The 56,018-nt window shown below is 74.3% G+C and carries 53 protein-coding genes (1 of these 53 running past the window's edge); 33 read left to right on the top strand and 20 right to left on the bottom strand.

The window, feature by feature from the left end:
• Together tal and tkt are read right to left on the bottom strand one after the other, a co-directional pair.
• Nucleotides 1-790, bottom strand: partial view of a transaldolase gene (gene tal / locus AR3_RS03650; RefSeq protein ID WP_067908313.1) — the 5' portion only. The gene continues 350 nt to the left of window position 1, outside the view; the window shows 790 of its 1,140 coding nt (coding positions 1-790); its start codon is at nt 788-790; the stop codon falls past the left edge of the window.
• Between the two features lie 41 nt (nt 791-831).
• Nucleotides 832-2,958: a transketolase gene (gene tkt / locus AR3_RS03645; RefSeq protein ID WP_067908310.1), complete on the bottom strand. Its 2,127-nt coding sequence runs from the start codon at nt 2,956-2,958 to the stop codon at nt 832-834.
• Nucleotides 2,959-3,527: 569 nt separating this feature from the next.
• Between tkt and AR3_RS03640 the strand changes: the two genes are divergently transcribed.
• The 3 genes from AR3_RS03640 (at nt 3,528) to AR3_RS03630 (ending at nt 6,812) form a co-directional block, all read left to right on the top strand.
• Nucleotides 3,528-4,520, top strand: coding sequence for a heme o synthase (locus AR3_RS03640; RefSeq protein WP_174545418.1), 993 nt, complete (start codon nt 3,528-3,530; stop codon nt 4,518-4,520).
• A gap of 62 nt (nt 4,521-4,582) precedes the next feature.
• A complete protein-coding gene (locus tag AR3_RS03635) occupies nt 4,583-5,773 on the top strand; it encodes a PrsW family intramembrane metalloprotease (protein ID WP_067908307.1) in 1,191 nt (396 codons plus the stop codon).
• Between the two features lie 55 nt (nt 5,774-5,828).
• A complete protein-coding gene (locus AR3_RS03630; protein ID WP_067908474.1) occupies nt 5,829-6,812 on the top strand; it encodes a COX15/CtaA family protein in 984 nt (327 codons plus the stop codon).
• Between the two features lie 118 nt (nt 6,813-6,930).
• Here AR3_RS03630 and polX read toward each other — a convergent pair whose 3' ends face one another.
• From polX to AR3_RS03605, 5 genes are all read right to left on the bottom strand, one after another.
• Nucleotides 6,931-8,649: a DNA polymerase/3'-5' exonuclease PolX gene (gene polX / locus AR3_RS03625; RefSeq protein WP_067908303.1), complete on the bottom strand. Its 1,719-nt coding sequence runs from the start codon at nt 8,647-8,649 to the stop codon at nt 6,931-6,933.
• A 61-nt stretch (nt 8,650-8,710) separates the two neighbouring features.
• A complete protein-coding gene (gene prcB, locus AR3_RS03620) occupies nt 8,711-9,553 on the bottom strand; it encodes a proteasome subunit beta (protein WP_067908300.1) in 843 nt (280 codons plus the stop codon).
• A gap of 74 nt (nt 9,554-9,627) precedes the next feature.
• Entirely contained in the window at nt 9,628-10,548 is a 921-nt protein-coding gene (locus tag AR3_RS03615) for an EamA family transporter (protein ID WP_067908296.1), read from the bottom strand.
• A 3-nt stretch (nt 10,549-10,551) separates the two neighbouring features.
• Complete coding sequence (locus AR3_RS03610; RefSeq protein WP_067908293.1) at nt 10,552-11,349, bottom strand: ABC transporter permease; 798 nt, start codon at nt 11,347-11,349, stop codon at nt 10,552-10,554.
• Nucleotides 11,346-12,278, bottom strand: coding sequence for an ABC transporter ATP-binding protein (locus AR3_RS03605; protein ID WP_067908290.1), 933 nt, complete (start codon nt 12,276-12,278; stop codon nt 11,346-11,348). Before AR3_RS03605 ends, AR3_RS03610 begins: the two co-directional genes overlap by 4 nt.
• A gap of 169 nt (nt 12,279-12,447) precedes the next feature.
• On the opposite strand from AR3_RS03605, the gene AR3_RS03600 reads away from it, so the two are divergent.
• The 10 genes from AR3_RS03600 (at nt 12,448) to AR3_RS03555 (ending at nt 20,582) form a co-directional block, all read left to right on the top strand.
• A complete protein-coding gene (locus AR3_RS03600) occupies nt 12,448-12,708 on the top strand; it encodes a DUF3040 domain-containing protein (protein WP_067908288.1) in 261 nt (86 codons plus the stop codon).
• 229 nt (nt 12,709-12,937) lie between these two features.
• Nucleotides 12,938-13,783, top strand: a complete 846-nt coding sequence (locus AR3_RS03595; RefSeq protein WP_390097859.1) for a helix-turn-helix transcriptional regulator — start codon at nt 12,938-12,940, stop codon at nt 13,781-13,783.
• Between the two features lie 37 nt (nt 13,784-13,820).
• A complete protein-coding gene (gene sufB, locus AR3_RS03590) occupies nt 13,821-15,233 on the top strand; it encodes a Fe-S cluster assembly protein SufB (protein ID WP_067908286.1) in 1,413 nt (470 codons plus the stop codon).
• On the top strand, nt 15,233-16,372 hold the full coding sequence (gene sufD / locus AR3_RS03585; RefSeq protein ID WP_067908283.1) for a Fe-S cluster assembly protein SufD: 1,140 nt from the start codon (nt 15,233-15,235) through the stop codon (nt 16,370-16,372). The genes sufB and sufD overlap by 1 nt, the downstream gene beginning before the upstream one ends.
• The gene (locus AR3_RS03580; protein WP_067908280.1) at nt 16,372-16,731 is read left to right on the top strand and encodes a non-heme iron oxygenase ferredoxin subunit; all 360 of its coding nucleotides are present in this window, start codon (nt 16,372-16,374) and stop codon (nt 16,729-16,731) included. The genes sufD and AR3_RS03580 overlap by 1 nt, the downstream gene beginning before the upstream one ends.
• 57 nt (nt 16,732-16,788) lie before the next feature.
• Complete coding sequence (gene sufC / locus AR3_RS03575) at nt 16,789-17,556, top strand: Fe-S cluster assembly ATPase SufC (protein ID WP_067908277.1); 768 nt, start codon at nt 16,789-16,791, stop codon at nt 17,554-17,556.
• Complete coding sequence (locus AR3_RS03570) at nt 17,553-18,815, top strand: cysteine desulfurase (RefSeq protein ID WP_067908273.1); 1,263 nt, start codon at nt 17,553-17,555, stop codon at nt 18,813-18,815. The genes sufC and AR3_RS03570 overlap by 4 nt, the downstream gene beginning before the upstream one ends.
• Before the next feature lie 81 nt (nt 18,816-18,896).
• Nucleotides 18,897-19,352: a Fe-S cluster assembly sulfur transfer protein SufU gene (sufU, locus tag AR3_RS03565; protein WP_067908270.1), complete on the top strand. Its 456-nt coding sequence runs from the start codon at nt 18,897-18,899 to the stop codon at nt 19,350-19,352.
• Nucleotides 19,349-19,717: a metal-sulfur cluster assembly factor gene (locus AR3_RS03560; protein WP_083950899.1), complete on the top strand. Its 369-nt coding sequence runs from the start codon at nt 19,349-19,351 to the stop codon at nt 19,715-19,717. Before sufU ends, AR3_RS03560 begins: the two co-directional genes overlap by 4 nt.
• A 76-nt stretch (nt 19,718-19,793) precedes the next feature.
• Complete coding sequence (locus AR3_RS03555) at nt 19,794-20,582, top strand: class I SAM-dependent methyltransferase (RefSeq protein WP_227023155.1); 789 nt, start codon at nt 19,794-19,796, stop codon at nt 20,580-20,582.
• Here AR3_RS03555 and AR3_RS03550 read toward each other — a convergent pair.
• Nucleotides 20,551-21,147, bottom strand: coding sequence for a hypothetical protein (locus AR3_RS03550; protein ID WP_067908267.1), 597 nt, complete (start codon nt 21,145-21,147; stop codon nt 20,551-20,553). The two genes, AR3_RS03555 and AR3_RS03550, sit on opposite strands and share 32 nt — an antisense overlap.
• A 174-nt stretch (nt 21,148-21,321) precedes the next feature.
• Between AR3_RS03550 and AR3_RS03545 the strand changes: the two genes are divergently transcribed.
• Together AR3_RS03545 and AR3_RS03540 are read left to right on the top strand one after the other, a co-directional pair.
• Entirely contained in the window at nt 21,322-22,569 is a 1,248-nt protein-coding gene (locus tag AR3_RS03545) for a sensor histidine kinase (RefSeq protein ID WP_227023156.1), read from the top strand.
• The gene (locus tag AR3_RS03540; protein ID WP_067908264.1) at nt 22,566-23,249 is read left to right on the top strand and encodes a response regulator; all 684 of its coding nucleotides are present in this window, start codon (nt 22,566-22,568) and stop codon (nt 23,247-23,249) included. Before AR3_RS03545 ends, AR3_RS03540 begins: the two co-directional genes overlap by 4 nt.
• Before the next feature lie 67 nt (nt 23,250-23,316).
• On the opposite strand, the gene AR3_RS03535 is transcribed toward AR3_RS03540, so the two are convergent.
• Complete coding sequence (locus tag AR3_RS03535; protein ID WP_067908462.1) at nt 23,317-23,712, bottom strand: ABC transporter permease; 396 nt, start codon at nt 23,710-23,712, stop codon at nt 23,317-23,319.
• A gap of 289 nt (nt 23,713-24,001) precedes the next feature.
• Nucleotides 24,002-24,781 (bottom strand): VOC family protein, encoded by a 780-nt coding sequence (locus AR3_RS03530; RefSeq protein ID WP_067908261.1) that lies wholly within the window; start codon nt 24,779-24,781, stop codon nt 24,002-24,004.
• Nucleotides 24,782-25,027: 246 nt separating this feature from the next.
• On the opposite strand from AR3_RS03530, the gene abc-f reads away from it, so the two are divergent.
• From abc-f to AR3_RS03515, 3 genes are all read left to right on the top strand, one after another.
• Entirely contained in the window at nt 25,028-26,626 is a 1,599-nt protein-coding gene (abc-f, locus tag AR3_RS03525; protein WP_067908259.1) for a ribosomal protection-like ABC-F family protein, read from the top strand.
• A 116-nt stretch (nt 26,627-26,742) separates the two neighbouring features.
• A complete protein-coding gene (locus AR3_RS03520) occupies nt 26,743-26,955 on the top strand; it encodes a helix-turn-helix domain-containing protein (RefSeq protein ID WP_012852589.1) in 213 nt (70 codons plus the stop codon).
• A 172-nt stretch (nt 26,956-27,127) separates the two neighbouring features.
• Entirely contained in the window at nt 27,128-27,946 is an 819-nt protein-coding gene (locus AR3_RS03515; RefSeq protein ID WP_067908256.1) for an enoyl-CoA hydratase/isomerase family protein, read from the top strand.
• 99 nt (nt 27,947-28,045) lie between these two features.
• Here the strand turns inward: AR3_RS03515 and AR3_RS03510 are convergent, their stop codons facing one another.
• Nucleotides 28,046-29,974, bottom strand: a complete 1,929-nt coding sequence (locus AR3_RS03510; protein ID WP_067908253.1) for a Xaa-Pro dipeptidyl-peptidase — start codon at nt 29,972-29,974, stop codon at nt 28,046-28,048.
• A 328-nt stretch (nt 29,975-30,302) separates the two neighbouring features.
• On the opposite strand from AR3_RS03510, the gene AR3_RS03505 reads away from it, so the two are divergent.
• Together AR3_RS03505 and AR3_RS30230 are read left to right on the top strand one after the other, a co-directional pair.
• Nucleotides 30,303-32,345, top strand: coding sequence for an ABC transporter ATP-binding protein (locus AR3_RS03505; RefSeq protein WP_067908250.1), 2,043 nt, complete (start codon nt 30,303-30,305; stop codon nt 32,343-32,345).
• A 166-nt stretch (nt 32,346-32,511) separates the two neighbouring features.
• Nucleotides 32,512-32,670, top strand: a complete 159-nt coding sequence (locus AR3_RS30230) for a hypothetical protein (protein ID WP_157406604.1) — start codon at nt 32,512-32,514, stop codon at nt 32,668-32,670.
• 31 nt (nt 32,671-32,701) lie between these two features.
• Here AR3_RS30230 and AR3_RS03500 read toward each other — a convergent pair whose 3' ends face one another.
• A complete protein-coding gene (locus tag AR3_RS03500; RefSeq protein WP_067908247.1) occupies nt 32,702-33,652 on the bottom strand; it encodes a sulfotransferase family protein in 951 nt (316 codons plus the stop codon).
• Between the two features lie 105 nt (nt 33,653-33,757).
• Here AR3_RS03500 and AR3_RS03495 point away from each other — a divergent pair, with 105 nt between their 5' ends.
• From AR3_RS03495 to AR3_RS03480, 4 genes are all read left to right on the top strand, one after another.
• Nucleotides 33,758-34,525 (top strand): SIR2 family NAD-dependent protein deacylase, encoded by a 768-nt coding sequence (locus tag AR3_RS03495; RefSeq protein WP_067908244.1) that lies wholly within the window; start codon nt 33,758-33,760, stop codon nt 34,523-34,525.
• Nucleotides 34,526-34,652: 127 nt separating this feature from the next.
• Nucleotides 34,653-35,708, top strand: a complete 1,056-nt coding sequence (locus tag AR3_RS03490) for a S66 peptidase family protein (RefSeq protein ID WP_067908239.1) — start codon at nt 34,653-34,655, stop codon at nt 35,706-35,708.
• Complete coding sequence (locus tag AR3_RS03485; protein WP_067908237.1) at nt 35,705-36,622, top strand: hypothetical protein; 918 nt, start codon at nt 35,705-35,707, stop codon at nt 36,620-36,622. Before AR3_RS03490 ends, AR3_RS03485 begins: the two co-directional genes overlap by 4 nt.
• 198 nt (nt 36,623-36,820) lie before the next feature.
• Nucleotides 36,821-37,951: a glycerate kinase gene (locus AR3_RS03480; protein WP_106258679.1), complete on the top strand. Its 1,131-nt coding sequence runs from the start codon at nt 36,821-36,823 to the stop codon at nt 37,949-37,951.
• Between the two features lie 8 nt (nt 37,952-37,959).
• Here the strand turns inward: AR3_RS03480 and yczE are convergent, their stop codons facing one another.
• Entirely contained in the window at nt 37,960-38,607 is a 648-nt protein-coding gene (gene yczE, locus AR3_RS03475; protein ID WP_067908235.1) for a membrane protein YczE, read from the bottom strand.
• 97 nt (nt 38,608-38,704) lie between these two features.
• Between yczE and yczR the strand changes: the two genes are divergently transcribed.
• Nucleotides 38,705-40,177 (top strand): MocR-like transcription factor YczR, encoded by a 1,473-nt coding sequence (yczR, locus tag AR3_RS03470; protein WP_067908232.1) that lies wholly within the window; start codon nt 38,705-38,707, stop codon nt 40,175-40,177.
• A 13-nt stretch (nt 40,178-40,190) separates the two neighbouring features.
• Here yczR and AR3_RS03465 read toward each other — a convergent pair whose 3' ends face one another.
• The 4 genes from AR3_RS03465 to fdhD all read right to left on the bottom strand — a co-directional run bounded on the left by AR3_RS03465 (nt 40,191) and on the right by fdhD (nt 43,772).
• Nucleotides 40,191-40,625: a CBS domain-containing protein gene (locus AR3_RS03465; protein WP_067908456.1), complete on the bottom strand. Its 435-nt coding sequence runs from the start codon at nt 40,623-40,625 to the stop codon at nt 40,191-40,193.
• A gap of 157 nt (nt 40,626-40,782) precedes the next feature.
• Nucleotides 40,783-41,769 carry an alpha/beta fold hydrolase gene (locus AR3_RS03460; RefSeq protein ID WP_227023157.1) on the bottom strand — a complete coding sequence of 329 codons (987 nt, stop codon included), beginning with the start codon at nt 41,767-41,769 and terminating at the stop codon, nt 40,783-40,785.
• A 126-nt stretch (nt 41,770-41,895) separates the two neighbouring features.
• Nucleotides 41,896-42,801, bottom strand: a complete 906-nt coding sequence (locus AR3_RS03455; RefSeq protein ID WP_067908229.1) for a metal-dependent hydrolase — start codon at nt 42,799-42,801, stop codon at nt 41,896-41,898.
• Nucleotides 42,802-42,959: 158 nt separating this feature from the next.
• Complete coding sequence (gene fdhD, locus AR3_RS03450) at nt 42,960-43,772, bottom strand: formate dehydrogenase accessory sulfurtransferase FdhD (RefSeq protein WP_067908226.1); 813 nt, start codon at nt 43,770-43,772, stop codon at nt 42,960-42,962.
• 230 nt (nt 43,773-44,002) lie between these two features.
• On the opposite strand from fdhD, the gene selD reads away from it, so the two are divergent.
• Nucleotides 44,003-45,001 carry a selenide, water dikinase SelD gene (selD, locus tag AR3_RS03445; protein ID WP_067908223.1) on the top strand — a complete coding sequence of 333 codons (999 nt, stop codon included), beginning with the start codon at nt 44,003-44,005 and terminating at the stop codon, nt 44,999-45,001.
• A gap of 41 nt (nt 45,002-45,042) precedes the next feature.
• Here selD and AR3_RS03440 read toward each other — a convergent pair whose 3' ends face one another.
• Entirely contained in the window at nt 45,043-46,932 is a 1,890-nt protein-coding gene (locus AR3_RS03440; protein ID WP_067908220.1) for a propionyl-CoA synthetase, read from the bottom strand.
• A 182-nt stretch (nt 46,933-47,114) separates the two neighbouring features.
• On the opposite strand from AR3_RS03440, the gene AR3_RS03435 reads away from it, so the two are divergent.
• From AR3_RS03435 to AR3_RS03425, 3 genes are all read left to right on the top strand, one after another.
• Entirely contained in the window at nt 47,115-47,678 is a 564-nt protein-coding gene (locus AR3_RS03435; RefSeq protein ID WP_083950898.1) for a MarR family winged helix-turn-helix transcriptional regulator, read from the top strand.
• A gap of 425 nt (nt 47,679-48,103) precedes the next feature.
• Complete coding sequence (locus AR3_RS03430) at nt 48,104-49,879, top strand: SelB domain-containing protein (RefSeq protein WP_067908217.1); 1,776 nt, start codon at nt 48,104-48,106, stop codon at nt 49,877-49,879.
• 121 nt (nt 49,880-50,000) lie between these two features.
• Nucleotides 50,001-51,194, top strand: a complete 1,194-nt coding sequence (locus AR3_RS03425) for an RtcB family protein (RefSeq protein ID WP_067908213.1) — start codon at nt 50,001-50,003, stop codon at nt 51,192-51,194.
• 115 nt (nt 51,195-51,309) lie between these two features.
• Here AR3_RS03425 and AR3_RS03420 read toward each other — a convergent pair whose 3' ends face one another.
• Nucleotides 51,310-52,137: an alpha/beta hydrolase gene (locus AR3_RS03420; protein ID WP_067908210.1), complete on the bottom strand. Its 828-nt coding sequence runs from the start codon at nt 52,135-52,137 to the stop codon at nt 51,310-51,312.
• Between the two features lie 173 nt (nt 52,138-52,310).
• Here AR3_RS03420 and moaA point away from each other — a divergent pair, with 173 nt between their 5' ends.
• The 3 genes from moaA to AR3_RS03405 are packed head-to-tail and all read left to right on the top strand — an operon-like array spanning nt 52,311 to nt 54,218.
• Complete coding sequence (gene moaA, locus AR3_RS03415) at nt 52,311-53,300, top strand: GTP 3',8-cyclase MoaA (protein WP_067908206.1); 990 nt, start codon at nt 52,311-52,313, stop codon at nt 53,298-53,300.
• Between the two features lie 49 nt (nt 53,301-53,349).
• A complete protein-coding gene (gene mobA, locus AR3_RS03410) occupies nt 53,350-53,946 on the top strand; it encodes a molybdenum cofactor guanylyltransferase (protein WP_067908203.1) in 597 nt (198 codons plus the stop codon).
• Nucleotides 53,947-53,948: 2 nt separating this feature from the next.
• Nucleotides 53,949-54,218, top strand: coding sequence for a DUF6457 domain-containing protein (locus AR3_RS03405; RefSeq protein WP_067908199.1), 270 nt, complete (start codon nt 53,949-53,951; stop codon nt 54,216-54,218).
• A 13-nt stretch (nt 54,219-54,231) separates the two neighbouring features.
• On the opposite strand, the gene AR3_RS03400 is transcribed toward AR3_RS03405, so the two are convergent.
• A complete protein-coding gene (locus AR3_RS03400; RefSeq protein ID WP_067908197.1) occupies nt 54,232-54,486 on the bottom strand; it encodes a hypothetical protein in 255 nt (84 codons plus the stop codon).
• A gap of 85 nt (nt 54,487-54,571) precedes the next feature.
• On the opposite strand from AR3_RS03400, the gene AR3_RS03395 reads away from it, so the two are divergent.
• Nucleotides 54,572-56,018, top strand: a 1,447-nt coding sequence (locus tag AR3_RS03395) for an MFS transporter (protein ID WP_067908194.1), incomplete at its 3' end; no start/stop codon positions are given.

Below are 56,018 nucleotides of genomic sequence, written 5' to 3'. Positions count from 1 at the left end.
GACGCTGCGGACGGGCCCCGGCGGCCTTGAGGGCCTGCCACCGCTCGGAGGAGAACTTCTCCTCGTACAGCGCGTACGCCAGCCGCGCGTTGGCCACGCCCGACTTGCCGCGCAGCTTCGCCGCCTCCGCGGAGCCGATCTTGTCGAGCCGCTTGTCGATCTCGGTGTCGACCCGGCTGACGAAGAACGACGCCACCGACGCGATCTGCGACAGGTCCCGGCCGTTCGCCCGGGCCCGCTCCAGGCCCTCGAAGAACGCGTCGACGACCTGCCCGTACCGCTCCAGCGAGAAGATGAGGGTGACGTTGACGCTGATGCCCTCGGCCAGCGCCGCGGAGATCGCGGGCAGCCCCTCCACGGTGGCCGGGATCTTGATGAGCAGGTTGGGCCGGTCCACCATCCACCACAGCGCCCGCGCCTCGGCGATCGTCTTCTCCGTCTCGCGGGCCAGCCGCGGGTCGACCTCGATGGACACCCGGCCGTCCAGCCCCTCGGTGCGGTCGTGCACCGGGCGCAGCACGTCGCAGCCCCACCGGATGTCGTAGGTGGTGATCGCGCGGACGGCCTCCTCCACGTCCACGCCCCGCACCGCCAGGTCGCGGACCTGGTCGTCGTACGCCGAGCCCTTGCTCAGCGCCTTGGCGAAGATCGTGGGGTTGGAGGTCACCCCCGTCACGTTCTTCTCCCGGACCAGCTGCTCGAGGTTGCCGGTGCGCAGCCGCTCGCGGCTGATGTCGTCGAGCCAGATGGACACGCCTTCGGCGGTCAGCCGCCGCAACGTCTCACTCATTCGTTCCTCCTGCTCGGGGGTCGCGATCGGGGATACGGCGCTCAGTTGCCGGTGGTCTCACCGCGGCCGGCGCCCTCCGCGTGCGCCTTGATCAGGCTGGCCTTGGCGGCCGCCACCACCCGCTCGGCGGTCAGCCCGAACTGCTCGAACAGCGTCCTGTAGTCGGCCGACGCCCCGAAGTGCTCCAGGCTGACCGACTCGCCCGCGTCGCCGATGTAGTCGCGCCACCCGAGCGCCACCCCGGCCTCCACCGAGACCCGGGCCAGCACCGACGGCGGCAGCACCTGCTGCTTGTAGGCGTCGTCCTGCGCCTCGAACCACTCCACGCACGGCATCGACACCACGCGCGTCGGCGTGCCCTCGGCCTCCAGGATCTCCCGCGCCTCCAGCGCCAGCTGCACCTCGCTGCCCGTGGCGATGAGGATCACCTGGGGGCGGCCGCCGCCCGCCTCGGCCAGCACGTACCCGCCCTTGGCGACGCCCTCGGCCGACGCCAGCCCGTTGCCGCGCTCGAACGTCGGCACCTTCTGCCGGGTCAGGCACAGCCCGGCCGGGCGGTCGCCGTGCTCCAGGATCGTGCGCCAGGCCACCGCGGTCTCGTTGGCGTCGGCGGGACGCACCACGTCCAGCCCGGGGATGGCGCGCAGCGCCCACAGGTGCTCGACCGGCTGGTGCGTCGGGCCGTCCTCGCCCAGGCCGATCGAGTCGTGCGTCCACACGTACGTCACCGGCAGCTTCATCAGCGCCGCGAGCCGCACCGCGGGGCGCATGTAGTCGCTGAACACCAGGAACGTCCCGGCGTACGGGCGGGTGCCGCCGTGCAGCGCGATGCCGTTGCAGATCGCGCCCATCGCGTGCTCGCGCACGCCGAAGTGCAGGTTGCGGCCGTACCGGTGGCCGGAGAACTCCTTGGTCTGGAACTCCTCGGGAATGAAGGACGGCTCGCCCTTCATCATGGTGTTGTTGCTCTCGGCCAGGTCCGCCGACCCGCCCCACAGCTCCGGAAGCACCGGCGCCAGCGCGTTGAGCACCTGCCCGGACGCCGCGCGGGTGGCCAGGTCCTTGCCCGGCTCGAACTCCGGCAGCGCCTTGGTCCAGCCGTCGGGCAGGCGGCGCTCGGAGATGCGGTCGTACTCGGCGGCGCGCTCGGGGTCGGCCTCCCGCCACGCCTTGAACTTCTTGCTCCACTCGGCGTGCAGCGCGCGGCCCCGGTCGGCGACCTTGCGGGCGTGCGCCAGCACGTCGGCGGGCACGTCGAACGTCTTGTCGGGGTCCAGGCCGAGGATGCGCTTGGTCGCGGCCACCTCGTCGGCGCCCAGCGCCGCGCCGTGGATCTTGCCGGTGTTCTTCTTGTTCGGCGCGGGCCAGCCGATGATCGTGCGCAGCGCGATGATCGACGGCCGGTCCGTCTCGGCCCGCGCGGCCTCCAGCGCGGCGGCCAGGGCCTCGACGTCCTCGTGGTAGTCGCCGTCCGCGGTCCAGTCGACGCGGTGCACGTCCCAGCCGTAGGCGGCGTACCGGGCCAGCACGTCCTCCGACATCGCGATCGAGGTGTCGTCCTCGATCGAGATGTGGTTGTCGTCGTACAGGACGACCAGATTGCCGAGCTTCTGGTGCCCGGCCAGGGCGCTGGCCTCGTGGCTGATGCCCTCCTCGATGTCGCCGTCGGAGCAGAACGCCCAGATGGTGTGGTCGAACGGGGACGCGCCCGCCTCGGCGTCGGGGTCGAACAGGCCGCGCTCGCGGCGGGCCGCCATCGCCATGCCGACCGCGTTGGCGATGCCCTGCCCCAGCGGTCCGGTCGTGGTCTCCACGCCGGCGGTGTGCCCGTGCTCGGGGTGGCCGGGGGTGAGGCTGCCCCACTTGCGCAGCGCCTTCAGCTCGTCCAGCGTCAGCGGGTAGCCCGACAGGTAGAGCTGGATGTACAGGGTCAGGCTGGAGTGCCCGCAGGAGAGCACGAACCGGTCGCGGCCGGGCCACGAGGGGTCGGTGGGGTCGTGGCGCAGGAAGCGCTGGAAGAGGAGGTAGGCGGCGGGGGCGAGGCTCATCGCCGTGCCCGGGTGGCCGGAGCCCGCTTCCTCCACCGCGTCCATGGCGAGGGCGCGGATCACGTCCACGGCCCGCCGGTCCAGGTCGGACCACTCAAAGGTGCTGCTGTCCCCAGTCACGGAACGCCAGGCTCCTCTCGAACCACTGTCTCGATTTGTCGTGTGCGATAGGCGCATTGTCGTGTGCGATAGGCGCCGCTATCGCCCCGCCCCTGGGCAACGCGGCCCGGCCCGAGTGTTCTTCCCGCACGGTCCGGACCCGTCGCCGACCTGCGGTACGCACGTCGGCGGCGCGAACGCTCAGTCGTCCGCGGACGGCGTCCCGCCGCGACCGGTGAAGATCATGCTTCGCTGGTCCGAGCCTAGCGGACCGCCGTGCCGTCGCCGTTGACGTCCGTACAGGCGGCGGGGGCGTGCCGCCTTGTCGACCCTTGCCCGATCGCCTCCGGTCCTAACCCCCCGCCCGGGTGAACCGCCGGGGGACGCGGCCTCCCACGGACGCGCGGCGGCAGCCGCGGCGGCGCGTCCGGCGCCCCGGTGCGTGACCTCCGGAGGGGGCGGACTACAGTGATGGCGCGGTCGCTCCCAGCGGCCGCGGTCGTTTCACCGGGCCGAGGTGCGACCCAGAACGCGGGGGCGCCGCCGGGGTGGTACGCGAAATCACATGCCTAGCCGAACGTGGACCGATTGTGACGGTGCTCAGTAACAAGTACGCGGTCGATCTCGCGGACGAGATCCCGACCGAGACGCCCCCCGAGGCGCCCGCGGCGGCCCCGCGGATCACGGCCCGGCGGCGGCCGCTGCCCGAGCTGCTGCGGGCCTACGTGGCGCTGACCAAGCCCCGCGTCATCGAGCTGCTCCTGATCACCACCATACCGGTGATGTTCCTGGCCGCCGGGGGCGTGCCGCCGCTGGGCACCGTGCTGGCCACGCTGGCGTTCGGCACCCTGTCCGCCGGCGCCGCCAACGCGATCAACTGCTACATCGACCGCGACATCGACGCCAAGATGCGCCGCACCCGGCGCCGTCCGCTGGCCCGCGCGCAGGTGAGCCCCGCCGAGACGCTCGTCTTCGGCGTCGTCATGGCCGTGGCGTCCACGGTGGGCTTCGGGCTCGCCGTCAACGCGCTCGCGGCGGGGCTGTCGGCGTTCGCGATCCTCTTCTACGTCTTCGTCTACTCGATGCTGCTCAAGCGGCGCACCGCGCAGAACGTCGTCTGGGGCGGCATCGCCGGGTGCATGCCGGTGCTCATCGGCTGGGCCGCCATCACCGGCGACCTCGCCTGGACCCCGTTCGTGCTGTTCGGCGTCGTGTTCCTGTGGACGCCGCCGCACACGTGGACGCTCGCCATGCGCTACCGCGAGGACTACGCGGTCGCCAAGGTGCCCATGCTGCCCGTCGTGGCCGGCGAACGCCGGGTCGTGATCGAATCCCTCGTCTACACCTACGCCACGGTCGCGTGCTCGCTGCTGCTGTGGCCGGTGGCCGCCATGAGCCCGGTGTACGGCGCCGTGGCCGCCGTGCTCGGCGCGGTGTTCCTCGCGGAGGGGCACCGCCTGCTCAAGGCCGTCCGGGCCGGAGTGACGGGCGTGCACCTGCGTCCGATGCGCTTCTTCCACCTGTCCAACGTGTACCTGGCGCTGCTGTTCACGGCCGTCGCCGTCGACCCGCTGCTGCACTGACGATCCGCGGCCGGACGGCGCGCGCTTAGCGCTCGGTCCACCGGCCGGTTACGCTCGCGAGCATGGCACCCGTAGACCCCAAGGCGGTGCTCGAGGGACGGATCCCCGGGCGCCCGCCGATCGGCCTGATCGTCGGGCTCACCGCCACCTCGCTGTGCGCCTTGGTGGCGCTGGGCGCCACCGCCCTGTACGGCGGGGCCGGCTTCTGGAACGGGCTGATCCTGGCGGTGCTGCCGATCCCGCTGCTCATCGCGCTGATGCTCGGCCTGGACCGGCTGGAGCCCGAGCCGCCGCGCACGCTGGCGTTCTCGTTCATGTGGGGCGCGGGGGTCGCCGTCCTCGGGGCGCTGGTCCTCAACACCGTGGGCATGGTCTACGTCACGGTGCCGATCTTCGGCGAGGCCGAGGGGCACGTCGTCAGCGCCGTGGTCGGCGCCCCGGTGATCGAGGAGACCCTCAAGGGCGCGGTGCTGTTCGGCCTGCTGTGGTTCCGCCGCAACGAGATCGACGGCGTCGCCGACGGGCTCATCTACGCGGGCATGGTCGGCCTCGGGTTCGCGATGGTGGAGAACGTCACCTACTACATGCGCGCCTTCGAGGAGGGCGGCGCGCACCAGCTCGGCGCCGTCTTCGTGCTGCGCGGGGTCGTCTCGCCGCTGAGCCACCCGCTGTTCACCTCGATGACCGGCCTCGGCGTCGCCTACGCCGCCACGCACCGCCACGGCCGGCTGATCGTCCCGCTGCTGGGCCTGTTCGGGGCGATGCTGCTGCACGGGCTGTGGAACGGCGCCGCGACGTTCGGGCTGGGCGGCCTCGCCGTGGTCTACGTCCTCGACTTCTTCGTCCTGCTCGTCCTGATCGTCCTGGTGGCGGTGGAGCGGCACGGCACCGTCCGGCTCATCGAGCGGTACCTGCCGATGTACGCCGGCACCGGGCTGGTCACGCCGCAGGACGTGCAGATGCTGCGGTCCATGGCGTCCCGGCGGTACGCCCGGCGCTGGGCGCGGATGGTCGGCGGCGCCGGCGCGGCCCGCGCCATGGCCGACTACCAGCTCGCCGCCACCGAGATCGCGCTGCTGCACAAGCGCGTCGAACGCGGCGTCGCCGACCCGCAGTGGTTCACCGCGCGCCGCGACTCGCTGCTGCATCTGATGGCGCTGGCCCGGCAGGCGTTCCTGCGGACGCCGCCGCCGACCGCGCCGCCGTGGGGCCCCTCCGGCTTCGTGCCGCCGCACGGCCCCTACGGCCTCTGACGGGTTGCGGCGGGGGCGGATCGAGGTCGCCGGAAGCCGCCAATACGATGAGGACGTGTCCGATCGAGTGCTGTCCCCGCTGATCCGAGCCCGTGACGCCGTGTGGCGTCCCACCGCCGCGTCGCTGCGGCTGCTCGCCCTGCTCAGCGTGATCGGCAACGCGGTCATCATCGCCACCGGCGGCGCCGTACGGGTCACCGAGTCGGGTCTGGGCTGCCCGAAGTGGCCCAAGTGCACGGGCGACAGCCTCGTCCCCACGCACAGCCCCGAGCACCCGGCGGTCAACATGGCCATCGAGTTCGGCAACCGGATGGTGACCTTCCTGGTGCTGGGCATCGGCCTGCTGGTGTTCGTCGCCGCCCTGCGGCTGCGGCCCCGCCGCCGCGACCTGGTGCTGCTCGCCGCGGCCCAGCCGCTCAGCGTCGTCGCGCAGGCGATCATCGGCGGCATCGTGGTGCTCACCGAACTGCACCCGGCGTCGGTGTCGCTGCACTTCCTGCTGTCGCCCGCGCTGCTGGTCTTCTGCGTGGCGCTGTGGGTGCGCGCCGGGGAGGGGGACGCGCCGCCGCGCGCCCTGGTCGGCCCGTGGGTCCGCCGCCTGGCCTGGGCGCTGACCGTCGCCACCGGCGCCGTCCTGGTCGTCGGCACCGTCGTCACCGGCACCGGCCCGCACGCCGGCGACGCCGACTCCCGCCGCTTCGGCTTCAACATCGAGGACGTCACCCGGGTCCACAGCCTCCTCGCGTGGACCACCGTCGCCCTCACCGTCGCGCTCCTGGCCGCGCTCCACCGGACGGACGCGCCACCCGCCGTGCGCCGCCTGGCCCAGGCGCTGTTCGCCTTGGAGCTGGGACAGGGGCTGGTCGGCTACGTCCAGTACTTCCTGGGCGTCCCCGCGCCGCTGGTGGTGCTGCACATGATCGGCTCCGCTCTGATGTGGATCGTCGTCCTCCGGCTTCTCCTCGCCGTCCGCGACCGCGGCTCCCAGCCCGCTCCGGCGCCCGCTCCCGGCCCGACCGAGGCTCCGCAGCCCGCCTGACCCGTCGGCGGCGCCACGGCCCGGGGGCGGCCCGGCGTCCGGTCCCGGCCGGGGGCGCGCCACGGCGGCGTGTCGTCGCGGAACTCCGGTTCGGCGCGTGGACACCGGCGGGGCGGCGTCAGCGCTTGCGGAGGAAGGCGCGCAGGCGGTCGAGGGGCCAGGTGTTGATGACGTCGTCGGGGGTCAGCCAGCCGCGCTGGGCGGTGCCGACGGCGTAGCGGATGTTGCGGTGGTGGCCGACCGCGTGGGCGTCGGTGTCGATGGAGAACTTGACGCCGAAGCGCTTGGCGCGGCGGATCAGGTCGGCGGGCAGGTCCAGGCGGTCGGGGAAGGCGTCGATCTCCAGGGCCGTGCCGGTGCGGGCCGCCGCCGTGAAGACCTCGTCCCAGTCGGCGTCGACGGGCGGGCGCTTGCCGAGGAGGCGGGCGGTGGGATGGCCGATCACGTGGACGTGCGGGTTCTCGCACGCCCGGACGAGACGGCGGGTCATCGCGGCCCGGTCCTGGGTGAAGTGCGAGTGCACCGACGCCACGCAGACGTCGAACCCGGCGAGGAACCCGGCGTCCCAGTCGACGCCGCCGTCCGGGTCGATGTTCAGCTCCGTGCCGTGCAGCAGCGTCAGCCGGGGGTGGCGCTCCTGCAGGGCGCGGATCGCCGCGCGCTGCGCCAGCGCCTTCTCGTCGGTCATGCGCTGCATGAACAGGTCGGGCGCGTGGTCGGTGACGGCGTAGTACTCCAGGCCGCGCCGCTCGGCCGCGGCGACCATGTCCTCCAGCGACGCGGTGCCGTCGGTCAGGTCGGTGTGGCTGTGCAGGTCGCCGCGCAGGTCCTCGACGGCGACCAGCCGGGGCAGCTCGCCGGCCAGGGCGGCTTCGATCTCGCCGCCGTCCTCGCGCAGCGGGGGAGGGATCCACGGCAGGCCGAGGCGGTGGTAGACCTCCTCCTCGGTCTCCGAGACGATGAGCTCGCCGGTGTCGGCGTCGAACAGCCCGTACTCCGACAGCTTCAGCCCGGCGCGCACGGCGATCTCCCGGGTGCGGATGTTGTGCGCCTGCGAGCCGGTGAAGTACTGCAGCGCGGCGCCCCACGACTCGGGCGGGACGACCCGCAGGTCGACCTGCAGGCCCTTGGCGGTGCGCACGGACGTCTTCTTCTCGCCGCGGGCGATGACCTCGGTGACGTACGGCAGCGCGGTGAACGCCTCCATCAGCGGGCCCGGGTCGCGGGAGGCGGCCAGGACGTCGACGTCCCCGATCGTCTCGCGCATGCGGCGCAGCGACCCGGCGTAGGCGCAGCGGGTGCACCCGGTGACCTGCGCCAGCCGCCCGACGACCTCCTCGGCCAGCTCGGCGGCCACGTCGATGAGGACCCGCTCGCCCGCCTGCCGCATCAGCTCGATGCCGCGCAGGATGTTCTCCTCGGTCTTGGCGCCGAAGCCCTTCAGGTCGCGCAGCCGCCCCTGGCGGATCGCCTCGGCCAGCTCGGGCACGGAGGAGACGCCGAGCGCCTCGTACAGGGCCATGGCCTTCTTGGGGCCGAGCGTGGGGATCGAGGTCAGGGCCCGCACGCCCGCCGGGATCTGCGCGCGCAGCTCCTCGACCTGCCGGATGGTGCCGGTGGCCAGGTAGTCGAGCAGCTTCTTGGCGATCGCGTCCCCGACCGCGGGGATCTTCTTCAGCCCGGCCAGGTCGAGCCCGGAGATGTCCTCGGGGTAGCCCGCGATCGCCCGCGCCGCCTTCTCGTAGGCCCGGATCTTGTACGCGTCGCCCCCGGTGATCGACAGCAGGTCCGCCAGCTCCTGGACGAGGTCGGCGGCCTCGTCGTTCGCCCGTGCCATACGGGCAGTCTAGGAGCCGGGTCCGACGGTCCGCGGCGCGGGCGCGGGCGGCGCCGCGGGCTCAGCGGATCGGCGCGACCGGACCGTCGGGACGCTCGTGGCGGGCCCGCACGACCTCCTCGACGATCTCGCCGACCCGCTCGGCGGACAGGGCGCGGAAGCCGTCGTCGGTGGCGACCGCGATGGAGGGGTAGATGCGCCGGGACCGGTCGGGGCCCCCGGTGGCGGCGTCCTCGTCGGCGGCGTCGTAGAGGGCGTGGACGCACACCGCGGCGGCGTCCCGCTCGTCCAGCCCGGGCCGGTAGAGCTTCTTCAGCGCGCCGCGGGCGGCGGGGGAGCCCGACCCCTCGGCGTGGAAGTCGCGCGCCTCCTGCGGGGAGCCGGTGATGTCGTAGGTGTAGATGCGGCCGCGGCCCTCGTCGGGGTCGTATCCGGCGAACAGCGGCACCACCGCCAGGCCCTGCATGGCCTGGGCGAGGTTGGCCCGCACGACGGCGCCGAGGCGGCGGGCCTTGCCCGCCAGCGACAGCCGCGACATCTCCATCTTCTCGTAGTGCTCCAGCTCGACCTGGAACAGCCGCACCATCTCCATCGCGAGGCCGACGGTGCCCGCGAACGCCACGATCGAGTACTCGTCGGCCCGCTGCACCTTCTCGAGCTCGCGGTAGGCGATCTCGTTGGCGCGGGTGGCGCGGCGGTCGCCGGCCATCATGACGCCGTCGGCGTAGGTCAGCGCCAGCACGGTGGTGCCGTGCGGCAGGTCGAGCGGCGCGCCGCCGTCGCGTCCCAGGCGGTTGACGGGCAGCAGATCGGGGGAGTGGGCGCGCAGGAAGTCGACGAACGACGCCGTCCCCGCCTCGAAGAACTCGGGCGGCAGTCCCTGGTCGTCTGCGCGGCCGATCAACGGCGGCTCCTTTCGGTTCGTCCTGCGGATGATCCTTTCACGCGCCGGCGCCGCGTCGCCACCGCGGCGGCGGCTCAGGCGGACGGCTCCTCCTGGCCGCGGGTCGCGCCGACGCAGGCGATGATCACGCACCCGATCGCCGCCCACTGGCGGGCCGACAGCACCTCGCCCAGCAGCGCCACGCCGATCAGGGCGGCCACGGCCGGCTCCAGGCTCATGAGGACGCCGAACACCCGCGCGGGCATGCGCCGCAGCGCCTCGAGCTCGAGGCTGTAGGGGATGACCGACGACAGCAGGCCCACGCCGAACCCGAACAGCAGCAGCTGCGGGTCGATCAGCGTCCCGCCGCCCGAGGCGACCCCGAGCGGCATGATCGCCGCGGTGCCGACCACGCTGGCGGCGGCGAGGCCGGTGGAGCCGGGGAAGCGCCGCCCGGTCGCCGCGCTCAGCAGGATGTAGCCCGCCCAGCACACCCCGGCCACCAGGGCGAACGCGATGCCGACGGGGTCCATGTCGCCGCCGCGCGACAGCATCAGCACGCCCGTGAATGCCAGCACGGCCCACACGGCGTCGCGGGGCCGCCGCGAGCCCAGGATGGCCACGGCCAGCGGCCCCAGGAACTCGATGGTCACCGCGACGCCCAGCGGGATGCGGGCGAACGACTGGTAGATGGAGAAGTTCATCAGCGCCAGCGTCAGCCCGAACCCGGTCACCACGGCCAGGTCGCGCCCGGACCGGCCGCGCAGCGCGGCCCGCAGCGCCCCGCGCGTGACGAACGCCAGCACCACCGCCGAGGTGCACAGCCGCAGCGCGACCACCGCGGAGGGCGGCAGCCGGTCGAACATGTGCTTGGCCAGCCCGGCGCCCACCTGCACCGACAGGATGCCGAGCAGGATCAGCGCGGGCGGCGGCACGGCCCCCAGGGACAGCGGCCGCGCGCGTCCGGCGAACCCGCCGGGACGTCCGTACGAGCCGGGTGCCTCAGCGAGCGCCACGCGTCACTCCCACTTGAAGAACCGGGCGGCGAGGACCAGCCCCGCGGCCGCCCACACCGCCAGGACCAGCAGCGGGCCGCCGGGCAGCGCCGCGCCGTCGCGCAGGACGTCGCGCAGCCCCTCGGCCAGCGCGGAGATCGGCAGCAGCCCCAGCGCGTCCCGCAGCCCCGACGGGAAGGAGTCCAGCGGGAACACCACGCCGCCCACCGCCAGCAGCAGCACGTAGACGAGGTTGGCCGCGGCGAGCGTGGCCTCGGCGCGCAGCGTCCCGGCCATGAGCAGGCCGAAGCCGCTGAACGCGGCGGTGCCGAGCAGCACCAGCGCCAGCACCGACAGCGGGTCGCCGTGCGGACGCCAGCCCATGGCCGCCGCGACCGCGCAGATGACCGCCGCCTGCACCACCTCCACCGCGATCACCGTGAGGGTCTTGGCGGCGATCAGGCCGGAGCGCGGCAGCGGCGTGGCGCCCAACCGTTTGAGGACGCCGTAGCGCCGTTCGAACCCGGTGCCGATGGCCTGGCCGGTGAACGCGGTGGACATCACCGCCAGGGCCAGGATCCCGGGCGCCAGGAAGTCCACGCGCGGGCCGGGCCCGAGGTCCAGCAGGGACGTGCCGCCGAACAGCGCCAGCAGCACCACCGGGATGACCAGCGTGAGCAGCAGCTGCTCGCCGTTGCGCAGCAGGGTGCGCAGCTCGTAGCCGGTCTGGGCGAGAATCATGCGCGGGAGGGGCGCGGCGCCCGGCGCCGGGGCGAAGTCGAGGGCGCCCTGCCGCGCGGGCTCGCGGGCGGCCGAGGTCATGACCGCAGCTCCCGTCCGGTCAGCTCCAAGAAGACGTCCTCCAGGGTGCGGCGCTCGATGCGCAGGTCCTCGGTCAGGACCCCGTGGGAGGCGCACCAGGCGGTGACGGTGGCCAGCAGCTCCGGCTCGACCTCGCCCTCCACCAGGTAGTGCCCGGCCGGGGACTCCTTGGCGGCGCTGCCCGGCGGCAGGGCCGACAGCAGCTCCTCCAGGTCCAGGCCGGGACGGGCGCGGAAGCGCAGCTGCCGCTCGGCGCCGGTCAGCTCGGCCGGGCGGCCCTCGGCCACCACGCTGCCGCGGTCGACGATGACGACGTGGTCGGCGAGGCGTTCGGCCTCGTCCATGTAGTGCGTGGTCAGCACGATCGACACCCCGGCGGCGCGCAGCTGCTCGACCAGCTCCCAGGTGGCGTGCCGGGCCTGCGGGTCCAGGCCGGCGGTGGGTTCGTCCAGGAACACCAGCTCGGGGCGTCCCACGATGGCCGCCGCCAGCGACAGGCGCTGCCGCTGCCCGCCCGACAGGCGGCGCACCGGCGTGCGGGCGTGCGCCGTCAGGCCGAGCCGGTCGAGCAGGGCGGCCGGGTCCAGGGGGCGGGCGTGGAACGAGGCGACCAGGCGCAGGAACTCGCCCGCGCGGGCCGTGCCGGGGACGCCGCCGGTCTGCGGCATCACCCCGACGCGCGGCTTGAGGGCGCGCGCGTCGGCGACCGGGTCGAGGCCGAGCACGCGGACGGTCCCCCCGTCGGCGCGGCGGAACCCCTCGCAGATCTCGATCGTGGTGGTCTTGCCGGCGCCGTTGGGGCCGAGCAGCGCGGTGACGGCTCCCCGTGCGGCCCGCAGCGACAGGCCGTCCACGGCGGTGGTCCGGCCGTAGCGCTTGACCAGGCCGTCCAGCTCGACCGCGTTGCCGTTGCCTCCGGGGGGTGCCATGGAGTCGAGTCTAGGTCCGGGCGCGGACGGCTCGGCGACCGGTGCCCCCCATATGCGAGCCATGCCGGAACCCGCCCGCCGCGCCCCTGACCAGGGGGAGGGCTGTCAAAGGTCAGGCTTCGGTCAATAAACTGCCTGCTCACGTGCAAGTTCGCGTTGGGGGGAAGTTATGGCGCTGTCGCCGTCAGAGCGACGCATCCTGGACGAGCTCGCCGAGCGGACCGCCGCCGAGGACCCGGACTACGCCCGGCGGCTGGCGACCTTCGGCCGCCACGAGCCGAGCGCGCCCGGCGGGCCTTCGTGGCGGGTGCCCGTGCCGGCGGTGGCGGCGGGCGCCCTGCTCGCGGTGGGCTTCGCGGTGGCCGCCGTCGCCGCCGCGAACCTCGACGGGATCGGCGGCCGCCGGCGCGGTCGGCACCGCCGTCGCTGATCCGGACACCCGACTGATCCAGACACCCGACTGATCCGGACACCCGATTGATACGCCTTCTGAAACGCCTTCGCCGAATGTGATTTTCCGAGGCGCGGGATGAACGCCCGCGCGGCGGCGCGCGCCCTCCCGGAGATCGACTTAGGTAAGGCTTACCTGCGTGACCGATGACATCGGGATCGGGTTGGTCGGCGGGAAGGAATTAGGGCACACTGATGTTGTGAAAAACGTGAGCGAGGGATCGACGAGGACGCTGGCCGCCGCCGCGCGGTCCGGTGTGCCGTCGCCGGGCCCCGCCGCGGCACCGGGTGAGCGGCACGGCGCCGCCGAACGCGACACCCGTGCCCGCGTGGCGCGGCTCATCCTCGAACACGGCCCGATCACCGCCTCCGCGCTGGGCGAACGGGTCGGGCTGACGCCCGCCGCCGTCCGGCGGCACCTGGACGCGCTGCTCGCTGAGGGGATGATCGAGGTTCGCCGGGCGCGGCCGCAGGCGCGCCGCGGGCGCGGCCGCCCGGCCAAATGGTTCGCCATCACCGACGCCGGGCGCAGCGCGTTCGTGCACGCCTACGACGACCTGGCGACCGCGGCCCTGCGGTTCCTGGCCGAGAAGAACGGCGAGCGCGCGGTCGCCGAGTTCGCCCGGCGGCAGATCGCCGACCTGGAGCGGCGCTACCACCCGGTCGTGCAGGCGGCCCCGCCCCACCAGCGGGTCCGGAAGCTGGCCGAGGCGCTGTCGGGGGACGGGTACGCGGCCGCCGCGGCCGAGGCGCCCCGTCCCGGCGGCGGCGAGCAGCTGTGCCAGCACCACTGCCCCGTCGCGCATGTGGCGGCGGAGTTCCCGCAGCTGTGCGAGGCCGAGACCGAGGCGTTCAGCCGGCTGCTGGGCACGCCCGTCCAGCGCCTGGCGACCATCGCCCACGGCGACGGCATCTGCACGACCCACGTGAGCCCCCGGTCCCTGTGCGAGGGGGCCGGCACGTCGCAGGCGCCGCCGGCCGAGCGGCCGGAGGGCGCGCCCGCGGGGCGCTCCGGGGACGCGGCGGCGGACGCGGGGAGCGGCTCCCCGAAGTGAATATGACCAGTGACGAGGAGTCCGGGAGGACCTCCCTATGACGACGGCAGCCCACCCCGAACTAGAGGGGCTCGATCGGTACAAGTTCGGTTGGGCCGACCCCGACACGGCCGGCGCGTCGGCGCGCCGCGGCCTGAACGAGGAGGTCGTGCGCGACATCTCGGCCAAGAAGGGCGAGCCCGACTGGATGCTGGACCTTCGCCTCAAGGGGCTGCGGCTGTTCTCCAAGAAGCCGATGCCCACCTGGGGCTCGGACCTGTCCGAGATCGACTTCGACAACATCAAGTACTTCGTCCGCTCCACCGAGAAGCAGGCGACGAGCTGGGACGAGCTCCCGGCCGACATCAAGAACACCTACGACAAGCTGGGCATCCCCGAGGCCGAGAAGCAGCGGCTGATCGCCGGCGTGGCCGCCCAGTACGAGTCCGAGGTGGTCTACCACAAGATCCGCGAGGACCTGGAGCAGAAGGGCGTCATCTTCCTGGACACCGACACCGGGCTGCGCGAGCACCCGGAGATCTTCCAGGAGTACTTCGGCTCGGTGATCCCCGCGGGCGACAACAAGTTCGCCGCGCTCAACACCGCGGTGTGGTCGGGCGGCTCGTTCATCTACGTCCCGCCGGGCGTGCACGTGGAGATCCCGCTGCAGGCCTACTTCCGGATCAACACCGAGAACATGGGCCAGTTCGAGCGGACCCTCATCATCGTCGACGAGGGCGCCTACGTGCACTACGTCGAGGGCTGCACCGCGCCGATCTACAAGTCGGACTCGCTGCACTCCGCGGTCGTGGAGATCATCGTCAAGAAGGACGCCCGCTGCCGCTACACGACCATCCAGAACTGGTCGAACAACGTCTACAACCTGGTGACCAAGCGCGCCGTCGCCTACGAGGGCGCCACCATGGAGTGGATCGACGGCAACATCGGCTCCAAGGTCACCATGAAGTACCCGGCGGTGTACCTGCTGGGCGAGCACGCCAAGGGCGAGACGCTGTCGATCGCGTTCGCGGGCGAGGGCCAGCACCAGGACGCGGGCGCCAAGATGGTGCACGCCGCGCCCAACACCTCGTCCACCATCGTGTCCAAGTCGGTGGCGCGCGGCGGCGGCCGCACCTCCTACCGGGGCCTGGTGCAGATCCAGGAGGGCGCCCAGCACAGCAAGTCCACCGTCAAGTGCGACGCGCTGCTGGTCGACCAGATCAGCCGGTCCGACACCTACCCGTACGTGGACGTGCGCGAGGACGACGTGGAGATGGGCCACGAGGCCACCGTCTCCAAGGTGTCGGAGGACCAGCTGTTCTACCTGATGAGCCGGGGCCTGAGCGAGGACGAGGCCATGGCGATGATCGTGCGCGGGTTCGTCGAGCCGATCGCGCGCGAGCTGCCCATGGAGTACGCGCTGGAGCTGAACCGGCTGATCGAGCTGCAGATGGAAGGGGCGGTGGGCTGATGGGCCTGCAGACCGGCACCCCGGTGTCGAGCCTGCACGCGAGGTCGTCCTACAAGGTCGGCGACTTCGAGGTGCCCACCGGGCGCGAGGAGGAGTGGCGCTTCACGCCGCTGCGCCGCCTGCGCGGCCTGCACAACGGCACCGCCGCCGAGGGCGGCAAGGTCGTGGTGGAGGTCGACGCCGCGCCCGAGGTGACGGTGGAGACCGTCGGCCGCGACGACGAGCGCGTCGGCAGCGCGTACGTCCCGGCCGACCGGGTGAGCGCGCAGGCGTGGGAGTCGTTCGACCGCGCCACCGTGGTCACCGTGCCGAAGGAGGCCGTCGCGTCCGCGCCGACCGTGCTGCGGCTGCGCGGCGAGGACGCCTCCGGCGCCGCCTACGGCCACACCACCGTCGTGGTCGAGCCGTTCGCCGTGGCCACCGTGGTGCTCAGCCACCGCGGCTCGGCCACCTACGCCGACAACGTCGAGTTCATCGTGGGCGACGGCGCGTCCCTGTCGGTGATCAGCCTGCAGGAATGGGACGACGACAGCGTCCACGTGTCGCACCAGCACGCCCGGCTCGGCCGCGACGCCCGCTTCACCGGGCACAACGTGTCGCTGGGCGGCGACCTGGTGCGGATCTCCCCGTCGGTCGTCTACACCGGCCCCGGCGGCGACGCCGAGCTGTACGGGGTGTACTTCGCCGACGGCGGCCAGCACCTGGAGCACCGGCTGCTGGTCGACCACGCCGTGCCGCATTGCCGCAGCCGCGTCGACTACCGCGGCGCGCTGCAGGACCAGGACGCGCACGCGGTGTGGATCGGCGACGTCCTCATCCGCGCGGAGGCCGAGGGCACCGACACCTACGAGCTGAACCGCAACCTGGTGCTGACCGACGGGACGCGGGTCGACTCGGTGCCCAACCTGGAGATCCTCACCGGCGAGGTGGTGGGCGCCGGGCACGCCTCGACGTCCGGGCGGTTGGACGACGAGCATCTGTTCTACCTGCAGTCCCGCGGCGTTCCGCGGGACGAGGCGCGCCGCATGGTGGTGCGCGGGTTCCTCGGCCAGCTGATCGACAAGATCGAGGTTGCCGAGGTGCGGGACAAGGTGGCCGAGGCGATCGAGGCCGAACTGGAGCAGGAGGCGCACGAGTAATGCCGTCTACCCCGAAGCCCGAAGGGCAGGCCCCCGAGGGGCGTTTCGTCAAGGTCTGCCCGCTCGCCGACATCCCCGTCGACGGAGTGCTCGGCGTGGAGGTCGACGACACCCCGGTGGCGCTGGTGCGCAGCGGCGACGAGGTGTTCGCGGTCAACGACATCTGCTCGCACGCCGAGGTGTCGCTGTCGGAGGGCGAGGTGTACGACGGCACGATCGAGTGCTGGCTGCACGGCTCGTGCTTCGACCTGCGCACCGGCAAGCCCACCAACCCGCCCGCCACCCAGCCGATCGCCACCTACCGGGTGAAGGTGCAGGACGGCGACGTCTACGTCTCCCTGGACGGAGGCGACGAGTAGACGGCCGACGGCCGTCCCCGAGACCGCTCCGGATACGACAGAGAGTTCACAAGAGATATGGCCACCCTAGAGATCCGCGACCTGCACGTCTCCGTCGGCCAGGGCGCCGACGGGGCCAAGGAGATCCTGCGCGGGGTCGACCTGACGGTGCGGTCCGGCGAGACCCACGCGATCATGGGGCCGAACGGCTCCGGCAAGTCCACCCTCGCCTACGCCATCGCCGGCCACCCCAAGTACGAGGTGACCGCGGGCAGCGTCACGCTGGACGGCGAGGACGTCCTGGCGATGAGCGTCGACGAGCGCGCCCGCGCCGGGCTGTTCCTGGCGATGCAGTACCCGGTCGAGGTGCCGGGCGTGTCGGTGTCCAACTTCCTGCGCTCGGCGGTCACCGCGGTGCGCGGCGAGGCGCCCAAGCTGCGCGAGTTCTCCAAGGAGATGCGGCAGGCGATGCAGAACCTGTCCATCGACCCCGCGTTCGCCCAGCGCAGCCTCAACGAGGGCTTCTCCGGCGGCGAGAAGAAGCGCCACGAGATCCTGCAGCTGGAGATGCTCCAGCCCAAGATCGCGGTGCTGGACGAGACCGACTCCGGCCTGGACGTCGACGCCCTCAAGGTCGTCTCCGAGGGCATCAACCGGTTCGGCTCGAGCGGCGACGCCGGCGTGCTGCTGATCACGCACTACACGCGCATCCTGCGGTACGTGAAGCCGGACTTCGTGCACGTGTTCGCCGACGGCCGGATCGTCGAGGCGGGCGGTCCCGAGCTGGCCGAGGTCCTGGAGAACGAGGGCTACGAGAAGTACACGAAGGCGGGCGCGTCGCTATGACCCTGCTGCCCGAGGAGATCAAGAAGGACTTCCCGCTGCTGGCACGCACCGTGCGGGGCGGGCGGCCGCTGGTCTACCTCGATTCCGGGGCCACCTCCCAGAAGCCGGTCGCGGTGCTGGAGGCCGAGCGCGAGTTCTACGAGCGCCACAACGCCGCCCCGCACCGCGGCGCGCACCTGCTGGCCGAGGAGTCCACCGAGCGGTACGAGGCGGCGCGCGCCACGATCGCCTCGTTCATCGGCGCGGAGCCCGGCGAGGTCGTGTTCACCAAGAACGCCACCGAGGCGCTCAATCTGGTGGCGTACGCGATGAGCAACGCGGCCACCGCCGGCCCCGAGGCCGAGCGGTTCCGCGTGGGGCCGGGCGACGAGATCGTCGTCAGCGAGATGGAGCACCACGCCAACCTGGTGCCGTGGCAGCAGCTGTGCCGGCGCACCGGGGCCACGCTGCGCTGGTTCGGGCTGACCGACGACGGCCGGCTCGACCTGGACGACCTGGACTCCCTGGTCAACGAACGCACCAAGCTGGTCGCGCTGACGCATCAGTCCAACGTGCTGGGCACCGTCCCGCCGGTCCGGCGGATCGCCGAGCGCGCCCGCCAGGTCGGCGCGCTGCTCGTCCTGGACGCCGCCCAGTCGGTGCCCCACCAGCCGGTGGACGTGTCCCGGCTGGGCGCCGACTTCCTGGCCTTCTCCGGGCACAAGATGCTCGGCCCGACCGGCATCGGCGTGCTGTGGGGCCGCCGCGAGCTGCTGGAGGCCATGCCGCCGTTCCTCACCGGCGGGTCGATGATCGAGGTGGTCCGGATGGAGGGGTCCACGTTCGCCCCGCCGCCGCAGCGGTTCGAGGCCGGCGTGCCGATGACCGCGCAGGCCGTCGGCCTGGCCGCGGCCTGCGACTACCTCACCGAGATCGGCATGGACCGCGTGCGCGCCCACGAGGAGGCGCTGGTCGCGTACGCGCTGGAGCGGCTCGGCGAGATCCCCGGCGTGCGCATCGTCGGTCCGACCACCACCGAGGCGCGCGGCGGCGCGGTGTCGTTCACCGTGGACGACATCCACCCGCACGACGTGGGGCAGATGCTGGACGAGCTCGGCGTCGCGGTCCGCGTCGGCCACCACTGCGCCTGGCCCATCTGCCGCCGGTACGGCATCCCCGCGACCACCCGGGCGACCTTCTACCTGTACAACACCCTCGCGGACGTGGACTCCCTGACCGACGGGGTGCGCAAGGCGCAGGAGTTCTTCGGAAGACCCTGATGCCCGCGCGGGTTGTACCCCAGGCGGGACGTCTCCGGCGCGCCGCCCGGCGGGGGCGTCCCTTCGGAAGGAAAGGAAGCCATGCAGCTTGAGGCGATGTACCAGGAGGTCATCCTGGACCACTACCGCAACCCGCACAACAAGGGGTTGCGGGAGCCGTACGAGGGGGAGGCGCACCATGTCAACCCCACCTGCGGCGACGAGGTGACGCTGCGGGTGCATCTGGAAGGCGACGGCCCGGACGCGCGCATCGCCGACGTCTCGTACGACGCCTTGGGCTGCTCCATCAGCCAGGCCAGCGCCTCGGTGATGACCGACCTGGTGATCGGCCGGTCGGTCAAGGAGGCGATGGCCGTCGGCGACGAGTTCCTGGCCCTCATGCAGTCGCGCGGCCAGGGCGAGCCGGACGAGGACGTGCTGGAGGACGCGGTGGCGTTCGCCGGGGTGTCCCGGTACCCGGCCCGCGTCAAGTGCGCCCTGCTCGCCTGGATGGCGTGGAAGGACGCGACCGCCCGAGCTCTCGGAGAGGCATCATGAGCGACAACCCCGCCGCCGACACCCCGCCGGCGGCCGACACCGCGCAGGCCGGTGGGACGGGCGTCACCGAGGAGGAGATCCTCGAGGCGCTCAAGGACGTGGTCGACCCCGAGCTGGGCATCAACGTGGTGGACCTCGGCCTGGTCTACGGCGTGCACCTGGCCGAGGACGGCGTCACCCTGGACATGACGCTGACCAGCGCGGCCTGTCCGCTCACCGACGTCATCGAGGACCAGGCCGCCAGCGCGCTGGAGGGCGTGGTCAAGGACGTGCGGATCAACTGGGTCTGGCTGCCGCCGTGGGGTCCCGACAAGATCACTGAAGAGGGCCGCGAGCAGCTGCGCGCCCTCGGCTTCAACGTCTGACCCCGGCCCCGCCGGCGCGGCGGCCGCGTCCGGGGGTGCGGCGCGAGCGGCCCTGGAAGGCGTTTACCGTGGGGACGTGCGCAACGACGTGTTCCCTGACACGGACTCCCGATACGTCGCCCGCAGGGCCGCCTCGTTCGGCCGCCGCGCCGCCGACTACGCCAGGGAGCGGCCCGACTATCCCGACGCGGCCGTGCGCTGGGCGCTGGAGCCGGTCGCGTCCCGCACCCCGCCGCGGGTGCTCGACCTGGGCGCGGGCACGGGCAAGCTGACCGAGGTGCTGCTGCGCACCGGCGTCCCCGCCGAGGCGATCACCGCCGTGGAACCGGACCCCGACATGCTCGCCGAGCTGCGGCGGCGCGTGCCGGGGGTGCGGGCCGAGGCGGGCAGCGCCGAGGAGATCCCGCTGGACGACGGCGCCGTGGACGCCGTCCTGGTCGGCCAGGCGCTGCACTGGTTCGACATGGACCGGGCGCTGCCGCAGATCGTGCGGGTCCTCGCGCCGGGCGGCGTCCTGGCGGCCCTGTGGAACCTCGACGACGACCGCGTGCCGTGGGTGGCCGGGCTCAAGCGCGCGGCCCGCAGCCGCGTCTCGTTCGAGAACTGGCGCTCCAAGATCGCGCTCCCGTCGGTTCCGCCGTTCGGCCCGGAGCTGCGGCGGGAGTTCCCCCACGCGCAGCGCCGCACGGCCGCGTCGATGGTCGCCACCATCGCCACGCACTCGCACGTGCTGGTCCTCGACGACGCCGAACGCGCGGCGCTGCTCGCCCGTGTCCGCGACTACCTGGACGCCACGCCGGAGACGGCCGACGGCGAGTTCGACCTGCCCATCGTCACCATCGCGCTCCGCGCCGTCCGCTCGTAGCCGCGGCGCCGCCCCCGTCGGCGGCCTCGCCGTCCTTCGGGCGCGCCGGCCACAGCGTGTGCGAGATCGGCCACAGCGACCAGACCGCCCAGACGAACGTCAGCCGCATCGTCCAGCCGACCAGGGCACGGGTGCGCTCGGCGTCGCCCACCATCGCGACCATCGCCAGCAGCGCCCCGCAGCCGATGGCCCAGGCGATCGTCGCCTTGCCGAACTCGCGCCATTCGTAGCGGGTGCGCGCAGGGGCGTAGCGGGGCTTGGCCTTGGGCGGCGGCCCGCCCGCGAAGCGGTGCGCGAACCGCTCGTCGGCCCACCGCACCCAGCCGTGCCCGAACGCCACCGAGTAGCCGAGGTAGGCCGCCGCGAGCCCGTGGGAGAACCCGGCGGTCGCGCCGCCGCGCAGCTCGACCACGGTCGCGGCCAGTAGCACCACGTCCAGCAGCGGCAGGCACACCAGCAGCACGGTGCTGACGCGGCGCCACCGCAGCAGGTAGCGGGTCGCCAGTCCGGCCGCCAGCAGCGCCCAGAATCCGATCTCGCAGCCGATGATGATCGCCAGGAGCATGGTGTCCCCACCCGTTCCGCGGCCCGTCCCTCGCCGGGCACCCCCTCAATGATCAGGAGCGCGGCGGGGCGGGATCCTCGGCGGCGAGGACGAAACCGGGGGTCCTCCGAACGATGTACGCGGCCCCTCATCCGGGCGGAGAAGGCATCCGCCCGAGGGTGCTGAGATGGGAACGTGCAGATCGCTCGTCCAACCGCCGTCCGCCGTCTCCCCGCGACGCGGCGGGACAGCCTGATCGCCGTCGCGGCGCTCGCCGGGGGACTGCTGCTGCTGAGCGTGCACGGCTACGCGCGGTGGAGCCCTGATTGGGACCCCGGCCTCGGCCGGCGGCTGCTGCCGCTGCTCGGCGTGTGCGCGGTGCTGCCGTTCCGCCGGACCGCCCCGCTCCCGGCGCTGGCGTGGGCCACCCCGTGCATGGTCCTCGACGTGGTCATGGGCGTCAGCTTCGCCGTCGCCTACATCTACGGCGACGCGCTGTACGCCGCGTCCGTGTACGGGCGGCGCCGCCGCTGCGCGGAGTGGCTGCTGGCGGCGACGGCGGCGGCGACGCTGCTGGCGGCCGGCCTGGTCGGCGCCGTCCAGCGCAGGTTCGACGACGTCGTCATCGCCGGCGCCGTGGCGGGCCTGGCCTGGGTGGGGCCGGTGCTGAGCGGCATGGTCGTGCGCGAGCACCGGGAGAAGGCCGAGGCGCAGCGGCGGCACGCCGAGCAGCTGGCGCGGCTGGCCGAGCTGGACCGCCGCGCCGCCGTGGCCGCCGAACGCGCGCGCATGGCCCGCGAGCTGCACGACGTGATCGCCAATCACCTCAGCGCGGTGGCCCTGCACTCCTCGGCCGTGCTGACGATGTCCGACCTGGACCGGGCCGAGGTGCGGCGGGCCATGGAGGTGATCCGCGACAACAGCGTGCGGGGGCTGTCCGAGATGCGGCGGATGATCTGGCTGCTGCGCGACGACCGCGGCGACGCCGCCGACCCGGCCGTGACGCCCCGCCTGGCCGACCTGGACGACCTGGTCGCGCGGTCGACCCGTGCGGACCTGGACGCCCGGCTGACGGTGACCGGCCGGGCGCGCGACCTGCCCGGCGCCGTGGAGCTTGCCGCCTACCGCATCGTCCAGGAAGCGCTGACCAACGCGCTCAAGCACGCCGGATCCGGCCGCGTGGACGTGCTGCTGGAGCACCGGGACGACGGCGTCGCGGTCACGGTGCGCAGTCCGCTCGGGCCGGGCGCGCCCCGCCTGCCCGGGGCAGGCAGCGGCCTGGTGGGGATGCGGGAGCGCGCGGCCGTGCTGGGCGGGACGTTCGCCGCGGGGCCCGAAGACGGCGCGTGGGTGGTGCGCGCCGAGCTGCCGGCCGCCGAGACCCCCGCCGGAGGCGCGGCCATCGTTCCGCGGACGGGCCGGGTCGAGGAGGGAGCCGCGTGATCAGGGTGCTGGTGGCCGACGACCAGGCGGCCGTGCGGGCCGGGCTGGTGCTCATCCTGCGCGCCGCCCGCGGCATCGAGGTGGTGGGCGAGGCCGCCGACGGCGAGCAGGCCGTGGCGCTGACCCGGGAACTGCGCCCGGACGTGGTGCTCATGGACGTGCGCATGCCGCGCCTGGACGGCGTGTCGGCCGCCCGGGAGATCTCCGGGGTCGCCGACGTGCTGGTGCTGACCACCTTCGACCTGGACGAGTACGTGTTCGGCGCGCTGCGGGCGGGGGCGGCCGGCTTCCTGCTCAAGGACGTCGACGCCGACCGGCTGGTGGACGCGGTGCGCACCGTCGCCGCGGGGGAGGGGGTGATCGCGCCGCGGGTGACCCGGCGGCTGATCGACGCCTTCGCCGCGCGGCGCCCCGACCCTTCGGCCCGGCTCGGCCCGAAGGCGCCGGCCGCGCTGACGCCGCGGGAACGGCAGGTGCTGGCCTGCCTCGGCGAGGGCCTGACGAACGCGCAGATCGCCGAGCGGCTCGCCATGGCCGAGACCACCGCCAAGACGCACGTCAGCCGCATCCTGAACAAGCTGGGGCTGCGCAGCCGGGTCCAGGCGGCGATCCTCGCGCAGGAGGCGGCCGCTGACGGTTCCTTCCCGGCGGAGGACTCGGCGCCGCCTCAGGCGCGCTGAGCGCTCACGGCCCCTCGGCGCGGCCCGGGGCAGGGCGACGTGCGGCGGACCGCCCGGGACGGGCGGCTCACAGCGACCGGCCGCCGAACGTCGCCGACAGGGCGTAGGTCGCCCCGGCCAGCGCGGCCAGCCAGGCGTACGGGACGATGTCGGCGCCGCGCAGCCCCTGCACGATCACCGCGGCGACGACGGCTCCGGTCAGCACGTCCCCGGTCAGGGCGGCCGCGCGGGTGTGGGAGCGGGCCCGGTGCCCGGTCCCGAAGCCCTCGCTGCCCGGCAGGGCGGGTTCGAACCGCCGGTATCCGAGCAGCAGGGCGTACCCCGCCAGCACTCCGAGGGCGATCAGACCGGTGCCGCCCCGCCCGTCGGCGGCGAGCACCGCCGCGACCACCACTCCGGCGGCCAGGGCCAGTCCGGGTACGGCCCAGCGGCTGAGGCGACGGCGTTCGGGCGCGATCCACATGCAGGCCATCTTCCCCGATCCGCGCGCTGATCAGGAGGTAACGCGCCGAGCGGGCCTCATCGGCGCCGGGGCGATCGCGGTGCGCCGCGGCGCGTTCTGTACGCGGCGCGATTCCGACCGAACGGCTCGACGACGCCGGCCGCCGAGCCGGGTGCGACTCGCCGACCGGTCCGGAGGCCGGCCGCCGTCCCCTGCGGAGCGCGGCGGGGGCGGAGACGGCGGCCGACCCGCTCTTCACTCTTCTCGCATGCGGTCCTCTCCTAGGGCGCCGCTCCGGGCCGCTGCGGCGTCACACCGAGTCGGGCGTCAGCTCCGGCGGCCGGACGAGGCGGAACTCGGCCCCGAACGGGTCCCTGACATGCGCCATGCGGCCGTACGGCGAGATCCACGGGTCGCCCTCGACCGTGCCGCCCGACGCCCGGGCGGTGCGCAGCGCCCAGTCCAGGTCCTCGATCTGCAGATAGCTCAGCCAGGACGACGTCGCGCCGTCGGGGTCGCCGTGGATGCCGCCGATCTCGTGGCCGTCCGGGCGGCGCAGCAGCGTGTAGTCCTCATCCCCGGCGACGGGCTCGGTGGTGTAGTCGAACAGGTTCCGGTAGAACTCGCGGGCCTCGTCGGCGTCGCCGGTCACCAGCTCGTTCCACACCAGCGCGCCGGGCTCGTTCACCAGCCGGGCGCCGATGTGGGTGCGGGCCTGCCACAGCCCGAGCGGGGCGCCCACCGCGTCGGTGACGACCGCCATCCGCCCCAGGTCCATGACGTCCACCGGCTGGTGGAGCATGCCGCCGCCCGCGTCGACGGCGCGCTTGACCGCGTTGTCGCAGTCGTCGGTGGCGAAGTAGACGGTCCACCGGGGCGCGGCGGCGTCCCCGTCGGAGACTCTCATGATGCCGGCGACGGGTTCGCCGCGCAGCAGGCAGACGCGGTAGGCGCCGGACTCGGATCCCTGCTCCCGGAACTCCCATCCCAGGACGCCGCCGTAGAAGCGTTCGGCGGCCTCCAGGTCCGGGACGCGGAGGTCCAGCCAGGTCGGCGTGCCTTCGGGTTGGGCGGTCGTGACGTGGCTCATCGAGCTCCCCCCTCATGCGCTCGGAGTCCCACGCCGCATCGCCCGTTCCTCTCATCCTGGACCATTCCCGGTCACGGCGCACGGGGTGGAAAAGGGTTCGGAATCCGGTCGCCCGGGTCCGTACACTGATCAGGATGGTCTCGCTCTCGAGCTGACAGGCCCCTGGCGCGTCCCGGTCACGGACCGTGACGCGCCTTGTGCTGCCGCCCGTCCGCCGAACCCCTCCGTCGGGGAGCCCTGTCTACCGTGATCACTGCCAACGACATCGAGCTGCGCGCCGGATCCCGGCTGCTGATCGAGGGCGCCACGTTCCGCGTCAACCCGGGCGACCGGGTGGGCCTGGTGGGCCGCAACGGCGCCGGCAAGACGACCCTCACCCGCGTCCTCGCCGGCGAGGCCCTGCCCGCCGCGGGCACCGTCACCCGGTCGGGCACCCTCGGCTACCTGCCGCAGGACCCGCGAGAGGTGGACCTTGAGGAGACCGCCCGGGACCGGATCCTGTCGGCGCGCGGCCTGGACGAGGTGCTGCGCGAGCTGCGCGCGGCCGAGGAGGCGATGGCCGCGGCCTCCGGCGCCGAGCGCGACCGCGCCGTGCGCCGCTACGGGCGGCTGGAGGAGCGGCTGCACGTGCTGGGCGGGTACGCGGCCGAGGCGGAGGCCGCGTCCATCGCCTCCAGCCTGGGCCTGCCCGACCGGGTGATGGGCCAGCCGCTCGGGACCCTGTCGGGCGGGCAGCGCCGCCGCGTGGAGCTGGCCCGCATCCTGTTCTCCGGCGCCGACACGCTGCTGCTGGACGAGCCCACCAACCACCTGGACGCCGACTCGATCCTGTGGCTGCGCGACTTCCTGCGCTCCCACCAGGGCGGGCTGGTGGTCATCAGCCACGACGTGGGGCTGCTGGACGCGGTGGTCAACCGGGTGTTCCACCTGGACGCCAACCGCTGCGTCATCGACATCTACAACGTCGGCTGGAAGACCTACCTGCAGCAGCGCGAGACCGACGAGCGGCGGCGCAAGCGCGAGGCCGCCAACGCCCGGCGGCAGGCGGCGGCGCTGATGGCGCAGGCCGACAAGATGCGCGCCAAGGCCACCAAGGCCAGGGCGGCCCAGCAGATGGACCGGCGGGCCCGGCGGCTGCTGGCCGAGGTGGAGGAGGAGCGGCGCGCCGACAAGGTCGCCAAAATCCGCTTCCCGGATCCGGCGCCGTGCGGCCGCACCCCCCTCCGCGCGGAGGGTTTGTCGAAATCGTACGGATCTTTGGAGATTTTCACCGACGTGAGCCTGGCCGTGGACCGGGGCAGCCGGGTCGTCGTGCTGGGCCTCAACGGCGCGGGCAAGACGACGCTGCTGCGGCTGCTGGCGGGGCTGGACAAGCCGGACTCCGGCACGGTGACCGCCGGGCACGGGCTGCGCATCGGGTACTACGCCCAGGAGCACGAGACCCTGGACGTCGAGCGGAGCGTGCTGGAGAACATGCAGTCGGCCGCGCCCGCGCTCGCGCCGGTGGAGGTCCGCAAGATCCTCGGCTCGTTCCTGTTCTCCGGCGACGACGTGGACAAGCCCGCGGGCGTGCTGTCGGGCGGGGAGAAGACCCGGCTGGCGCTGGCCATGCTGGTGGTGTCCAGCGCCAACGTGCTGCTCCTGGACGAGCCGACCAACAACCTCGACCCGGCCAGCCGCGAGGAGATCCTGAGGGCGCTGCGCACCTACACCGGCGCCATCGTCCTGGTCACCCACGACGAGGGCGCCGTGGAGGCGTTGCGACCCGAGCGGGTGATTTTGCTGCCGGATGGTGTCGAGGACATCTGGAGTGACGACTTTGCCGATCTGGTGGCACTTGCGTGACCTGCAGGGCAGCTTCTGCAGATCTTTTCTGGCGGAGTGGGTAGCCGAACGCGCGGGAATGACTGATCATGGCGGGGGATAACGCAGCGGTCACCACATCACTACGGGAGGTACTCGTGGCCGAGACCCTTAAGAAGGGCACCCGCGTGACCGGTGCCGAGCGCGACAAGCTGGCGGCCGAACTCAAGAAGAGGTACGACTCCGGCGAGAGCATCCGCGCCCTGGCAGCCGCCACCGGTCGCTCGTACGGTTTCATCCACCGGATTCTCACCGAGTCCGGCGTCAACCTGCGGGGGCGCGGCGGCGCGACCCGCGGCAAGAAGTCCTGACCGGACCGTAGACCCCCGGAGGAGCGCACCGTTCGACCCGCCCCCGCGGCCGACCGAGTAGGGTTCGGTTCGCGGCGGCGGGTCGGCTCGCGTTCGCGCGCCCCACCGGCGCGGCCGCGGAGCGCCGCCCGCCGCGACGTGGGCTTGTCACTACGGAGAAGGGGGCCGTCACATGGCGGACGCCAGGGTGCAGGAGCCGCGGCCGGAACCGGCCGCGCCGCCGGACGAGGCGGAACTGGCCGAGGCGGGGCTGCTGCTGGACATCGACGGCGCGGTCGCCACCGTCACGCTGAACCGTCCCGAGCGCCGCAACGCCATGACGTTCGCCACCTGGCGCTGCCTGGCCCGGATCGGCCGGTCCCTCCCGCCGGACGTGCGGGTCGTGGTGCTGCGCGGCGCGGGCAAGTCGTTCTCGGCGGGCATCGACCTGTCCATGTTCTCCGGCGGGGAGCAGCCCGACGGCGCCGACGCCGAGGCGACCGACCGGTTCATCGCCGAGCTGCAGGAGGGCTACACCTGGCTGCGGCGGCCGGAGATCGTCACGATCGCCGCCGTGCACGGGCACGCCATCGGCGGCGGCTTCCAGCTCGCGCTCGCCTGCGACCTGCGGGTGGCCGCCGACGACGCGGTGTTCTGCATGAAGGAGGCGGCGCTCGGCCTCGTCCCCGACCTGACCGGCACCAAGCCGCTGGTGGAGATCGTCGGCGTGCCGCGCGCCCTGGAGCTGTGCCTGACCGCGCGCGACGTGCCCGCCGAGGAGGCCGCCCGGCTCGGCATCGCCGAGATCGTCACGCCGCGGGACCGGCTGGACGAGACGGTGCGCGGCCTCGTCGACTCCCTGCTGGCGGTCAACGCCGGCGCCGCCGCGGCGATCAAGCGGCTGCTGTGGCAGGCCCCCGGCAACACGCTCGAGGAGCAGTGCGCCGCCGAGCGCCGCGAGCAGATCGGCCGCCTGCGGGAGCTGTTCGGCGCCGGGCGGCGGACGGCCTGACCGCCGGCCGCCTGTGGAGCCCGCCCAAACGGCGGAACGGGCCGTCAGGGGAGCGCTCGGCTCTCTCCTGACGGCCCCTTCGCGTGCCGGCCGCGGGGTCTATTCGAAGGCCTCGGCGGTCGCCCCCGGAGCGATCGGCAAGTGCAGCCTGCTCGTCCCCGGACGCACGGTCAGGCGGGTGCCCGCCGGGTAGCGCAGCGTGTAGTCGTGGTCGGTGGACAGGATGACCACGCCGATGCGGTGGCCGGGCTTGAACACGTAGTCGGTGGGCTCCAGGTCCCAGCGGAACGTGTACTCGCGGCCCGGGGCGATCGGCTCGGTGCGGCTCGGGCTGTGCCGGTTGCGGGCGTCCAGCCAGCCCCGCGTGACGATCTTGAAGGGGGCGGTCTCGGTGCGGTGCGCCTGCCGCGTGGTGCAGCCGTCGTCGCCCGGGACGCCCTGGCCGAAGCACACGCGCTCGCCGGTGTCGACGCGCGCGCCCGTGGGGCGGGTGTCGGTGCCGTAGTCGACCAGCAGCGCCGTCAGGTACGGCGAGCGTCCGTCCAGGGAGGCGCGCACGGACATCCGCGGGATGCCGTTGACCCGGACGGCCTCGTCCAGCCGGGGCGTCAGGTACACCAGCCGGTTGGGGTCGGCCCGGTCCTCGTTCACGAGCAGCTGCTCGGCGGTGCGGGTGCGGCCCGCGTCCACCATCGACTGCGGCGCGCCCGGACGCGGACGCGGCGACAGGCTCCCCGGCTGCCCCTCCGGACCGGCGTTCAGACCCAGCGCCACGGTGCGGGTGCCAGGGACGGGCCAGTCGCGCGCCGTCTCCCACTGACCGGGGGCGCGCTCGATGTCGACGCGCGGTTCGGCGGTGATCCCGTTCGGGATGCCGTACAGCCACCGGTCGAACCAGTGGTGCGTCTGGCGCAGCCACTCCTCCAGCCGCCAGCGGAACGGGGTGGCGTGGTTGCCCTGGTGAAGCCACAGCTTGCGCGGCACGCCGGCCTTCTTGAGGGCGTTCCACCACTGCACGGAGTTCTTGACCTTGACGTTCCAGTCGTTGAGGCCGTGCACCACCATCACCGCGGCCTTGACGTTGCGGGCGTCGCGGACGTAGTCGCGCTCGGCCCACACCTTGCCGTAGTCGCCGGTCTCGCGGTCCTGCGTCGCGGTGAGCTCGTCGATGACCTTCGCGCACACCTCGGGGTTCTTCCGGGTGAGCACCGCCTTGGCCAGCACGTCCAGGTCCTCGCCCTGGTAGCCGCCGGGCGCGACGACGCCGCCGTTGGCGCGGTAGTAGTCGTACCAGCTGGAGATCGCCGCGATCGGCACGATCGCCTTGAGCCCGGCGACGCCGCCGGCGGCCGCCATGTTGGGCAGCGTCCCGTTGTACGACTGGCCGATCATGCCGACGTTCCCGGTGGACCAGGTCGCCGTCACGGGGGTGCCGTCCGGGGCCCAGCCGCGGGCCCGGCCGTTCAGCCAGTCCACGGCCGCCTTGGTCGCGGCCTGCTCGGCGCGGTCGCCGGAGGTGGGGCAGCCGGTGGAGCCGCCGGTGCCGATGCTGTCGAGGTCGGCCACCGCGTAGCCGCGCGGCAGGAAGTAGTTGTCGTAGTACCCGGGGAAGACCTCGGCGAGGTCGCGCTTCACCGGGCGGCGGGACGCGGCCTGCACCTCGTCGACGTCGACCGGGTGCATCGGCACGTCGTGCGTGCCGGCCCAGTACGGGCTGGGCTCGAGGATCGTCGGCACCTTCAGGCCCCGCTCGGTCTCCTTCGGGCGCATGATCCGCAGCTGGACGCGGTCGCGCACGCCGTCGCGGTCGCTGTCGACGTCGGTCTCGACGGAGACGGTCTGGGTGACGGCGTCGGCGCGGGAGAACACCGGCTGGGTCTCCCCGTTCACCACTTTGATCGACGGAACGGCGGGACGGGCGGCGCCGGACGCCGCGGCCGGCAGGGCGGTGGCGGTGAGCAGCGCGCCGGCGAGGGCGAGCGCGCCGGCGGCGCGCGGCGCGGGGCCGCGCGGCGGTCGTCGGGTCACGGGGGCTCCAGGGGGTGCGGACTCCAGGGGGCGGTCGCCGGACCAGATGATCAACAGATCTACTATCCGGAGCGGGCGGAGTCCAGGACGACGCCGGACAGTCCGGGCGGGACGCGGTTGTGCGATGGCGCCGTCTTCAAGTGTTACGCCCTGAGCTGACCCGGGAAGCCCGGATGCGGGGGTGTGTTGACTGACGCAGGGCTGATTACTTGATTACCTAATCGGACCGGGTAGCCGGACCAGGGAGCTGAAACGGCGGCCGCGGCCGTATCCGCCGCGCGCCGCGGCCGCCACCGGATCTTCGGAGGTCGCTGTGGGGATGCCGGGAATGCCGGGCAACGGCTGGCAGGTGATGGCGTCGTTCCGCCGGGACGCGTCGGTCACCAGGCAGCGGCTCAAGCCCGGCACGGTGCGCCGGATCGCCGGCTACGCCCGGCCCTACGTCCGCGAGCTGGTGCTGTTCCTCCTGCTGAACGCGCTGACCGCGGGGATCGTGGTGGCCAACCCGCTGCTGCTGAAGGCGATCATCGACCGCGGCATCGTGCCCGGCGACCACGCCGTGGTGCTGTGGCTGGCGGTCTCGGTGGCCGGCCTGGCGCTGCTGGAGGCGGTGCTCGGCCTGGCCCAGCGGTGGTATTCGGCGCGCATCGGCGAGGGCCTGATCTACGACCTGCGCACCCAGGTGTTCGGGCACGTGCAGCGCCAGCCGGTCGCGTTCTTCATGCGCGCGCAGACCGGGTCGCTGGTCAGCCGGCTCAACAACGACGTCATCGGCGCCCAGCGCGCCCTGACCACCACCCTGTCGTCGGTGGTGTCCAACGTGATCAGCCTGATCCTCGTGCTGATCACCATGGTCGTGCTGTCCTGGCAGGTCACGCTGATCGCGCTGCTGCTCCTGCCGATCTTCATCCTGCCCGCCAAGTGGGTGGGCAAGCGGCTGCAGCGGGTCAGCCGCGAGCAGATGCAGCTGGACGCCGAGATGAGCTCGCTGATGACCGAGCGGTTCAACGTGGCCGGGGCGATGCTGGCCAAGCTGTACGGGCGACCTGCCGAGGAGGAGGAGAACTTCGCCGGCCGCGCCGCCCGGGTCCGCGACATCGGCGTGGTGGCCGCCATGTACGGCCGGGTCTTCTTCACCGCCCTGACGCTGGTGGCGGCGCTGGCCACGGCCATGGTGTACGGCGTGGGCGGCGTCCTGGTCGTCGAGGGCGGCTTCCAGCTCGGCACCCTGGTGGCCCTGGCGACCCTGCTGACCCGCATGTACGGGCCGCTGACCGCGCTGTCCAACGTGCACGTGGACGTGATGACCGCGCTGGTCAGCTTCGACCGGGTCTTCGAGGTGCTGGACCTGAAGCCCCTGGTCGCCGACCGCGAGGACGCCCGCCCCCTCGTGCTCGACCGGGCCGACGGCGCGACCGGCGGGAGCGCCGCCGAGGGGAGCGCGGCGGCGGCGACGGCCGGGCGGGGCGCCCCGTCGATCGAGTTCGACCACGTCTCGTTCTCCTACCCGTCGGCCGAGGAGGTGTCGCTGGCGTCGCTGGAGTCGATCGCCCGCCCCGACACCGCGCCCGGCCGCGAGGTCCTGCGGGACGTGACGTTCACCGTGCCGCCGGGGCGGATGTACGCGCTGGTCGGCCCGTCCGGGGCGGGCAAGTCCACCATCACGCACCTGGTCTCGCGGCTGTACGACGTGACCGACGGCGCCGTGCGCATCGGCGGCCACGACGTGCGGGACCTGACCCTGGAGTCGCTGCGCGCCCAGGTCGGCGTGGTCAGCCAGGACGCCCACCTGTTCCACGACACCATCGCCGCCAACATGCGCTACGCCCGGCCCGACGCCACCGACGAGGAGATCCTGGCCGCGCTGGACGCCGCGGCCATCGGCGACCTGGTCGCGGCGATGCCCGAGGGCCTGGACACGGTGGTCGGCGACCGCGGCTACCGCCTGTCCGGCGGGGAGAAGCAGCGCCTGGCCATCGCCCGGCTGCTGCTGAAGGCGCCGTCGGTGGTGGTGCTGGACGAGGCCACCGCGCACCTGGACTCCGAGTCCGAGGCCGCCGTCCAGCGGGCGCTGGCCACCGCGCTGGCCGGCCGCACCTCGCTGGTGATCGCCCACCGGCTGTCCACCGTGCGGGAGGCCGACCAGATCCTGGTGATCGACGACGGCCGGGTCGTCGAACGCGGCCGCCACGAGGAGCTGCTGCTGCGCGGCGGCCTGTACGCCGAGCTGTACCGCACCCAGTTCGCCCACCAGGCCGACGCGGCGTCCGCCTCGGCGGCCGCTCTCGAGGCCGGGGCCCGCGCCGCGTCCGGGGCGGACGGAGGGGGCCCTTCCGGCGCCCGCGAGGCCGAGCGGGCCGGCGCCGACTGACCGTCCGATGGGGGCCGGTGTCCCGGCTCCATGCCGTCTCTTTGCCCGAATGCGGAGCGCCGGCAACCCGGCCGTCACCTGAAGGGCTTTCGCTGAAGGGGGTGAGCGCGCCCGCGCGGGGGCGCGGGCGGCCGCTGTCAGGCACACGCTGAGGAAGGAGCACGGCGTGCGTGTGACGGTCAACCCCGGTCGCATCGTCAAGAGCGGAGCGGGACGCTGCGCCGTCCTGCTGGTCGGCCTGGGAGCGGCGGGCGTGGCGATCGGCTGGCTCGGCCCGGACCGGCTGACGCAGCGGGCGCTGTCCGCGGCGGTCCGGCGCCGCTGAGGCGCCGCCGGTCCGCCGCGCCGGCGGGGCCTCAGCCCGCGCGGCCGGGTGCGTAGCCGAGGCGTCCCAGCTCGACGCCCGCCACCCGCTCCACCTGGGTGACCTGCCGGGGCGTGAGCCGCTCCCGCCAGATCCCGACGCGCCGGTCGTCGGGGAAGGGGGCGCCCCGGCGCACCAGGGTGTCGAAGGCGCCCGTGGAGATCGGTGCGTCCAGGTACTGCGACACGGCCTCGGCGACCTTGCGCGGCTTGCTCACCAGGTCCTCGAAGCGCACCGTGAGCAGCTGCTCCTCAGGCGTCTGCGCGCGCAGGCGGGCGCTCAGCCGCACCGAGCCGCGCCAGCGCAGCGCGCACTTGACGGCGGGCGCGGCGCGCGACCAGCGGACCCGGTCGGCCACGTCCTCCACGCCCAGGAACGGGTTGGGGAACACCTCGTCGAGGTTGGCCAGGCCCGGCTTGAACCAGGCCATGCAGCGCTCGTCGGCGAGCATGTCGGCCACCACGTCCCGCCCGTCGCGGATGACCTGCAGCAGCTGGGCGTCGGGGAAGGCGTCCAGCAGCACGTCCGCGCTGTAGATCAGGTCGGGGGAGGCGTCGGCGAAGCGGTGCACGTCGCGCGGCTCGACGCACGGCTCGTCCGCCGCGCCGGGGGCGCGGGCCGCGGACGGCGGGAACCCGGCGGCGTCGCGGCACTCGGCCGGGCACTGGGCGCAGGCGCGCCCGGAGATCTGCCACGCCTCGGCGAAGGCGTCCCGCAGCACCCGGGCGGCGCCGCGGCCGCGGTCGGCGGCGATCGACGGCCGCCGCGCGAAGGCGTAGGTGACCCGCAGCACCCCCGGCCGCCCCATGGTCAGGTGGAACCCCTTGGAGCGCTTCACGGCGCGGGCCAGCAGGTCCGCGCCGGAGTGCGGAGAGCCCAGGATGAACACCGGACGGCGGACCTTCGTGCCGTTGACCACGAGGATGTGCGGCGTGGACCTCATAGGAGTGCTCAGTTTCTCACCTCGCCCGGACGAGGGCCGACAGGCCCGCGCGCTGACAGGGATAATACGAGCAGAAAAGGGCTTTCCCGGCCTAGCCTTGGAGGAATGGACGCTCCGACGACGCTGCGGGAGTGGCTCCCGCGGGCGCAGGCGATCACCGTGCTGTCCGGCGCGGGCATCAGCACCGACAGCGGAATCCCCGACTTCCGCGGTCCGCAGGGCGTGTGGACGAAGAACCCCGAGGCCGCGGCGCAGTCGACGATCGGCGCCTACCTGGCCGACCCGCAGGTGCGGCGGCGGGCCTGGCGGGCGCGGCGCGACCATCCGGCCTGGCGCGCCGAGCCCAATGCCGCGCACGAGGCCCTGGTGCGGCTGGAGCGGGCCGGGCGGCTGCGGGCGATCGTCACCCAGAACATCGACGGCCTGCACCAGCGGGCCGGCTCGTCGCCGGAGCGCGTGATCGAGATCCACGGCACCATGCGGGAGGCCGAGTGCCTGGCGTGCGGGCTGCGCACGCCCATGCCGGAGGTGCTGGCCCGGGTGGAGGCGGGCGAGGAGGACCCGCCGTGCCTCGACTGCGGCGGCATCCAGAAGGCCGCGACGATCTCGTTCGGGCAGGCCCTCAAGCCCGAGGTGCTGGACGCCGCGGTCGAGGCGGCCCGCTCCTGCGACCTGTTCCTCGCGGTCGGGACGTCGCTGACCGTGCAGCCCGCCGCCGGCCTGTGCCTGGAGGCGGTGGAGCGCGGCGCCCGGTTCGTGATCGTCAACGCCGAGCCCACCCCGTACGACCCGGTGGCCGACGCGGTGCTGCGCCGTCCCATCGGCGAGACGCTGCCCCGGCTGGTCGACCTGGCGGTCGGGGCGGCCGCGTGACCCGCTCCGACCGCGCCGCGCCGCACCGCGCGCCGTTCCGTTGGCGTGTTGTGACCGCCCGCCCCTTCCTTTGGAGACCTTCTCCTGACAAGCTCTATCCGTTGCGGTGCGAGGAGGGACGAGGTTGATGAGCGGGGGCACCCGCGAGGGGGCCGCACCCGAGGACGGGTCGCCCCGCCGGTTCGCCAGGCTGCGTCCCGGTGACCGGGTGGCCGTGGTCGCGCCCAGCGGCCCGGTCGATCCCGTCCGGCTGGAGGCGGGCTGCGGCGTGCTGCGCGATCTGGGGCTGGACGTGGTCGTGGGAGACCATGTCCTGGACCGCACCGATCTCGCCGGCGGCGCCGGCGCGCGGGACGGATGGCACGGCATGGCGGGCACCGACGCCGACCGCGCCGCCGACCTGCAGGCCGCCTGGTGCGACCCGACCGTCCAGGCCGTGCTGTGCGCCCGCGGCGGCTATGGCGCCACCCGCCTGCTCGACCTGCTCGACTGGGACGCGCTCGCCGCCGCGTCGATCACCGGGCGGGGCCCCAAGCTGCTGCACGGCTCCAGCGACATCACCGCCCTGCACACCGCGTTCGGCGCGCGGCTGGGCGTCAGCACCTCCTTCGGACCCATGGTGGCCGGGCTGATCGCCGACCTCGCCGACCCGCGCGGCGCCGACCATGAGCGGACGTCGGAGCACCTGCGGGCCGCGCTGTTCGGCGATCCGGCCGGGCGGACGGTCACCGGCAGTCACGCGTTGAGCCCCGGCTGTGCCGAAGGCGTGCTGACTGGCGGTACGCTGGCTCTGCTCACCGCGCTGCTCGGCACCCCCCACGCCCCGCCTCCGGCGGCCGGTCGCATCGTCTTCCTCGAGGACGTGTGCGAGGCCCCGTACCGCGTCGACCGGATGCTCACGCAGCTGCTCCAGGCCGGGTGGTTCGACGGCGCGGCGGGCGTGGTGCTGGGCTCGTGGACCGACTGCGGCGACCCGGCCGAGCTCGACGCGGTGTTCACCGACCGGCTGGGCCCCCTCGGCGTGCCGGTGCTGGCCGGTGTGCCCGCCGGGCACGGTCCCTGCCAGGTCACCCTGGAGCTCGGCGCCCCCGCGCGGCTGGACGCCGCGGCGCTGACCCTGAGCGTCCCGGCCGGACGGCCGCGCGCAAGTGACAGCCGACCCCTGCCGGGAGGAGTGCGATGAGCGGCCGGCATGCCCGTCCCGGCGCGTGGGACGACGGTCGCCGGAACGGCGTGTGGGACCAGGGCGCGCTCGACTCGCTGCTGGTGCTGGTGGCCGAGAGCCTCGGCTACACCTGCCGGCCCGTCCCCGGCGACGTCATGCTGCTGGAGGGCCCGAACCGGCTGCACGTCAGCATGCGCAACCTGCGGCAGCTGGCCCGGCTGGTGCCGCGCGACGACTGGCCCGCGCTGGTGTCCGACCACGTCACCACGATCGTCACCGCCGTCGAGGAGCCGCTGGACCTCAGCGACTTCGACCTGGCCCAGCACCTGCTGCGCACCCGCATCTACCCGGCCGAGGCCGACAACGGCGTCCTGGCCGCGCGCCCCTTCGCGCCCGGCCTCATCGAGGTGGTGGTCGTGGACACCCCCACCACGGTCCGCACCGTCACCACCGAGGAGATGCACGGCTGGCCGGTGTCGGGCGACGCGCTGTTCATGCTGGGCCGGTCCAACGTGCGGGGCGACGGGCCGCTGCAGGTGGACGAGGACGAGCTGGGCGGCGTGCGCGTGGTGGTGCTGCACGGCTGGACGTTCTACGCCGCCACCCACCTGGCGTGGCTGGAGGAGTACCTGCCGATCGGCCCGTACGGGGCGCTCGTGGTGGCGCCCAACCGCAGCCAGATCGTCGCGCATCCGCTGCTGCCCTCGGGCAGCTGCCCGCGCGCCCGCTACCGGGCCGCCGTCACCGCGGCGCGCGAGCTGCAGGCGCACGCCCGCCGCGCCTACGAGGAGGGCCCCGGGTCGCTCAGCCCGCACCTGTACTGGTGGCGGATGGGCGAGCTGACGCTGCTGGACGTCCGATACCAGGGCGACGCCGTGGTGCTGCCGGACGAGTTCACCTCGGTCCTCACCAAGCTCGCCGCCGAGCCGTGACCGCCGGCCCCGGCGCGGTCGTGGCGGCGTGATCGGCGCCGAGGACGCGCAGGCCGTCGCCGCGGGGATCACCCGGCGGCTGGGCCGCAACGTCACCATCGTGGACCGGCACGGCGTGGTCATCGCCGCTTCGGCGGGGCGCCCGATGCCCGCCGCGCGCCGGCCCCGTAGGGTCGGTGCCCGAGCAGAGGGAGGTCGATGGTGCGGATCGTCATCGCGCCCGATTCGTTCAAGGGCAGCCTGACCGCGGCCGAGGTGTGCGCCGCCGTGGAGGCGGGGGTGAAACGGGCGGCTCCGAACGCCGCGACGGTCGCGGTGCCGATGGCCGACGGCGGCGAGGGCACCCTGGACTGCTTCCTGCGCGGCGCGGGCTGGCGGGAGGTCCGGATGACCGCCGCCGACCCCCTGGGGCGTCCCGTGGCGGCCAGGTACGCGCTGTCGGCGGACGGGCGGTCCGCCGTGGTCGAGCTGGCCTCGGCGTCCGGGCTGCCGCTCCTGGCGCCCGGCGAGCTGGACCCGCTGCGCGCCGACACCTACGGCACCGGCGAGCTGATCGCCGACGCGGTGCGGCGCGGCGCCCGCGACGTGCTGGTCTGCATCGGCGGCAGCGCCGGCAACGACGGCGGCACCGGGCTGCTGCGCGCGCTGGGCGTGCGCTTCACCGACGCCTCCGGCGCGGACCTGCCGCCCGGCGGCGCCGCGCTGGCCCGGCTCGCCGCGATCGACGACTCCGGGCTGGCCGAGGAGGTCCGCGCGGCGCGGTTCCGCGTCGCCTGCGACGTCACCAACCCGCTGGTCGGGCCGCGGGGCGCGGCCGCGGTGTTCGGGCCGCAGAAGGGCGCCACGCCGGCGCAGGCGGCGGAGCTGGACGCGGCGCTGACGCGCTTCGCCGACGTGCTGGCCGAGCGCACCGGACGGCGCGTCCACGACCTTCCGGGCGCCGGGGCGGCGGGCGGCACCTGCGGCGGCCTGGTCGGGGTGCTGGACGCCGAGCCCGCCCGGGGCGCCGAGCTCGTGGCCGACCTGATGGGCCTGCCCGCGGCGCTGGACGGCGCCGACCTGGTGATCACCGGGGAGGGGCGGCTGGACGGGCAGAGCGCCGGCGGCAAGGTCGTGTCTTCGGTGGCGGGCCTGGCCGCGCGGCACGGCGTGCCCGTCGTCGCGCTGGCCGGGAGCGTCGCCGGTCCGCTGGACGAGCTGCGCGCCCTCGGGCTGACCGCGGCGTTCAGCCTGGCCGACGGCCCCCGCACGCTGGCCGAGCTGACCGAGGGGGCGGGCGCCCTCCTCACCGCCCTTGCCGAGGAGGTCGTCCGCCTGCGGCTCGCCTGAGGGCCGGCTCAGCCGGACGCGGGCTCCGGCTCGGTCCGCCGCTCGGGGGCGGCGTCGGCGGACGCCTGCGCCTCGGGCCTGCGGACGCTCATGAGCGGGATGAACACGTGCGCCAGCGGACCGATCGCCACCGCGTACAGCACGGTGCCGACGCCGACCGTGCCGCCGAGCAGCCAGCCCGCGGCGAGCACGGTCAGTTCGATGGAGGTGCGCACCACCCGGATCGAGTGGCCGCGGGCGGCCAGCCCCGTCATCAGCCCGTCGCGCGGACCCGGCCCCAGCTCGGCGCCGATGTAACAGCCCGTGGCGAACCCGCCGACCACGATCCCGGCGACCAGGAAGGCCCAGCGGACCGCGGCGGCGTCCGGGTCGGGCAGCAGGTACAGGAACACGTCGGCGAACACGCCGACGAGCAGCGCGTTGCTGATCGTGCCGATCCCGGGCCGCTGCCGCAGCGGGATCCAGGCCAGCATCACCAGCGCCCCGACGATGACGATCCACGTGCCGATCGACAGCCCGAACCGGCGCGACAGCCCCTGGTGGAACACGTCCCACGGGTCGTTGCCGAGCCCGGAGGCCACCTGCAGGGCGATGCCCAAGCCGTATAGGGCCAATCCCACGTAGAGTTGGACCAGGCGGCGCGCCATCGAGGCCATTCGTGCCCACTCTCTGCTCAAGATCTGCCAATGCCGTTGGCCAGTGTGGCCGAGAGTGGCCTGGTCGTTATAGAGCCAATAGGGGAAAAGTGGACTTATGAACACCCGTTATGTGAGCGGTCCGCAGCTGGCCCGGCTGCTCGGCGACGTCCCCCGGGAGCGCCCGGTCTACCTGGCGCTGGCGCGGGCCGTGCGCGGCCTGGTGCTGGACGGGCGGCTCGCCCCGCGCACCCGCCTGCCCGCCGAGCGCGACCTGGCCGCCGCCCTGGGCGTCAGCCGCACCACCGTCACGGCCGCCTACGACCGGCTCCGCACCGAGGGCTACATGGAGAGCAGGCAGGGCGCGGGGAGCTGGACGGCGCTGCCCGCGACCACCATGACCGGCGCCCCCGCGCGATGGGTCGGCGCGGAGGACGCCACGCGGTTCGGCGTCGCGCAGGCGCCGGGCGGCCCCGGATTCGTCGACCTGGGCTGCGCCACCCCCGCCGCGCCCGCCGTCTTCGACGAGGCGGTCGCCGCCGCGATGGCCGAGCTGCCCCGGCACGCACGCGGCGTCGGCTACCTGCCCGCGGGGCTGCCCGAGCTGCGCGAGGTGATCGCCGACGGCTACGCCGCGCGCGGCCTGCCCACCCGTCCCGACCAGATCGTCGTCACCACCGGCGCGCAGCACGCGCTCACCCTGCTCGCCGAGCTGACCGTCCGGCCGGGCGACGCGGTGCTGGTGGAGCGCCCCACCTACCCGCACGCGCTGGGCGCGCTGCGCCGCCGCGGGGCGCGGCTGGTGCCGGTCGGCGTCGCGGACGGCTGGGACGTCGAGCTGATCGCCGCGACCATGCGGCAGACCGCCGTGCGCGCCGCCTACACGATCCCCGAGTTCCACAACCCCACCGGTCTGCTGATGCCCGCGTCCGACCGCGAGGCGCTGGTGGACGCCGCCCGCCGCGCCGACGCGATCCTGATCGCCGACGAGACGTTCGCGGGACTGGCGTTCGACCGGGCGGCCCCGGCGCCGCCGCCGCTGGCCGCGTTCGACGCCGGCGGCCGGGTGGTGAGCGTCGGGTCGGCGTCCAAGCTGCTGTGGGGCGGTCTGCGCATCGGATGGATCCGCGCGTCCGCGCCGCTGGCGCGCCGGCTGGCGGCGGCGCGCGAGGCCGCCGACATCGCCAGCCCGGTGATCGACCAGCTGATCGTGCGGGAGCTGCTGCTGCGCGCCGAGGAGGTGCGGGCCGAACGCGCGGCGGCGCTGCTGCGCTCCCGCGACGCGCTCGCCGCCGCGCTGCGCGAGCGGCTGCCCGGCTGGAGCTTCACCCTGCCCGAGGGCGGGATGTCGCTGTGGCCGCGGCTGGAGGCGCCGGTGGCGACGCAGCTGGCCGAGACGGCGCTGCGGCACGGCGTGCGGGTCGTCCCCGGCCCGGCGTTCGGCGAGGACGGCGTGCTGGAGGACCGGCTGCGCCTGCCGTACGTCCTGCCGCCCGAGACGCTGCGCGTCGCCGTGGACCGGCTGGCCAGGGCCCAGGAGGAGGTCGACGCGGCCCCCGCCGTCCGGTCGGCCCTGCCGAGCTACGTGTGATCCGCCGCGCCCCTCAGGGGGCGCGCTGGATGTAGCCGACGAGGTACTCGCGCTCGGACTCCAGCTCGTCGATCGCGCTCTTGACCACGTCGCCGATGCTCACGATCCCGGCCAGCCGCCCGTCGCGCACCACCGGCAGGTGCCGGATGCGGTGCTCGGTCATGGTGCGCCGCAGCTCGGCCACGGCGGCGTCGGGGGTGCAGGTGCGCACCTCCGCGGTCATGATGTCGGCGACGGGCCGGTCGAGCAGCCCGGCGCCGTGCTCGTGCAGCCGGCGCACCACGTCGCGCTCGGACACGATGCCGACGATCGTCGCGCCGTCCGGCGAGACCACCGCCGCGCCGATGTTGTGCCGGGCCAGCGTGGCCAGCAGGTCTCGGACGGGGGCCTCGGGTCGCACCGTGGTCACCGTGTCGCCTTTCCTACGCAGGATGTCGCGGATTCGCATGTCGCACACTCCGGTGCCGCTTGGGCCCACCTGCCGAGGGGGCATCGGCCTGATGTCGTGTTGACAAGGTCGCACGTCCTGCGCCGTCGGAAAACCCCGCGCGGGTAAACCCTGCCGCGTCGGCGCGGGAAGCGGATGCCGCCGACCGGCCGTGCCCTCATCCCGCGCCGATGTGCTCGGCGATCCATTCGGCGATCAGGTCCGGGTGGCTGCGCGGCACCCAGTGCCCGGCGCGGACCGTCCGCAGCGCCAGGTCGGGCGCCCGCCCGGCCAGGCCGCCCACCAGGTGAGGGGACACGAACAGGTCGCGGGTCGGCACGACGACCTGTGTCGGCACGTCCGTGCGCCGCTCGCGCGGCCTGCGCAGGCGCCCCATGTTGGCGCGGTACAGGTTGACGCCGACGGACGCGTCGCGCGGCAGCGTCCGGGCGGGGTGCCCGGGACGCGGCGCGACGCCCTCGCCCTTCTCCAGGGCGCGGGCGAACAGGCGCGCCATCCCGGCGCGCCACAGCAGCTCCGGCAGCAGCGGCGTCCGGAACGCGGGGATGTACCAGGACCGCAGCGCCTGCCCGGCGGCCTGCCGCAGGTTGCGCGGCGTGGGGCGGCGCAGCCTGCGGCGCATCCAGTGCGCGACGTGGTCCAGGCACGGGCCGGAGATCGAGGTGAACGTGGCGAACCGCTGCGGGAGGGTGCACACCGCCTCCCAGCCCTGGATGGAGCCCCAGTCGTGCCCCACCAGGTGCACCTTCTTCTCCGGCGCCGCGGCGTCCAGCACGGCCTCCAGATCGGCCATCAGGTAGTCGAACGCATAGCGCCTGCGGCCGTACGGCCGCGACGACGCGCCGGCGCCGCGCACGTCGTAGCGGACGACGTGGAAGCGGTCGGCGAGGCGCTCGGCCACCTCGTCCCACACGGCGTGGGTGTCAGGGTAGCCGTGCATCAGCAGCACCGTCGGACGCGACGGGTCGCCCTGCTCGTACACGGCGAGGTGGACGCCGTCGCCGCGGACGCGCCGCCTCCTCACGCCTCGCGCGGTCCGCGCCGCCCCGGAGCCGGCCTGCCCCCGCTGCCGCCGCTCCCGGCGGAGCCGCGCGGGGGAGGCCTGCGCGGGGTCGGCGGCGCGGCGGATGTCGTTCACCGTCATGCGGACGCCTCCTCTCGGCCCGGCTCCCGCGCGCGGAACGGGTGCCGAGGCGAGAATGTACGGCATACCGCCGAGAACGGCGATTCCCCTTGCCGAGGCCGCCCCGCGCGTCGCCGGCCGGCCGGTTCAGTACGGGTCGTAGCCCGCGGCCAGCGCGGCGGGCGAGCGCTTCAGGTACTCCAGGGCCTTCGGCGTCGAGCAGATCCGGGACGGGTGGTGCGACGGCCGCAGGTAGACCGGCGCCTCCCCGATCAGCAGCCGGAAGATGCCGGGCACGTGCCCCTTGCGGACCGACCGGCGGTAGGCGCGGTACACGCGCGGCAGCGTCACCGGGCCGCGCACGTTCGGGTCCTGCCTGAGCAGGTACACCGCCCCGCCGATCAGCGCCCAGTACAGGAAGAACAGCGAGACCGCCCAGGCCGCGGCGCGCATCGCGTAGCCGCCGCCCATCGCCCGGTACACGTCGAACACCACCGACCGGTGCTCGACCTCCTCGGCGCCGTGCCAGCGCAGCAGGTCCAGCATGGTGGGGTCGGCGCCGTCCTCGTCCAGCCGCCGGTTGTCCATGATCCACTGGCCGAGCACCGCGGTGTAGTGCTCGATGGCGGCGACCGCGGCCAGCTCGAAGCGCAGCCGCCGCCGCCACGCCCGCGGCGACCGCCTCTTCAGCGCGGCCATCCGCGCGGGCCGCTCGGCGTTGCCCCGGGCGGCCTGGTCGGTGATGGGGGTGACGTCGATGCCGTGCGCCGCCAGCAGCCCGTCCAGCACGCCCTGGTGGGAGCGGGCGTGCACCATCTCCTGGCCGATGAACCCCTTGATCTCCTCCAGCAGCCGCTCGTCCCTGATGTAGGGGCGGGCGTCCTTGACGCACTGGATGAACCACTTCTCGCCCTCGGGCAGGACGATGTGGAAGGAGTTGATGATGTGGGTGGCCACCGGATCCCCGGGGATCCAGTGCAGCGGGGTGCGCGACCAGTCGAACGACACCCGGCGCGGCTTGATCGGGGGATGCCGTTCGTCCACGTCCGTCATCGACCTCTCCTCGCCCACGAGCCGGAGCCACCGTCCGGTGGCCAGAGAAGTGAACCGCGGGGCCGCGGACGAGTTCTTGAGGTCGAGAACACAAATCGGGCGCCGCGGGTTCGCGTCCGGGTGACAGATTCCCCGGATCAGGTGACGACTTCCCCGGATCAGGTGACGACGCGGTGCGCCCCCGCGTAGACGTTCATCGTCTCCCCGCGCAGGAAGCCCACCAGCGTCATGCCCGCGTCCTCGGCCAGCTCCACCGCCAGCGACGACGGCGCCGACACCGCCGCCAGCACCGGGACGCCCGCCTGCATCGCCTTCTGGGTGAGCTCGAACGACGCCCGGCCGCTGACCATGAGGATCCGGCCGGACAGCGGCAGCAGGCCCGCGCGCAGCGCCCAGCCGACGACCTTGTCGACGGCGTTGTGCCGCCCCACGTCCTCCCGCACGGCCAGCAGCTCGCCGTCCGCGTCGAACAGCCCCGCCGCGTGCAGCCCGCCGGTCCGGTCGAACACCCGCTGCGCCCGCCGCAGCCGCTCGGGCAGCCGCGCCAGCACCGCGGGGCTCACCTCGACCGGGTCGGCGGCGACGTCGTACGGACGGTCCGCGCGCAGCGCCTCGATGCTCGACTTGCCGCAGAGCCCGCAGGCGCTGGTCGTGGCGAACGCGCGGGTCATGCCCGGGTCGGGCGGTGGCACGTGGTCGGCCAGCACCACGTCGAGGGTGTTCTGCTCGGTGGTGTCCGCGCAGTAGCGCAGCGCCCGCAGGTCGTCGGCGCGGCCGATGACGCCCTCGGCGGCCAGGAATCCGGCGACCAGGTCGAAGTCGTCGCCGGGAGTGCGCATGGTGATGGTGAGCGGCCGCCCGGCGACGCGGATCTCCAGGGGCTCCTCGACGGCGAGGGTGTCGGGGCGACGCCCCCGCACCCCCGCGGTGCTCAGCCGCAGGACCGGTTTGCGCACGGTGATCCGCCCCATGCCGCGACGGTACCGTGCGAGACCGCGCCGCGCGAGAGCGGTTTCGCGACGTCCGCGGTCGGGACCCCGCGCCCCTGCGGCGCCCCCCGACGCCTCGGGGTCGATCTTTGGGGGATTCGTCGAGCTCATCCCGGTTTTCTGCCTGGTGAGGCATTGGAGAGGCATGGGGTGACAAGAGCCGTACGCTCCGTTTCTTGATCATTGGACGGCGGGTCTGTTAAATCCCCGCTGTGACCTCCCCCGCTGATCTGCGCCTGACCCAGTACGCCCACGGCGGCGGCGGCGCGGGCAAGCTGCCGCCGGGCGAGCTGGAGGGGCTGATCTCCGGGCTGACCGGGCCGGCCCCCGGCGACGGCGCGCTGCTGCTCGGCGCCGACGACGGCGACGACGCGGCCGTGCTGCGGCTCGACGCCGAACGGGCCGTGGTGTCCACCGTGGACGTGCTGCCGCCGATCGTGGACGACCCTTACGACTGGGGCCGGATCGCCGCGGCCAACGCCCTGTCGGACGTGTACGCCGTGGGCGCCCGCCCGGTCATGGCGCTCAACCTGCTCGGCTGGCCGCGCGACGTGCTGCCGGCCGAGGTGGCCCAGGAGGTGCTGCGGGGCGGCCGCGACACGGCCGCCCGCGCCGGCTGCGCGATCGCCGGCGGGCACAGCGTCGACGACCCCGAACCCAAGTACGGCCTGGCCGTCACCGGCACCGCGGACCCGGACCGGCTGCTGCGGCTGGACGACGGCAAGCCCGGCCTGCCGCTGTCGCTGACCAAGCCGCTCGGCACCGGCGTGCTCAACGCCCGGCACCGCGCCACCGGCGAGGTGTTCGCCCACGCCGTGGAGTCGATGGCGACGCTCAACGCCGACGCCGCGCGGCTGGCGCTGGCGGCGGGCGCGCGCTGCGCCACCGACGTCACCGGCTTCGGCCTGCTCGGCCACCTGTTCAAGCTCGCCCGCGCCAGCGGGGTCACCGCCGTGATCGACGCCAAGGCGGTGCCGTACCTGGACGGCGCGCGCGAATCCGTGCGGGACGGCTTCGTGCCCGGCGGCACCCGCCGCAACCTGGCGTGGGTGTCGCCGCACACCGACTTCGGCCGCATCGCCGAGGAGCGGCGGCTGCTGCTGGCCGACGCGCAGACCTCCGGCGGCCTGCTGGTCGCCGGGGAGATCCCCGGCGCGGTCGTCATCGGCGAACTCGTCGACCGCGGCCCGCACACGCTCGTCGTCCGCTGAGCCCGGCACCGCGACGGCAGTCGGGCGGGCGCGCGGTCCCCCTAAGACGCGGGCCGCGGGCGCAGGACGGGGCGCAGCTCGTCCAGCACCGCCGGATCCTCGATCGTCGCGGGCACCGGGGCCTCGCGTCCGTCGGCGATGTCGCGCATCGCGCCGCGCAGGATCTTGCCGGACCGGGTCTTGGGCAGCGCCCGCACCACCGCGACGTCCTTGAGCGCCGCGACCGGCCCGATCTGCTCGCGCACCATCCGGACCACCTGGTCGCGCAGCACCGCGCCGTCGGCGTCCGCGTCGCTCTTGAGCACCACCAGCGCGCGCGGCACCTGGCCCTTCAGCGGGTCGCGCACGCCGATGACCGCGCACTCGGCCACCGCCGGATGCGCGGCGATCACCTCCTCCATCGCGCCGGTGGACAGCCGGTGCCCGGCCACGTTGACGACGTCGTCGGTGCGGCCCATCACCCACAGGTAGCCGTCCTCGTCGATGTGGCCGCCGTCGCCGGTGAGGTAGTACCCCGGGTGGCGGGTCAGGTACGACTCGACGAAGCGCTCGTCGTCCTGCCACAGCGTCGTCAGCGCGCCGGGCGGCAGCGGCAGCCGCACCACGATGTCGCCGTCCACGCCGGGCGGGGCCGGGGCGCCGTCGGGCGTCAGCACCCGCACGTCGTACCCGGGGACGGGCACCGACGGGGACCCCGGCTTGACCGGCAGAGGCTCCAGGCCGCGCGGGTTCGCCGCCATCGGCCAGCCGGACTCGGTCTGCCACCAGTGGTCGATGACGGGACGGCCCAGCCTGTCGGCCGCCCACTGGTAGGTGTCGGGGTCGAGCCGTTCGCCGGCCAGGAACAGCGCGTCCAGGCCGGACAGGTCGTAGGAGGACAGCAGGGCGCCGTTCGGGTCCTCCTTCTTGACGGCGCGGATCGCGGTGGGCGCGGCGAACAGCACCTTCACCCGGTGCTGCGACGCCACCCGCCAGAACGCGCCCGCGTCCGGCGTGCCGACCGGCTTGCCCTCGTACAGCACGGTGGTGCATCCGGTCAGCAGCGGCCCGTACACGATGTAGGAGTGCCCGACGACCCAGCCGACGTCCGAGGCGGCCCAGAACACGTCGCCGGGCCCGACCCCGTAGATGTTCTCCATCGACCAGCGCAGCGCGACCGCGTGCCCGCCGTTGTCGCGCACCACGCCCTTGGGCCGGCCCGTCGTGCCGGAGGTGTAGAGGATGTACAGCGGGTCGGTGGCGGCCACCGGCACGCAGTCGGCGGGCTCGGCCCGCGCGACGGCCTCGTCCCACTCCACGTCGCGCGGCCGCACCAGGTCGGCGTGCAGCTGCGGGCGCTGCCGGATCACGCAGCGCTCCACCTTGTGCGAGGCCAGCTCCAAGGCCTCGTCCAGCAGCGGCTTGTACGGCACCAGGCGGGCGCCCTCGATGCCGCAGGACGCGGACACCACCGCCTTGGGCCGGGCGTGGTCGATGCGCGCGGCCAGCTCGCGCGCGGCGAACCCGCCGAACACCACCGAGTGCACCGCGCCGATGCGGGCGCACGCCAGCATGGCGATCACCGCCTCCGGGATCATCGGCAGGTAGATCACCACGCGGTCGCCGACGTCGACGCCCTGCGCGCGCAGCGCCCCGGCGAACCGCGCGACCAGATCGGTCAGCTCCCGGTAGGTGTAGGTGCGCACGGTGCCGGTGACCGGGCTGTCGTAGATGAGGGCGGGCTGGTCGCCGCGGCCCTCGTCCACGTGCCGGTCCAGGGCGTTGTCGCAGGTGTTGAGCTCGCCGCCGGTGAACCAGCGGTAGAACGGGGGAGCCCCGTCGTCGAGGACCCGGTCCGGGGGGACCAGCCAGCGGATGTCGCGCGCCGCCAGGCCCCAGAACCGGGTCGGGTCGGAGATGCTGCGTTCGTACGCTGCCGCGTAGGCGCCCATGTGGTCCTCCGGTCGGGTCCCCCGCCCCAGTTCGCGTTTCGGGGCGCACCCCTATAGGGCATTCCCGCGGCGGTGTTCGTCAAGTCCCGCGGCGGCGTTTCACCGACCGGCCGCAACGCGTCCGGACGCGGCGATGTTACTTAGCTGCGGAAATCAAGTAACCGCCTTGTAAGGTGTTTCACATGCCTCCCCCGCAGCAAGCCGGCCCCGCCTCCGCCGCGTCCGCCGACGCGGCGCCCGCCGGGACGCGGCCCGACGCGCCGCCCGGCGTGCCAGCCGACATCGTGGAGATCGAGCGGGCGCTGACCCGGGTGGCGCACCTGCTCACGCGGCACCGGCAGCACGACCGGACGGTCGCGGCCGCGGGCGTCCCCGTGGACCGCGCGGCCGTGCCGCTGCTGCGGCTGCTGGACGACAGCGCCGAGCCGCTGCGCCCCAGCGAGCTGGCCGCCCGCCTCAACGTCGAGGCGCCGCACATCACCCGCCTGGTGCAGCGCCTGGAGAAGGTCGGCTACGTGGACCGGGTGCCCGACGCCCGCGACCGCCGCGCGCAGCGCGTGCGGCTGCGCGACGAAGGACGCCACGCGGTCGAGTGCATCCGCGCGGCACGGCGCCGCTGGATGCACGAGGCGCTCGCCTCGTGGTCGGAGGAGGAGCGGCGGCAGCTCGCCGAACTGGTCAACCGCATGGTCGACGACATCCTCGCCCACTCGGCCGAACAGGGCTGCGCCGGACCCGGAGCATGACCGGGCCCATACCGTAGCGCGCCCGGACTCGTTGACGGGCGGTTTTTCGGACCTTTCCCGGCGCGGTGTTCCTCGCGCCGTTCTGGTCCGCCATTGTTCGGGGCGGTTCGCGCCCTTATCGCCGTTCCGTGGATTTCCGGGCGTCCGTTCCCGGAAGCGGCGTCGACCGCCCCTTCTGCGGCGCCCGCCCCGCGGTGCGCCATCTGGGATCGCCCATCCGGAACGGAAATTGTGATCTCATACTGTGGGCCGAATCGGCTTTCGCCGCGGCCCCCGGCGTCCCTAGGGTTGCTTGACGTGGACTCCCGGCCATATGTCCCTCGTATCCGCGTGCTTCGTGACAGTCTTCTCGGCGGACGCCTTCCGCGCGCCCATTCCGTCCTCGGGCGGCGCGCCGCGGCGCCCGGTTCCCGGAAAGGGAGCTGATGCAGGTCGTCGCAACCGCCGGGCACGTGGGCCACGGCAAGTCCACGCTCGTGCGCGCGCTCGCCGGCGTCGGGCCCGCGGGGCGGGACGAACCGGGAGACGCCGACCCCGAGGGCTCCCGCCCCGGCGCCCCGTCCCTCGGACTGGAGGTCGCCCTGGCGACGCTGCCGTCGGGCGAGCGGCTGGCGTTCGTGGACGTCCCCGGCCATGAACGCGCCGTCCCGACCATGCTGGCGGGCGCGGGCCCCGTCCCCGCCGTGGTGCTGGCGGTGGCGGCCGACGAGGGGTGGATGCCGCAGTCGGAGGAGCACCTCGCCGCCATCGACGCCCTCGGCGTGCGCAACGGCGTGCTGGTGGTGACCCGCTCCGACCGCGCCGATCCCAGGCTGGCGCTGCGCCAGGCGCGCGAGCGGCTCGCCCGCACCGGCCTGCGGGGCGCCGAGTCCGTCGCCGTCAGCGCCGTCACCGGCGCCGGCCTCCCGGAGCTCACCGCGGCGCTGGACCGCCTGGCCGGACGGCTGCCCGTGCCCGACCCGGACGCTCCCGTCCGGCTGTGGGCCGACCGCGTCGAACCGGGCGCGGGCGGCGCGGTGGTCCACGGCACGCTGGCCGCCGGGACGATCCGTGTGCGCGACGAGCTGCTGCTCATGCCCGCCGGGCGGCGCGTGCGGGTGCGGTCCGTCGAGGCGGGCGAGGGGCCGTGCGAGGCCGCCGTCGGCGCGGCGCGCGTGGCGGTGCGGCTGGACGGCGTCGCACCGGGGCGGGTGGCGCCGGGCATGGCCCTGGTCACCCCGGACGGGTGGACGGCCACCGCATGCGTCGACGTGCGCACCGGGTTCGGCGAGGCGTCCGGGCGGCTGGCGCGGCGCATGACCCTGCACATCGGCGCGGCGGCCGTGCCGGTGGCGCTGCGGCCGCTCGGCCCCGACACCGCCCGCCTGACCCTCAACACGCGGCTGCCCCTGCACGTCGGCGACGCGGCCGTGCTGCGCGATCCCGCCCGCCGCGCCGTCGCCCGGGTCAGCGTGCTCGACGTGCGCCCCCCGGTGCTGGTGCGGCGCGACGACACCGCCGCCCGCGCCCGGGAGCTGGCGTCCTGGCCGGACCGCCCCGGCGGCGAGGTCGTGCTGCGCCGCCACGGCGTGCTGCACCGCGCGGAACTGGCGGGGATGGGCTGCGCGGCGCCTCCGGGCGCGGTGCGGATCGGCGAGTGGCTCGTCGACCCCGACCACTGGGAGGCCCTGCGCCGGCGCCTCGTCCGGCTGGCCGCCGAACGCGCCGCGATCCGCCCGCTGGCCCCGGGCCTGCCGCTGGAGCGGGCGCGGCTGCGGCTCGGCCTGCCCGCGCGCCGGCTGGTCGAGGCCTTGGCGCGGCCCCCGCTGCGGCTGGCGGGCGGCCGGGTGTACGGCCCGGAGCAGGGCCCGCCGCCGCAGGTCGTCATCGCGGCGGGCCGGTTGCGCGAAGAGCTGGCGGACGCGCCGTTCCGCGCGCCCGACGCGGCGCGGTTGGCCGAGCTGGGACTCACCCCCGAGGTGCTCGACGCCGCCGAACGCGCGGGCGCCGTCCTGCGGCTCGGCGACGGCGTCGTCCTGCCGTCCGGAGCCGACCGGGAGGCGCTGCGGATCCTCGGCGGGCTGCCCCAGCCGTTCAGCGTCGGCCAGGCGGCGCGGGCCCTCGGCACGGACCGCCGCACGGCCGTCGCCCTGCTGGAGCATCTGGACGGGCTGGGCGCGACGCGGCGGGTCGGCGAAGGACGCCGCGTCCCGGGCCGGTGACGGCCCGCGGGCGCCGGCGCGACCCCAGGGACGATCCGGAGAAAACCGTTTGAACCGGCGGGCCGCGGTCTGGCGTCATAGTTGCGGTCCGGCTGCCGTCGATCACGGAGAGGAGCAGGTGATGCCGTACCGTACGCTCGAAGGCGGCCGCGTTCCGATCCGGATGTGGACGGACCCGGCCACCGTCGAATCCGTGGCGCTCGACCAGCTGCGGAACGTGGCCGAGCTGCCGTGGGTGGAGGGCGTGGCGGTCATGCCCGACGTCCACTACGGCAAGGGCGCCACCGTCGGCTCGGTCATCGCGATGCGCGACGCGGTGTCCCCGGCCGCAGTCGGCGTCGACATCGGCTGCGGCATGACCGCGGTGAAGTCGTCGCTGACGGTCGAGGACCTGCCCGACGACCTCGGCCGGCTGCGCTCGCGCCTGGAGAAGGCGATCCCGGTGGGCCGCCACGGGCACAAGACGCCGGTGGACCCGTCGGCGCTGCCCGGGCTCAAGGAGCGCGGCTGGCACCACTTCTGGAAGGGCTTCGAGGACCTGCACCCGAAGGTGCGCGGGCGCTTCGGCCGGGCCCGCGAGCAGATGGGCACCCTGGGGTCGGGCAACCACTTCCTGGAGGTGTGCGCGGACGACGACGGCGCGGTGTGGATCGTGCTGCACTCCGGTTCCCGCAACATCGGCAAGGAACTGGCCGAGCACCACATCGAGACCGCCCGCAGGCTGCCGCACAACCAGGACCTGCCCGACCCGGACCTGGCGGTGTTCCTCACCGGCACCCCCGCGATGGAGGCGTACCGCCGCGACCTGTTCTGGGCGCAGGAGTACGCGCGCCGCAACCGCGCCGTCATGCTCGCCCTGGCGCAGAACGTGATGACCCGCCAGTTCGGGGAGAAGCGCTGCCAGTGGGGCGAGGTCATCTCCTGCCACCACAACTACGTGGCCGAGGAGGTCTACGACGGGATGGAGCTGCTCGTCACCCGCAAGGGCGCGATCCGCGCGGGCGCGGGCGACCTGGGCATCATCCCCGGCTCGATGGCCACCGGCACCTACATCGTGCGCGGCCTGGGCAACCCGGACGCCTACAACTCCGCCTCGCACGGCGCGGGGCGCAGGATGAGCCGCAACCAGGCCCGCAGGACGTTCACCGTCGACGACCTGGTGGAGCAGACCCGGGGCGTGGAGTGCCGCAAGGACGGCGGCGTCCTGGACGAGATCCCCGGCGCCTACAAGGACCTGGAGTCGGTGATCGAGGCGCAGTCCGACCTGGTGCAGGTGGTGGCGCACCTGCGGCAGTTGATCTGCGTCAAGGGCTGAAGACGGGAACCCGCGGCGGGGGAGCGGGTGACCAGGGGGAGGAGGCGGCGGCCCGTGCCGAGCGGGCCGCCGCCGACCGCGACCGCCGCGCATCGGAGGCCGACGACGCTGCCGGCTACGCCGGCGGTGAGGCGGACCCGGCGAGAACGCGGTCGATGAACGCGGTGACGTCGGCGAGGACCTCGTCGCGGTTGGTCTCGTTGAACACCTCGTGCCGGGCCGCGGGATAGATCCGCTCGGTCAGGTCGGAGCCGCGGACGGCCTCGATGCCGGTGCGGGTGCCGTCCAGGGGCACCAGCCGGTCGTCCTCGCCGTGGACCCACAGCGTGGGCAGCGCGCCCAGCGATCCGTGCGCCGACGCCGCGCGGATCGCCGCGTCCAGCGCCTCCAGCGTCGGCCGCTTGAACGGGCCGTGCCAGACCAGCGGGTCCTCCGCGTACGCCTTCCCGACGTCCGGGTCGCGCGACAGGGTGTCCGGGTCGATCGGCACGTCCGGGATCTCGTCGAGGGCCAGCAGCCGCGACAGCGCGTCCCAGCGGCCCAGCACCGGCCCCGACAGCACCAGCGCGGCCAGCTCCGCGCCGTGCAGCTGCGCGTACCGGGTGGCGATCAGCCCGCCCATCGAATGCCCGATCATCACCGCGGGCAGGCCGGGGTGGTCCTCGCGGGCCGCCGCCGCGACCGTGTGCACGTCCGCCACCAGGTCGGCGACGTCGTGGATCAGGACGCGCTCGCCCGCGGACAGGCCGTGACCGGCGTGGTCGGGCCCGCACACCACGGCGCCGTGCCGGACCAGCGCGTCGGCGACGTGGTCGTATCGGCCGAGGTGCTCGCCGTACCCGTGCACCAGCACCGCGACATAGCGCGGATCCGGATTGGGCCAGGTCCGCGCGGTGATCGCTCCGCGCGCCCCCGCGAACTCCCATCGCCGTGCCACCGCCATCGCCGCACCTCCGCGCCGCTTCGACGATCCTTCGCGACGGCCGTTTCCCGGACGACCGCTCCGTTACCGTCTCGTGCGATGAGCGGATCGTCAACCACCGCAATAGGCTGGTTGTTACGGCAAATCAGGCGGCCCGCCGGAATCGGGGCCGCCGCGGGAGCGGAAGGGCCACCGTGCTGGTCGACACCTTCGGTCGTACCGCCACCGATCTGCGGGTCTCCCTGACGGACCGGTGCAACCTGCGGTGCTCTTACTGCATGCCTCCCGAGGGCCTGGAGTGGCTGCCCAAGCCTGAGGTGCTCACCGACGACGAGGTGGTGCGGCTCGTGCGGGTGGCCGTCGAACGGCTCGGCGTCACCGAGGTCCGCTACACCGGCGGCGAGCCGCTGCTGCGGCGCGGCCTGGTCGACATCGTGCGGCGGACCGCGGAGCTGCGGCCCCGCCCGCAGATCTCGATCACCACCAACGGGATCGGGCTGGACCGGCTGGCCGTCCCGCTCGCCGAGGCGGGCCTGGACCGCGTCAACGTGTCCCTGGACACCCTCGACCGCGCGGTGTTCCGGCGGCTGGCGCACCGCGACCGGCTCGACGACGTGCTGAAGGGCCTGGCGGCCGCGGCCGACGCGGGCCTGGCGCCGGTCAAGGTGAACGCGGTGCTGATGCGCGGCGTCAACGACCACGAGGCGGTGCCGCTGCTGCGCTACTGCCTCGAACGCGGGTACCGGCTGCGCTTCATCGAGCAGATGCCGCTGGACGCCCAGCACGGCTGGACCCGCGAGGGCATGGTCACCGCGGACGAGATCCTGGCCAGGCTGGGGGAGGAGTTCACCCTCACCCCCGAGGACCCGGCGGCGCGCGGCAGCGCCCCGGCCGAGACGTTCCTCGTCGACGGCGGCCCGGCCGCCGTCGGGGTGATCGCCTCGGTGACCCGGCCGTTCTGCGGGGCCTGCGACCGGGTCCGGCTCACCGCCGACGGGCAGGTCCGCAACTGCCTGTTCGCCACCGAGGAGTCCGACCTGCGCACCGCCCTGCGCGGCGGCGCGTCCGACGAGGAGCTGGCCGAGCGGTGGCGGGCCGCGGTGCGCACCAAGCGCGCCGGGCACGGCATCGACGACCCCAGTTTCCTGCAGCCGGCCCGCCCCATGTCGGCGATCGGCGGGTGAAAACGGCGTGTGAGAACGGCGGGTGAGGACGTCGCACGCGGAGCGGGCCTTGGACGAGGCGTTCGACGCGGTGGTGCTGGCGGGCGGCCGCGCCCGCCGGATGGCCGGCGCCGACAAGCCCGGCCTGCCCGTCGCAGGCAGGAGCCTGGCCGCCCGCGTCGCCGACGCCGTGCGGGACGCGGGACGCCTCATCGTCGTCGGCCCGCCGCGCGCGGAGCTCCCGCACGCGATCGCCGTGCGCGAGGACCCGCCCGGCGCCGGCCCCGTCCCGGCCCTGCGCGCGGGGCTGGCCGAAGTGCGCGCGCCCTGGGTGGCGCTGCTGGCCGCCGATCTGCCGTTCCTGCGGCCCCGGCACGTCGCCGCCCTGCTGAACGCCGCGCGCGACGCCGAGGGGGGAGGGGCGGTGATGGTCGACGACGAGGGCCGGGAACAATGGCTCCTGGGATGCTGGCGGGCCGCCCGCCTGAGCGCGGCGCTGGCCGACTACCGGGGCGCCTCGCTGCGCGGGCTGCTGGGCCCGCTGGAGCCCGTCCGGGTCTTCCTCACCGGACCCGACGCGGCGGGGAGGCGGCCCCCGTGGTACGACTGCGACACCCCTGACGCGCTGGCGCGCGCCCGGCGCCTGCTGACCGACGGGGAGGAGTGACGATGCTGGAGGAATGGATCAAGGCCGTCTGCCAGGAGCTCGGCCTGGACCCCGGCGAGGTCGACCGAAGACTGGTGCTGGACCTGGCGCGCGACGTCGCGCACGGCGTGGCCCGGCCCGGCGCCCCGCTCACGGCGTTCCTGCTCGGCCTGGCCGTGGGCCGGGGCGCGTCCGCCCGGGACGCCGCGGCCCGCATCACCGAGATGGCCGAGGGCTGGAAGCAGGAGGACGGCGCGCCGGACGCGGCGCAGCCGCCGACCGGCGTCGCCTGAGCCCGGGCCCGGCCTAGGCCGGCTCGTCCAGCTCGGAGAGGGGGACGACGTCGCGCAGGAACCCGCGGCGGTCCAAGAACGCCGACAGGTGCTCGCGGTGCGCGTCGCACGCCAGCCAGATTTTGCGCCGCTCGGGGGTGTGGATCTTGGGGTTGTTCCAGCGCAGCGCCCATACGGCGGCGGCCCGGCAGCCCTTGGCCGAGCACTGCGGTTCCTCGTCGTGCGGAGCCCCGGCGGTCGGCGCGGGGGTCGGCGGGACATCGGTCACGTGTCCAGATTGGCACATCCGTCCGGTGCGCGGCGCACCCGGACCAGGGGTTTGAACCGTGACACGTCCGGACAGGATCCGCTCCGTGCGCACCGAGCCGACGTCCCAGCCCACGGCGGTGCGGTGCGCCCGGCGGCGCTGGCAGGCCCTGGCGGTGTGCCTGGTCGCCGCCTTCATGACCCTGCTGGACGTCAGCATCGTCAACGTGGCGCTGCCGTCCATCCGGACCGGGCTGCACGCCTCCGAGTCGGGCCTGCAGTGGATCGTGTCGGGCTACGCGCTGACGTTCGGCCTGGTGCTGGTGTCGGCCGGACGGCTCGGCGACGCGCGCAGCCGCCGCGCGGTGTTCATGGCCGGGCTGGCGCTGTTCACCGCGTCCAGCGCCGTGGCCGGGGTCGCCCCGACCGTCGGATGGCTGGTCGCTGCCCGTCTGGTGCAGGGCGCCGCGGCGGGCGTGCTGCAGCCGCAGACCGCCGGGCTGATCCAGCAGCTGTTCGTCGGCGCGGAACGCGGGCGGGCGTTCGGCGCGCTCGGCGCCGTCATCGGCATCGCCACCGCCGTCGGGCCGCTGCTCGGCGGCGTGCTGATCGCCCTGGCCGGGGCCGAGGACGGCTGGCGCTGGGTGTTCTACGTCAACGTCCCCGTCGGCCTGGCGGCGCTGCCGCTGGCGCGGCGGCTGCTGCCCCCGCCGCGGTTCGGGGAGCGGCGCCCGCTCGACCCGGTCGGCGTGCTGCTGCTCGGCGTCGGCGTCGTGTGCGTGATGCTGCCGTTCGTCCAGGAGCGGCAGTGGCACGGGGCCGGCCCCTGGCTGCTGCTGCCGGCCGGACTGGCCCTGATCGCCGTGTTCGCGCTGTGGGAGCGGCGGCACCCGTCGCCGATCATGGACATGGCGCTGTTCCGCCGCCGCTCCTACGCGCTGGGCACGGCCGTCGCCGTGCTCTACTTCGCCGGGTTCACCGCCGTGTTCTTCACCTACACCCTCTACCTGCAGATCGGGCTCGGGTACAGCGCGCTGGCGGCGGGCGCGGCGATGACCCCGTTCGCGCTGGGCTCGGCCGTGGCCGCCGCCGTCGGCGGGCGTGTCGTGGCGCGGTACGGCCGGGCCCTGGTCGCGGCGGGACTGGCCGTGGTCGCCGCCGGGCTGGGCGCGGTGCTGGCCGCGGTGGAACTGCGGCCCGGACCCGACGTGGCGTGGTTCACCGCCGTCCCGCTCCTGGTGGCGGGCGCGGGCAGCGGCCTGGTCATCGCGCCCAACCAGACGATCACCTTGGCGGAGGTGCCGCACACGGGCGGCGGCAGCGCGGCCGGGGTGCTGCAGACCGGGCAGCGGTTCGGCGCCGCCGTCGGCATCGCCGCCACCGGCGCCGTCTTCTTCGCCGCGGTCGCGCGCACGCACGGCGACTGGGCGGCCGCCTTCCGGCACGGCCTGTTCGTCGTCGTCGGGTTCGTGCTGGCGGCCTTCCTCACCGCGCTGTACGACCTGGCCGGCGGCTCCGCCCGGGGGCGCGGACGGCCGCACCCGCCGACCCGCC

It is taken from the genome of Actinomadura rubrobrunea NBRC 15275 (assembly GCF_001552235.1).
GTDB lineage: Bacteria > Actinomycetota > Actinomycetes > Streptosporangiales > Streptosporangiaceae > Spirillospora > Spirillospora viridilutea.
The sequence above is the reverse complement of the archived record's forward strand: the minus strand, read 5'-3'. Positions and strand labels throughout refer to the sequence as shown.

Coding starts and splice junctions, on each gene's coding strand:
- AR3_RS03405 (WP_067908199.1), top strand. CDS start 53,949: ATGCTGGAGGAATGGATCAAGGCCGTCTGCCAGGAGCTCGGCCTGGAC.
- AR3_RS03495 (WP_067908244.1), top strand. CDS start 33,758: ATGGACGCTCCGACGACGCTGCGGGAGTGGCTCCCGCGGGCGCAGGCG.
- AR3_RS03605 (WP_067908290.1), bottom strand. CDS start 12,278: ATGGCACCCCCCGGAGGCAACGGCAACGCGGTCGAGCTGGACGGCCTG.
- AR3_RS03515 (WP_067908256.1), top strand. CDS start 27,128: ATGGCGGACGCCAGGGTGCAGGAGCCGCGGCCGGAACCGGCCGCGCCG.
- AR3_RS03535 (WP_067908462.1), bottom strand. CDS start 23,712: ATGTGGATCGCGCCCGAACGCCGTCGCCTCAGCCGCTGGGCCGTACCC.
- AR3_RS03560 (WP_083950899.1), top strand. CDS start 19,349: ATGAGCGACAACCCCGCCGCCGACACCCCGCCGGCGGCCGACACCGCG.
- AR3_RS03600 (WP_067908288.1), top strand. CDS start 12,448: ATGGCGCTGTCGCCGTCAGAGCGACGCATCCTGGACGAGCTCGCCGAG.
- AR3_RS03420 (WP_067908210.1), bottom strand. CDS start 52,137: ATGGCGGTGGCACGGCGATGGGAGTTCGCGGGGGCGCGCGGAGCGATC.
- polX (WP_067908303.1), bottom strand. CDS start 8,649: ATGGCACGGGCGAACGACGAGGCCGCCGACCTCGTCCAGGAGCTGGCG.
- AR3_RS03550 (WP_067908267.1), bottom strand. CDS start 21,147: ATGCTCCTGGCGATCATCATCGGCTGCGAGATCGGATTCTGGGCGCTG.
- sufD (WP_067908283.1), top strand. CDS start 15,233: ATGGGCCTGCAGACCGGCACCCCGGTGTCGAGCCTGCACGCGAGGTCG.
- AR3_RS03580 (WP_067908280.1), top strand. CDS start 16,372: ATGCCGTCTACCCCGAAGCCCGAAGGGCAGGCCCCCGAGGGGCGTTTC.
- AR3_RS03435 (WP_083950898.1), top strand. CDS start 47,115: ATGCCTCCCCCGCAGCAAGCCGGCCCCGCCTCCGCCGCGTCCGCCGAC.
- AR3_RS03485 (WP_067908237.1), top strand. CDS start 35,705: ATGAGCGGCCGGCATGCCCGTCCCGGCGCGTGGGACGACGGTCGCCGG.
- AR3_RS03425 (WP_067908213.1), top strand. CDS start 50,001: ATGCCGTACCGTACGCTCGAAGGCGGCCGCGTTCCGATCCGGATGTGG.
- AR3_RS03480 (WP_106258679.1), top strand. CDS start 36,821: ATGGTGCGGATCGTCATCGCGCCCGATTCGTTCAAGGGCAGCCTGACC.
- AR3_RS03455 (WP_067908229.1), bottom strand. CDS start 42,801: ATGACGGACGTGGACGAACGGCATCCCCCGATCAAGCCGCGCCGGGTG.
- fdhD (WP_067908226.1), bottom strand. CDS start 43,772: ATGGGGCGGATCACCGTGCGCAAACCGGTCCTGCGGCTGAGCACCGCG.
- AR3_RS03505 (WP_067908250.1), top strand. CDS start 30,303: ATGCCGGGCAACGGCTGGCAGGTGATGGCGTCGTTCCGCCGGGACGCG.
- AR3_RS03500 (WP_067908247.1), bottom strand. CDS start 33,652: ATGAGGTCCACGCCGCACATCCTCGTGGTCAACGGCACGAAGGTCCGC.
- sufU (WP_067908270.1), top strand. CDS start 18,897: ATGCAGCTTGAGGCGATGTACCAGGAGGTCATCCTGGACCACTACCGC.
- AR3_RS03530 (WP_067908261.1), bottom strand. CDS start 24,781: ATGAGCCACGTCACGACCGCCCAACCCGAAGGCACGCCGACCTGGCTG.
- AR3_RS03460 (WP_227023157.1), bottom strand. CDS start 41,769: ATGACGGTGAACGACATCCGCCGCGCCGCCGACCCCGCGCAGGCCTCC.
- AR3_RS03570 (WP_067908273.1), top strand. CDS start 17,553: ATGACCCTGCTGCCCGAGGAGATCAAGAAGGACTTCCCGCTGCTGGCA.
- AR3_RS03635 (WP_067908307.1), top strand. CDS start 4,583: ATGGCACCCGTAGACCCCAAGGCGGTGCTCGAGGGACGGATCCCCGGG.
- sufB (WP_067908286.1), top strand. CDS start 13,821: ATGACGACGGCAGCCCACCCCGAACTAGAGGGGCTCGATCGGTACAAG.
- AR3_RS03430 (WP_067908217.1), top strand. CDS start 48,104: ATGCAGGTCGTCGCAACCGCCGGGCACGTGGGCCACGGCAAGTCCACG.
- sufC (WP_067908277.1), top strand. CDS start 16,789: ATGGCCACCCTAGAGATCCGCGACCTGCACGTCTCCGTCGGCCAGGGC.
- yczE (WP_067908235.1), bottom strand. CDS start 38,607: ATGGCCTCGATGGCGCGCCGCCTGGTCCAACTCTACGTGGGATTGGCC.
- AR3_RS03490 (WP_067908239.1), top strand. CDS start 34,653: ATGAGCGGGGGCACCCGCGAGGGGGCCGCACCCGAGGACGGGTCGCCC.
- AR3_RS03440 (WP_067908220.1), bottom strand. CDS start 46,932: ATGGGCGCCTACGCGGCAGCGTACGAACGCAGCATCTCCGACCCGACC.
- AR3_RS03610 (WP_067908293.1), bottom strand. CDS start 11,349: ATGACCTCGGCCGCCCGCGAGCCCGCGCGGCAGGGCGCCCTCGACTTC.
- yczR (WP_067908232.1), top strand. CDS start 38,705: ATGAACACCCGTTATGTGAGCGGTCCGCAGCTGGCCCGGCTGCTCGGC.
- AR3_RS03465 (WP_067908456.1), bottom strand. CDS start 40,625: ATGCGAATCCGCGACATCCTGCGTAGGAAAGGCGACACGGTGACCACG.